This is a genomic window from bacterium Unc6 (genome assembly GCA_013626165.1).
In the GTDB taxonomy this organism is placed as follows: Bacteria; Omnitrophota; Gorgyraeia; order Velesiimonadales; family Velesiimonadaceae; genus Velesiimonas; species Velesiimonas alkalicola.
On sequence record NDHX01000008.1, the window covers coordinates 1 to 57,671 of the forward strand.

A 57,671-nucleotide genomic window follows, 5' to 3' on the forward strand; every position below is an offset into this window, starting at 1 on the left:
GCTCACACCGAGCCGGTAGTCCAGCCCATTTCCGTCAATGCCCTCAAGGTGATGCGCTTACTTCAGCGTGGCGATTACGCTACCGCCAGCCGATTGCGCCTGGTTCCTGAGCTATCCCGAGAGTTGGAGCGGATCATACAGGGATATATCCGCTATCTGCTGGAGCGGGAGATCAAAGCGACGGGGTTTCTGGACCGGTTGAGAAGGGAAGGTATGTGAAAATGCTTGCCGATCGAGCTTGCTATTTCTCCCGATTATCTTTGTTATAGATAAGGGATAAGGGGTAATCATTAACACCTAACCCGAACAAGCCGGAACCAAAAAGTTTTCCATTTTGCGCAAGAGTTTAGATCTAAGGGACTAATTATTCTCTCCCTTTAATCAAGGAATCCACTACTGATGGATCGGCCAGCGTAGAAGTATCACCTATGGCAGAAATCTCTCCCTCAGCTATCTTTCTCAGAATTCTACGCATTATCTTGCCCGACCGTGTCTTTGGCAGGGCATCGGCAAACTGTATCTTATCGGGAGTTACAATAGGACCCAACTCATTTCTAACATGTTTAATCAGGGTCTTCTTGAGTTCATCCGATGGTTCCTGTCCCTGCTTCAGGGTAACATAGCAGTAAATCCCCTGTCCCTTAATCTCGTGTGGAAATCCCGCTACTGCTGCCTCGGCAACGGAAGGATAGGAGACAAGTGCACCTTCTACCTCGGCAGTGCTGATTCTATGTCCGGAGACATTCATTACATCGTCAATCCGTCCCAAAAGCCAGTGAAATCCATCCTTATCTATCCGGCATCCATCGGCGGTGAAATATTTCCCCGGGAACATAGAGAAATAGACTTTCTTTATAAGCTCGTTCTTCCTATCACCGTATACCCCCCGAATCATACCCGGCCAGGGCCTGGTGATTACCAGAGAGCCGCTTTCATTTGTATCCGCGGATGTTCCATCCGTTCTTAAGACCTCGGTAACAACACCGAAGAACGGCATTGACGCCGAGCCTGGCTTAGTGGGAGTGGCCCCCGGGAGTGGAGTAATCAGATGCCCCCCAGTCTCGGTCTGCCACCAGGTATCCAGTACCGGACAGCGCTCCTTCCCGATTACCCGATAATACCACATCCAGGCCTCGGGATTGATAGGCTCACCAACTGACCCCAGGATTCGGAGGCTTGAGAGGTCATGTTTGTTCGGCCATTCTTCCCCCAATCTCATTAATGTCCTTATAGCGGTGGGGGCGGTATAAAAGATATTAACCCTATAATCTTCTACTATCTTCCAGAACCTGTCTGGCTCAGGGTAAGTAGGCATACCTTCAAACATAAGGGATGTGGCTGCGTTGGATAAGAGACCATACACAATGTATGAATGTCCAGTTATCCAGCCGATATCGGCTGTGCAGAAGTGGATATCCTCATCCTTTATATCAAATACCCACTTGGAGGTAAGATGCACCTGAAGTAAATATCCTCCCGTAGTGTGCAAAACCCCCTTGGGTTTACCGGTCGTGCCGCTTGTATAGAGAATGAAAAGTGGGTCTTCTGCCTCCATCTCTTCACACTCGCAAATATTTTTAATATCCCCGGCTTCCATCTCTTCATGCCACCAGAAATCCCGGCCTGGTTTCATATCTATCTGGCTATTCCCCCGATTATAAACGATAACTTTCTCCACTTCCTTACAATCCGGCAGTGCTTTATCCACCTTGCCCTTAACATCTATTATCTTTCCGGCCCGGAAGCCGGCATCTGCGGTTATAACAAAGGTAGAGTTGGAATCAAGTATCCTGCTCTTAAGAGCCTCGGCACTAAATGCTGAGAAAACGACAGAGTGTATAGCCCCAATTCTGGTGCAGGCAAGCATGGCTATAGCGGAGGCCGGGAGCATAGGCAAAAAGATAGTCACCACATCCCCCTTTTTCACTCCATGCTTCTTTAACACATTGGCAAATCTACAGACCTCGGTGTGTAGCTGTTGATAGGTAAGAGTACATTTTTCTTCCTCTTTTTCTCCCTGCCAGATAAGGGCGGCTTTATTTCTCCGCCACGTGCTCAGATGCCTGTCCAGACAGTTATAAGAGACATTAAGTCTTCCACCTTCAAAGAATTTGACATATGGTTCTTCAACTTCCCCTATCCTGGAAAAGTCATGTTCCATTACCTTATCCCACTTCTTAAACCAGATGATATTTTCCTCTGCCTGTCTGGCCCAAAATTTTTCCGGCTCCTCTATTGATTCCTTGTAAAGCTCTTCATATTCCTCCATACTCTTGATATAAGCCTTCCGGCTTAACTCCTGAGGAGGATAAAATATTCTCTCCTCCTTCAGCATAGGTTCCATTCCCTTTTGCATTTTCCCTACCTCCTTTTTTTGCGGCACAAAACCATAAATCACAGATAGACATGGAATATATCATATCACAAGTAACGGTATCAGCAAACCGTGAACCTGATAGCGAGTCTGAATAAACCCCATGGACGGCTCCCACCAGTAAATCATCAAAACGTAGCACAGGGGCTTGTCCCCCCCGCCACGCCGTTGCCGAGGATAAATCTCGCTGCTACCTAGCGGAGCTATTTTCGGAGTAGTACTCCGCAATTAAAAGTGTCCTGGCTTCAAGATGTGGTTACAAACTGACACTCCAGAACCTCCTTATTTTCTTCCTCTATCTTAACAGAATCGTAGCCCCTGATAGATTCAATCAGGGGCAAATTCTTTTCCACCTCCTTTTCCAATGAAATCCCAAATCTAAATAACCCGAACATATTCCACCCTTAGTATTACATTTCTGAAAATAGTAGCACAGAAAAGAAAACCTGTCAAGCCTTTAAATTTTCTAAAATAATTTTTCTGCCCTTCTTCTTTTCTAAAAGAGGCGGCTAACCATCCTTTACCGCTCCTTTCATTACATCTATCGCATGGCATAATATAGGAGATATCGCTTTTAAAGATTCCCCTGCTCCTTTCGGGCTTCCCGGAAGGTTTATGATCAATGTCTTCTTTCTGATTCCAGCAATTCCCCGAGAAAGATAAGCACACATTGTCTTCTTTGCTCCTTCTGTTCTTATCATCTCACTAAGTCCAGGGGTTTCCTTCTCCAATATATCTTTTGTTGCTTCCGGAGTAACATCTCTTGGAGAAAACCCTGTTCCTCCTGCAGTAAGAATCAGGTCCAGTTCTTCCTCATCTGACCAATCTTTTAGGGCCGAGGAAATATGTTCCCTTTCATCAGGGACAACCCTGTATCTTGCAGGCAAAAACCCTATCCTCTTTAAGAAATCTTTTATAACCTCTCCGCTTTTGTCTGTTCTTTCTCCAATTGCACATCTGTCGCTTATTATAAGAATGGCAACTAAAATTCCTGCCTCATTCTCTATTTTTATTCTGTCTTTTACTCTTACCCTGCCTCCTTTTAGAACCTTGGCAAATATCCCCTGGGAAGGCAAAATGCAGTTGCCCAATTTTTTATAGATTTTACACGGTCTTTTACAGGTCTTGCCTATCTGAGTTATCTCAATTAAAATGCTTTTTCCTATCTTAAGCCTTACGCCTTTTACCAAACTGGTAAGTTCTATGCCTGATGTGGTTAAATTTTCTCCAAAACCACCACAGCCAATCTTCAAGCCCTTCCTTTCTATCTCCTCTAAGCTCTCACTGGCTAGAAGACTCAACTGTCTCAGGCCCGGACCAGCGTGCGCATCTCCTACCAGACCATAATTCTCTTTCAGTATTCCTTCCTTTACATCTTTCTTTGAAGTGCCTTTTTTAACACTTAGACAGACCGCTATAATCTCTCCCATCTTAATCTCCTTGCGCCGCTTATTTAACTTCTTCCATTGAATTTTCTAGCGAGCCTAAAAGCCCCTCACACTACGGGCTACAGTTTTCTCTTAAAAAGTTCTCCGCTTTCACCTCCTTTTTTCTCCAGGAGCATAATATCGGCGATCTCTATTGACCTATCGTACATTTTACACATATCGTAAATGGTCAAAGCGGAAACTGCACAAGCCACCAGCGCTTCCATCTCAACCCCGGTTCTATCCATAGCCACTACATAAGAAACGATTCTAATTCCAGAATTAAAATAAGTAAAAGAGATTTTGATATCTAAAATAGCCAGTGGATGGCAGAGTGGAATAATATCTGATGTTCTCTTGGAAGCCATTATACCGGCCAGCCTGGCCTGTTCCAGAACATCTCCTTTTAGAATTTGGCCCTCCTTTATCAGGGTTAAAACTCTTTTCTTCAATTTGACAACTGCCTGTGCCGTGGCCTTTCTTCTGGTTATCTCTTTCTTGCTTATATCAACCAGACCATTCAATCTATCCCGAACCTCTTTGATATTTAGCCTCCAATATAACTCATCGTAAACTCATACCTTTTTGCTCTTTTTCTTGACTCGTTTAAAAATTCATTTCTAACGGGTCTTGAGTATTCTGGTTTTTCCATTATAAGTTTTTCTATTTCTCTTTTAATCTCTTCTGAAGGCATGTTTGCCCTTAACATTTTTTTAAGATTTAAGGAGAACGGGGAGAAAAGACAGGGGTATAATCGGCCATCTGAGCTGAGGCGCAACCGATTACATTTGGTGCAAAAAGGCTCACTATTTGTGTTTATAAAACCTACTCTGGCTTTTGCCCCGTTTATTCTATAATTTATTGCAGGACCATTGCCTGCACTATCTGCGGGCAGAAGTTTTCCAAACTGTTTCTCCAGAATCTTTTTTATAACTTCGTTAGGAATAAACCTTTTTTCCAGACCTAAGAACTCTCTCCTTGTGGAAAAATATTCTATAAATCTAACATCTATACCGAAATTCAAGGTTAGTTTGGCAAAGTCAATTATTTCATCATCATTGAGCCCTCTTAAAATAATGGTATTTACCTTCAGATGAATAAACCTCTGAGCATCCTTTATTGAATCCCAAACTTTATCAAAGAGGTCAAACCCGGTAAACTCTTTATACCTGTCCCTTTTTAGTGTACTGAGACTTATATTTACCCGGCTTAAACCTGCATGGAGAAGAGAGATCAGTCTGCGCCCTAAAAGGATACCGTTGGTTGTCATACTTATCTGAAATATCTTATCTTCAGAACTTATCATTTTGATAAGATTTTCAATATTGCGTCTTACCAGAGGTTCGCCCCCGGTTAGCCGCACCTTTTTAATTCCCAATTTGGCCAATATCTTAACCAGAGAGGCTATTTCTTCATAACGCAATATCTCGTAGCCGGGAATATAATCTTTCCTCACCATTTGTGGCAGGCAGGCGGAAGGCAAGCAGTAGAAGCAGTTTAAGTTGCAACGGTCAGTAACCGAAATCCGCAAGTAATCTACCATAGAAAAACCTCCGCAGAGGAGTTCTTTTCAAGAAAGGTGATGGAGTCTGGAATTATCATAAAACCATCGGCTTTGACCAGAGAGATTATATCTGCAGAACCGTGATATTCTCTTAACGGATAGATGGTATGCCTGTTGCCCTGCATTTTAATTTTAGCCGGAACAAACCTCTTTCTGCCCGGTCTTTGAGAATAATCAGATGTGACTGTTCCTTTTCTTAAGTTAAGATTAAGAGTTGTCCCCATCATTCTATTTATGGCAAGCCTTATTAAGGTTAAAAAGAGAAGATATGTAGAGACCGGGTTGCCCGGCACTCCAAAGATTAAATGCTCGCCTTTTTGCCCAAAAAATAACGGTTTACCCGGCGTTATGGCTAATTTATGAAATATCTTCTTGACGCCGCATTTTTCCAAAGCAGCTGGCACCAAATCATAATCTCCCACAGAGACGCCCCCGGAAATTATAAATATGTCAGAAGAAAGTCCTTTTCTTATCTTACAAATAAGGTTTTTTTCCTTGTCTTTAACTATTCCCAGATAGTCTGGACTGATCCCCATTTTTTTAAGAAGAGCAATAAGCATAGGACCATTGGAGTTTCGTATTTTACCAAAAGTGACCTTTTTGTCAGGCTCAACGAGCTCATCACCTGTACTTAAAACAGAGACCTTAGGTCTTCTGTAAACTTGCACTTTACTTTTACCAACAGCGGCGCAGACAGCAACCTCCGGACCTCTTAAAACGGCCCCCTTCCTTAGGATGATTCTTCCCTTTTGGACATCTTCTCCTTTGAAGCAGACATTCTCTCCAAAAGATGGCTTTTTCATAATCTTTATGTAATTGTTTTTTAGAGTCTCGATATCCTCCATTTTTACCACACAGTCAGTCCTTTTAGGAAGAGGTGCTCCTGTCATAATTTTCAAACATTCTGTTTTTTTAAGTTTATCCGGCTCATACTCCCCGGCTCTTATCTCCGACTTCACCTTCAAAACTGCTGGAACATTTTTTATCTGTCTGTGGGAGAAGGCATAACCATCCATTGCTGATTTATTAAAGGGAGGGACATCCATATCAGAGGCTATTTCTTCAGCCAAAACCCGGTCCATGGCTTCTTCAATCCTTACTGTCTCTCTGCCAAGCCTCTTTATCTTTTTGAGAATTAATCTTTGTGCCTCTTCAAACTTAATCATTTTATCTTCTTTTACAAGGTAATTCTCTCTTCACCCGCATAGATATTCATCCTTTTTCCTCTTACAAAGCCAACCAGGGTCAGGTTTCTTTCCCTGGCTATTTTAACCGCCTGGTCAGTAGGAGCGCTCCTTGTAACAAGGACGGGTATGTCACATCTGATTGCTTTAAGTACAATCTCCGAAGATAGGCGGCCGGAAGTAAGCATGATTGAGTTTTTCATTTTAAAATTTTTAAGAAGCGCCTCTCCAATAACCTTATCCAGAGCATTGTGGCGTCCAATATCCTCCATAAATATTTCTATATTCTCTCCCGTAGTCAAAGCAGCACTATGAACACCCCCTGTCCTTTGAAAAGAGATAGAGGACCTGTGAAACTGAACCATAATCTGAGAGATTTTTTCATGGTTTATCCTTAGTTTGGAATCAAGCCTCTTTCTGTCAACCGCATCTGCTGAGTAAAGAATTGTTCCTTTTCCGCATCCAGAAGTGAATACTCTTTTAAATATTTCTTCTCCCCTATTATTTTTTCTTTTGGTTGCCACCGCCGCAGTCCACCTCTTGTCATCTGTGGTAAGTTGTTTTATCTCATTATTCCCGGCGATAAGACCCAGAGAATAAAGAAATCCGACTACTAATTCTTTTAACTTATTTGGGCTGCATAAAAGAGTTGCCAACTCTTTGCCATTATAGTAAATGGTCAAGGGTATCTCTTCGGTTACCACATCCTTAACCACCCTTCTTTCTCCCTTATCAATCTTGTTTATCCAAACCTCTTCCATATTCACATCAGAGCACCAGAGCACCAGCGCACCAGTCACCAGAACACCTGGGCACCAGACCTTTATAAGCTTTCCTAATCTTTCTACATTTCTTCATTGAAATTCCGACTCATTCCCCTTTTTTCAAAAGGGGTGGCAACGAAGTTGACGGGGTATTTATATTCAAAAATGAGTTTTTTTCCTCTTTTCCTACATCTACGTACTTACATTTACAACCATAATTCTTAAAAAGATGTTTTACTGAAAAATCCTTCCCCTTAAGCGTCTTTTCAATCTTGGGAAGAAGGGTTTTTGAATAGAGAGCATGCAGGGGTTCCAATCCACCGTTCAAACAGGGAACTATACAATCTACGCTTTCTTTCTCTGAAACATTGCAGTGTGACCCTTTTAAGGTCGTCGCCCCTACGAAAGTAGAGTCTTCGGCCTCTATAAGTGACAGGATTCTTTTTATTAAACCATTGTGCAAAAATGGCATATCTACAGCTAAAAAAAACCCCCACTGTTTTGTTATCGTTTTTAAGCCAGTATAGATACCGCCGAGGGGTCCATACCCCTTGACCAGGTCCTCAACTATCTTAATTTCTTTAAATTCTCTAAAAAGTTCCTTATCATTGGTGACTATAAGTATCTCCTCAAAAAAGGATTTCAATACATCCAGAATCCTACTTATAACCCTTTTACCATTTATAGTTAAAAGCTCTTTCGGAAATCCCATCCTTTTGCTCTTTCCTCCTGCCAGAACCACCCCCGCCGCAACATCTCTGTATATCATATTGCTCTTTCCCTTCTTTTCACTTGTTTTCTGCATTGTTTCTTAATTTCTCTATTCGTACCGCACAGACCTTAGTCTCGGGGGTTTTAGCAATAGGGTCCAGAGCCGGGTTGGTAAGCACATTGGTGGGGCTTTCAGCAAAGTGGAAGGTCATTGAGACCAGACCCGGTGGTGAGTCCTCTGTCACCTTGGCTTTAGCCATCACTTCTCCCCGACGAGAAACCACCCGTACCATTTCACCATCACAGATCCTAAGTTTGGTGGCATCCTTTGGATTCATCTCTACCTGCTCCTGAGCCATCAATATGTTAAGACCATCCACCTTCCGCGATAAGGTCCCATGATACTGATAAAGGCAGCGCCCGGTGGTAAGGACCAGGGGATACACCTTATCTGGAATTTCTGCCGACGGCTTATACTCTAAGGGGGTAAATTTACCCTTACCGTTGGTAGTGCGAAACTGCCCAATGTGAAGAATCGGTGTCCCGGGGTGTTCCCGGTTAGGACAGGGCCACTGCAAACTTTCGTTCTCCAGGCGCTCGTAAGATATGCCCTTGTAACTGGGAGTAAGGGAGGCGATTTCCTCAAAGATCTCGGCAGGATGGTTAAAATCAAAGCCCTTGCCGCCCAATCTTCTCGCTATCTGGCAGGTGATCCACCAATCTGGGCGTGAATTACCAACGGGTTCTATCGCTTTACGCACCCGTTGGATGCGTCGCTCACTATTAGTAAAAGTGCCGTCCTTCTCAGCAAAACTCACCGCTGGTAAGACAATATCAGCAAATTTAGCTGTCTCGTTCAGGAAGATGTCCTGGGCAATAATGAATTCTATGGTTTTGAGTCCCTCCCGAACCTGCTTGGAATCAGCTACACTCAACACCGGGTCAACACCAATAACATAAAGGGCTTTAATCTTTCCCAAAACCGCTGCCGGCCATATTTCAGTAAGTGTCAATCCTGACTCAGGATTAAGGTTCACGCCCCAGGCAGTCTCAAATTTCTTTCTAATGGTTTCGTCAGATACCATTTGGTAGCCAGGATAAACACTGGGTAGGCAACCCATATCGCAAGCACCCTGGACATTGTTCTGTCCCCGCAGTGGATTGACCCCTGAGGAAGGTTTGCCGATATTCCCGGTCAGCATCACCAAATTAGCCAGGGCAAATACATTATCAGTGCCGTGGGAGTGTTGAGTAATGCCCATAGACCAAAGAGTGGTTGCCGGCTTACTGCCTGCATAGATTCTGGCAGCATCAACTATCTTCCCCTTGGGAACGCCCGTGATTCGTTCAACCATGCTTAAGTCAAAGTTATTTAGTGACTTTTTAAATTCATCAAAGTTCTCGCAACGCTCTTCAATAAAGGCAGTATCAACCAATCCCTCATCAACAATCACCCGGCTCATGCCCATAAGCAGAGCAACATCACTACCCGGCCACTGCTGTAGCCAGATATCAGCAAAGCGACACAGGTCAATATATCTTGGGTTAGCTACAATGAGTTTGGCTCCGTTTTGAGTTGCCTTTTTTACTCGCAATCCAATTATTGGATGGGCCTCTGTGGTATTAGTGCCTATAGCCAGTATGCACTTAGCATCACTAATCTCACTTATGGGATTGGTCATTGCTCCACTGCCAATTACGCCTAATAGCCCCGCCATATCATCTCTGCCGGGACAGGGATTGCCATAAGATATGCCGAGAGAGGGGATGTTGACATGCTCCTGGTGCATGACAGGGTGCGTGAGGACAGGTTCGTGAAAGACGGGTATGGCGTGAACAGGAGATGCATCGCATACAACCACTTTCTTATTGTGGGACCAGCAGATGACCCGGCAGGCATCAGAGGAATGAGCCCGGAGAATGCGGTTACAAGGATAATGGGGGCAGGTATGAAGGATCCAAAAATTCAGTTTGTTTCACGGGGAGACAGTTCTGGTACACATACAAGAGAGAAACTGATATGGAAGAGCGCTGGCTACAATGTTGAGATGGTGAGAGACTCAGGGAAATGGTATGTAGAGGCCGGGAAAGGCATGGGAGCAACGCTGGTGATGGCCAGTGAGAAATCCGCCCATACATTGATAGATATTGGGACATTTCTGGCATTTGCTGGCGATGTGAATTTGGTTCCGCTCGTTGAGGAGGGAGACACCTTGTTAAATCCATATGGAGCGATTGCGGTAAATCCAGAGTTGCACCCACATGTGAACTTCAAGATGGCAAACAATTTCATAAGATTCCTGATATCACCAGAAACGCAGCAAATAATTGGTGAGTTTGGCATAAAGGAGCACGGAAGACCTTTGTTCTTTCCATTGGCCGGCAACTGTAAGAAGATAGGATGTCCCACATGGAAAAAGTGTTTGTTATTGCAGATAGATACTAAATGAATGAGATAACGACAGGACTCCTGAAGGCGATTGAGCTCATAGTTACACTTGACCCTGAGGTTATGAATATAGCCGGCAGAAGTCTGGCTATCTCTTTGACCGCTACCCTTCTTGCCTCCCTTGGGTGTATATTTTTAGGAGGTCTGGTCCACTTCCACAATTTCACCGGCAAGCGAATCCTGATCAATTTCATCCAGACGCTCTACAGCCTTCCAACCGTTACCGTTGGGCTTTTTGTTTTTTTGCTATTATCAAGGGCGGGGCCGCTTGGCATCTTCGGCTTGCTTTTCACACCAACCGGAATGGTAATAGGGCAGATGATATTGATTTCGCCCATTATGACGGGCTTTACCATTTCAGCCCTCAGCGCTGTTGGCCCTCAGATAAAGGACACTGCCATATCGCTTGGGGCAAGCAATTTTCAAGCAATCTTTGTTATTATAAAAGAGGCGAGGTTTGCTATCCTGGCTGCTGTGGTGTTGGGCTTTGGGAGAGCAATATCCGAAGTCGGTATTGCCATTATGATCGGTGGGAATATAAGAGGATTCACCAGGGTATTCACCAGTGCCATCGCCCTAGAAACAGCGAAGGGAAACATAGAACTCTCAATAGCGCTGGGAATTATTCTTATGTCACTGGCGCTGGTGATTAATTTACTTTTAGGCCGGATACAACAGGGGTAAGAAGAATATGCCTTTAATAGAGGTTTGCGGACTGTATAAAAGATATGGCAAGACAGAGGTCTTGAAAAATGTGAGTTTTGGTGTTGAGCAAGGCGAAACCCTGGCGATCATAGGGCCTATAGGCACCGGAAAGACCACACTCTTGCGGCTGCTGAATTTACTTGATACCCCCACAGACGGCAAAGTGTTATTTGACGGCCTGGATACCACAAATGTAAGCGAGAAGATTAAGTTAAATGCTCGCCGGCGCATGGCAATGGTATCTCAAAAGCCAGTGGTATTTAACGCTAATGTCTACAGCAACATAGCATATGGTTTAAAGGTGAGGCGAGAGAGTAATATTTATGAAAAAGTTACCAATGCACTGGAGATGGTCGGCCTTTCCAGATATAAAAATAGAAAAGCGCCCACTCTGTCAGGAGGAGAGATGCAGAGGGTGGCCCTGGCACGAGCGATGGTGGTAGATCCTGAGGTTTTACTGTTGGATGAGCCGACGGCGAATCTCGACCCCAGAAGCGTTGATATAATAGAAGGGATGATAATGCGCCTTGGGCATCACATCGCCATACTAATGACAACACATGATATGACTCAAGGACAGCGTTTGGCACACCGGATAGGTGTGTTGATTGACGGTGAAATTATACAGATGGGAAAACCATGGGAGGTTTTTACCAGGCCGGAGAATATGCAAGTGGCTAAATTCGTCGGGATGGAAAACATTATAAAGGGCACCGTCAAATGGAATGAAGGTGGGGTCGTTGGCATAGATGTTAACGGAAAAATCATAGAGGGCATCTCAGATTATCATATTGGCGAAGAGGTGTATGTGTTTATCAGACCGGAAGACATCACTCTTGCCTTATCCATTATCTCAAGTAGTGCCCGTAATGTGTATGCCGGGGAAATAAGGTTGATAACTTTTTTGGGGCCACTTGCCCGCGTTGAGTTAAGTTGTAATTTTCCTCTTGTGGGGCTGATCACTAAGGCATCAACTCAGGAGATGGAATTGAAAGTTGGTAAATGTGTTTATGCCTCATTTAAAGCCGCGGCTGTTCATATTATCAAATGTTGTTGTTTTTTTATTTTTAACACATTACTATATTACTATTATTATTTTATATATAAATAATAATAATAGTAATATACCTTGTTAAATTGTTAAAAATAATATAACCTTATTATATCTATATTATTATAATATATAAATCCTGTTTATAAAACTTAAAGTTTTTAGTAATTTTAATATATTTTTACTATTTATATTCTTTAGATTTTATTTTTGTTGAAAGTTTATTTATTAATATCTTCACATTTTCGTCTTTTTGCATATCTTCCTCTATTTTATTGTAAGAATATAATACTGTGGTATGGTCTTTACCACCAAAAAACCTTCCAATATTTTCTAATGATTCTTTTGTGAGACTTCTTGTAAGATACATTGCTACCTGTCTCGGAAAAAGAACCCTTCTTTGTCTGTTTTTTTTTCTTAAAAAAGAAACCTGTATCCCGAAATAATTACTCACTACATTTTGTATTTTTTCTAGTGTTATTTCTTCTTCCTCCTTTTCTTCAACGCTTTTTTTTAATACCTCTCTTGCAAGCTCAATACTTACTTTTTTACCCATCAGTGAAGCGTAAGCAACAACCCTTATAAGAGAACCCTCTAATACCCTTATATTAACTTTAATTTTTTCTGCAACAAAAAACACAACATCGTCAGGAATAAAAATAGAACTCGATTCAGATTTCTTTTTTAAAATGGCAACGCGTGTCTCAATATCCGGGGGTTGTATATCTGTAACCAACCCCCATGAAAATCGGCTAATGAGTCTTTCTTCAAGAGAAGAAATATCTTTGGGATGACGATCACTGGAAAGTACTATTTGTTTATGAGAATCATACAGTGCATTGAAAGTATGAAAAAATTCCTCTTGCGTAGAATCTTTTCCTGCAATAAAATGGACATCATCCAAAAGCAAAACATCTGTTTTTCTATACTTATCTCTGAAGTTTTCTAATTTTTTATTTTGTATTGCGTATATAAACTGGTTTGTAAAATGTTCACAAGAAATCAAAAGAATTTTTGCATTTGAGGATTTTTTTGTTATATATAAACCAATGGCATGCATAAGGTGTGTTTTTCCAAGCCCTGTTCCCCCATAAATTAAAAGAGGATTATACGCCCTTGCAGGAGATTCTGCAACCGCCATACCGGCTGCGTGTGCAAATCTATTTGATGCTCCGATAACGAAATTTTCAAAAGAGTATTTTGGAATAAGATTAACTGATTTTTTATTTTCACCAAAATTTGTTTTTTGGTCATCCTTTGTTGTTCCTGCGCTCATTTCGCCCGTGGGCTTAGGACAGACGGACACAGTGTTGGGGGCCTGGTTGCCTGTCATAATAAAATCTATATCCATCCTTTTTCCCGAAGACTCTGCAACAACCTGTTCAAGTAATATTCCATATTGTTTTAATATATACTCTTTATAAAATTTATTTGGGACCCCAAACACAATCTGATCATCAGTAGCAGAGATAAATTTTAAAGAAGAAAACCAAGTTTCCCACACCTGAACACTTATACGGGATTTAAGTAAAGATAAAGAATTTAACCAAATACTAGAATTCATAACGCATCCCTGTTAAAATGTATAATACATTGATAAACAAAAAGATACAAACAAAGATATAAATATTATTAACAATGTTATTAACAATTTATTATTAACTCTCTCTTAATATATCTTTACACATCTCCAAAGGATTCTGTGCGAGTAAAACAGGCCTTCCCACCACAATATAATCTGTTCCGACACTTTTTGCAGCAGAAGGGGTTGCAGTCCTTTTTTGGTCATCTTCGGATTGTTTTAATCTTATACCAGGGGTAACAGTAATAAAATTTTTGCCACATATATTTTTTATATCCGGAACCTCCTCTACACTTGCAACAACCCCTGAAAGCCCTGACTGTTTTGCAATCCTTGCAAGACACATAACCTGTTCTTTTACAGTAGAATATACCCCAATTTGTTGCAGGTCAGATCGCTCAAAACTTGTAAGAACCGTTACCCCAACCAATATCGGAGAAAGAATTTTAAGATTTTCTGCCTGTTCTCGGCATCCCCTAGCAGCAGATTCCATCATCTTTTTACCTCCGCCTGTATGAACATTTAACATATCAACCCCAAGACTAACAGCACTTCGGACAGCAGACTCAACAATATTGGGAATATCATAGAATTTAAGGTCAAGAAATACCTTCCCCCCCATCTGTTTTATTACTTTTACGCTTTCCGGTCCTGTAGAGGTAAAAAGAACACTTCCTATTTTAAAAAATTTTACAACAGGAAAAAGTGTTTTAAAAAATTTTTTCTCCTGTTCTAAATTTATAACATCAAGAGATACAATAAGTTCTGGCATAAAAAATTATTTTTTCTTCTCCCTGACAAATGGTATGAAATATGACATACACATATGTGGTCTTGGACCAGCGAGAGCAAGAGTTAAAAGTAAAAATCAAGCCTGGTTCAAGACCATTTTATTTGTATTCAGGCGTCCAACCAATTTTCCTATCTTGTATATTTTATTTTCCAAAAGATATTTCTTTAAGCCGGATATTATTTCTGCACCTATTTGCGGATTAATAAAATTTCCCACACCAACCGCAACAGCAGAAGCACCTGCAATGATAAACTCCAAAGCATCTTGTGCACTTAAAATCCCTCCCATTCCTATGATTGGAACCTGGACGCTATTATATACTTCATAAACCATTCTTAGTGCAACCGGCTTTATTGCAGGTCCGCTTAACCCACCTATAATGTTCCCAATCTTGGGTTTTCTTTCCTTTATATCTATTGCCATTCCGGGAAGTGTGTTTATAAGTGAAATTGCGTCGGTTCCGGCATCTTGCACGGTTTTTGCAATAATTTTTATGTCTGTGACCTGCGGCGAAAGTTTGGATATAACCGGAACCTTAACAGATTTTTTAACAACCCTCACAACATTATACGAGGATTTTGTGTTTTGTGCAATGAGTTCCTTATAGCCAACATTTGGACAGGAAAGATTAATCTCTATTGCGTCCACGCCGCACTGTTCTATTTTTTTTGCTATTTTCCCGTATTCTTCCGTATTTTTTCCTGCAATTGAGACAACAATAGGAACACCCAATTTTTTTATTTCAGGAACAATATTTTTTATAAAGTGGTTTAATCCGCTGTTTTGAAGTCCGATAGAATTTAGCATACCCGAAGGGGTTTCACAAATTCTTGGGAAAGGGTTTCCTTCCCTTGGTTTTAGTGTGATTGTTTTGGTAACAATTGCACCAATACTTTTAACATCTATCCATTTTGATATTTCTTCTCCGTATCCGGCTGTTCCTGATGCGAGAAGCACAGGTTTTTTTAATTTTATACCAATATTTGTAGATAAGTCAATATCCATTAAAAAATCTCTTTTGAATTGAAAACAGGACCATCCTTACACACAAGGGCAGTGCCTTTTTTTGTCTTTATTGCACAACCGAGACAGGTTCCTATTCCACACCCCATAACAGTTTCAAGAGAAATATAACATGGAATGTTTTTAAGGTCTGCTATTTTTGAAACTTCCCTTAACATTGCATTCGGCCCACAGGCATAGATAACAGAAGGAGCATTTTTTTTAAGAAACACTTTAAGATTGTTTGTTACAAAACATTTTTCGCCCAAACTTCCGTCTTCTGTGCAAGGGATAACGGTGTTTTTAATCTTTTTAAAATCTAAAATACACAACAATTTACCCTTTGTTTTTGCTCCGATAAAAAGGGTTATACTATTTGAGTTTTTAGAAAGAATTTCTGATAAAAACAGAAGCGGAGCACTGCCCATCCCCCCTGCAACAAGTAGTGTATTACAATTTTTAAATATTTTAAACCCATTTCCAAGAGGACCTATTACCATCATCGTATCGCCTCTTTTTAATTTAGAAATTTGATATGTTGCCTCACCGAGTACCTTGTATAAAATCTCAATATTTTCGCCCCTCACCCTGTGTATACTAAACGGCCTGTTAAAAAAAGGCTGAGTGGTCCTCCATCCCCTTACCATAACAAACTGGCCTGGCACAGCGTTTCTTGCTATAAAGGGCGCATCCAGTACGATGTGGTAATAGTTGGTGTGAATCTGCTTATTTGATCGGATTTTTACGGTTAGGTTTTGCTCCATTAACACTCAAATATCTGTTTTTGGGCGGAAGAGCTTTTTAAGCAAGAAATATTCAGGTGTTTATATGCAAGGTCTGTTGCCTGCCTTCCCCTGGAAGTTCTTTTTATAAAGCCAGCCTTTAAAAGATATGGCTCAACAACATCTTCAAGTGTATCTCTTTCCTCATTTAATGAGGCAGCTATTGCTTCTATGCCTGCGGGCCCTCCGTTATAAATATTTATGATTGTTTCAAGCATCTTTCTATCAAGGTTGTCCAGTCCCTCTGTGTCCACCCCTTGCATTTTTAAGGCTTCCTCAGAAATTTTTTTTGTTATTTTCCCATCAAATTTTACCTGTGCATAGTCTCTTACTCTTTTTAAAAGTCGGTTTGCTATTCTTGGTGTGCCACGGGATCTTTTTGCAATTTCTGTTGCGGCACCATCTTCTATGAAGATCCCGAGGATTTCAGCTGTTCGTTTTATTACAAGCAAAAGGTCTGCTGGCTTATAAAAGTCCAGGTGAAAATGCATACCAAAGCGGCCTCTCAGCGCTCCTGTCAAAAGCCCCGACCGTGTTGTTGCCCCAACAAGCACAAACGGTTTAAGGGTAAATTTTATGGTTCTTGCATAAGGGCCCTTGTCAATGACAAAATCTATCTGAAAGTTTTCCATAGCTGGATAAAGAAATTCTTCTACAAGCTTTGAAAGCCTGTGTATTTCATCTATAAAAAAAATATTCCCCTGTTTCAGGTTTGTCAGTATGCCCACAAGATCTCCTGCTCTTTCTATAGAAGGTCCAGTTGTGGATGTTATCTGTGCCCCCGTCTCTTTTGCAATGATATGTGCAAGTGTGGTTTTTCCCAATCCCGGGGGTCCTGAAAAAAGGATGTGCTCTAATACCTCCTGCCTTTTTTTTGCTGCTTTTATGGCAATAAAAATGTTTTCTACAACCTCTTTTTGGTTTATAAACTCTGATATTTTTGATGGCCTGAGAGCGACATTAAGAACTGTATCCTCTTCTGTTTCCTGAGGGGTAAGAAGGCTTTTTTTAAAAACATCTTTTTCCATAGACACAAACTATTATATGTTAAAAATATTCTTCTTGCAAGTTATCAAAAAAGATGATATAATTTTTCTATGAAGCTTAAAAATGCACAGGCGCAGGTATTTGTTCCAGATGGTATGAATGTTAAAAAAGCATTAACAAAAACAACACACATAGGCATAGGCGCACATCACGATGACCTTGAGGTGATGGCATACCATGGGATATTGCAGCATTTTGAAAACAAGAAGAATTGGTTTCTCGGTGTTACGGTTACAGATGGCAGAGGTTCACCAAGAAGCGGGGTATATGCAAGATATACGGACGAAGAAATGCGAAAGGTAAGACGCGTTGAACAAAAAAAGGCGGCGTCTGTGGGAGAGTATACAGCTGTCTGTCTTCTTGAATGGCCATCAGAATTGGTAAAAAATCCGAAAGATAGCGGTGTAAGAGAAGACTTAAAAGAAATTTTAAAAGCAGCAAAGCCTTCTTATATCTACACGCACAATATTGCAGATAAACACCCCACGCATGTTGCAGTTGCAGTAAAGACCATACAGAGTTTAAGAGAATTAAGGGATATATTTGTTCCCGAAGCTGTTTTTGGTTGCGAGGTGTGGAGAGGACTTGACTGGATGAATGATAAGGATAAGGTTGCTCTTGATGTAAGCTCTCATGAAGGCATTGCAAATGCACTTGTAGGGCTATTTGATTCACAGGTGTGTGGAGGGAAAAGGTATGATATCGCAACAATTGGAAGAAGAAGAGCGAATGCAACATATCTTGCATCACATGAAGTTGATAAAGCAACGCACCTTATATTTGCTATGGATCTGGCCCCCCTTGTGAAAGATATTTCATTAGACATAGAAGAATATGTTGTAGGTTTTATAAAGAAATTTGAAAAAGATGTCCGAGAAAACATTAAAAAACTAATACAAGGTTAGCGGAAGAACATACCAAATGTATGCTATGTTAATTATAAGAACCGCACACATTGGGCGTGAATTTTGTTTCTTGCATCTTGGTGTTTGTAATAAAAACTGGTGATAGGAGACTGGCACCAGAGCACCAAAGCACCAGAGCACCAGTTGCTCCTAAAGTTTCACAAACTTGCCCCGGTGCTTTTTTAAAACCAGCATAGATTTCACATATATTTCACAATCTCGCCATATTTTTGCCACAGTCAAAAAATATAATCCCTGTGATAACAAAGCAAGTGAAAAAAGGGAAAAAGTAAATTTTATTTTTGAGCAAGTCTGTAGCCAAGAGCAGGGCGGCACTTTCATGGAATAGATAATTTGATTAAATAATAATGAGAAAGAAGGGGGGGATGTTGTTGTGAAGTTAAAAGAAGAAAATGGTTGGAGCCCTTATCTGGCTGGGGCGCTAAGCGGTCTGGTGGTTATTATGTCTGTCTGGGCAACAGGAAGGTTTTTTGGTGCAACTACTACTTTTGTCCGTTCGGCCGGTATGCTGGAGAAACTTTTTGCTCCGGAGCGTGTAGACAGGCTCGCTTATTTTGTTAAATATGTGCCCAAGATAGACTGGCAGTGGATGTTTGTGATAGGCATCCTCATAGGTTCTTTGCTGGCAGCGGTAACCTCGGGCAGTTTTCGCTGGCAGGCCCTTCCGGATATGTGGAAAAAGCGCTTTGGTTCCAGCCTAATCAAGCGAGCGGTAGTAGCTTTCATCGGAGGAGTAATAGCGATATTTGGCGCCAGGCTGGCCGGTGGTTGCCCAAGCGGTCAAGGGCTAAGCGGTTCACTCCAGCTATCCATTAGTGGACTTATCGCTGTAGTCGGTTTCTTCGCCGGAGGCGTTGTAACTGCCCGCCTGCTTTACGACAGAGGAGGTGAGCGCAAATGAACATGCTCCTTTACGGGCTCATTACCGGGGTTCTCTTTGGTTTCTTGTTGCAAAAAGGAAGGGTGCTGCGTTACGATAAGCAGCTGGGAGCCTTGCGTTTATTAGATATGACTATCGTGAAGTTTATGTTTTCAGCAATTCTGGTTGGCATGGTAGGGGTTTATCTGCTTAAAGACCTGGGGTTAGTTGAACTTTCTGTAAGGCCAATTATCCTAGGGGGCAGCATTTTAGGCGGGCTTATCTTCGGGGTTGGCTGGGGATTATTGGGTTATTGCCCTGGAACCCAGCTCGGAGCTCTGGGTGAAGGGCGCTGGGATGCACTTTGGGGCATTCTGGGCATGATGGTCGGTGCTGCGCTTTTTGTTGAAGCCTACCCAGCCCTGAAGAAGACGGTGCTAACTTGGGGAGATTTTGGCAAGGCCACCCTGCCCCAGGCTCTGGGGCTGAACCACTGGTTTATTATTCCCCTCTTTGTAGTGGCGGTGCTGGCGCTTTTTAGGTGGTTAGAGAGAAAAAAACTTTAGCCATCCAGCCAGGATGGAGGTAGTCGCTTTTTAAAAATCATCTGTAATGCCTCTGCTGGAACACCGTTTCCCCCTACCTATTATTCTTACGTGTTTTAAGGGGGGATCTGGATTCCCGCTCACTGATTGCGGGAAAAGTCAGGTCCAAACTTAAATTTATTCAAGTTAGGCTTTAACTTCGTTTCGTTAATTGATTACATTCACCCCGTTAGATAATGTTATCTAACGGGGCAAGAATTATTCCGCACCAACACCACAAAAATAGTCTAAAACTAATTCGCTGGGTTTTGAATATTTAAGGATCACATTTCTTGGGATATAAGGAGACCAGTTACCTCTATATTCTCCACTATGAGTAGCCCAATTACCTCTCTGCTTAAAACTCCATATAGTGGTTTGCTCTTCTTTAAAATCTTTGGGGTAAAGTGTTTTTATTTTTTTAGAAATATCCAAGGAGCTAATGTTAATTCCTTGTGATTTTGTAATAAGCTTCTCAATGTATCTAAATGTAACACCATATTTTTGCCCAATCTCTAAATCAGAGGTTCCTCTTGTTTTTTCCTGCAAGATTGCTTCCTGGAGTTCTTTTTCAGTTTTGAAACTTATTTTTTGATTGACCATTGCACCTTCTTTTTATTACTAAGCCCGCTGTTTCGCCTGACGGTTCCAGCACATACAACGTTGCGACCAAAGGGAGCAATGTCCCGAGAGGAAAGGGCGTAGCCCGCAGCATATATGCTGTGTTATCTGATGTTCGGTATGCATCATGTTCCTATCCTGTATATCCACACATTCCGACTCGTGGAGAATTAACCACAGGCAAGAGCATCTCTTCGCCACACTCATGCTTCCGAGCACATTCATCACAAAGCCATTCTTTGCCCGACCAGATACATTCAGCGCACACTTGCGCAGCAATTTTTCCACACGACTCACAGGCTATAGAGGGAGGATCATTTCTGGCCAGAAGCTGAACTGACATACTCTTAGCTTCACCTTCCAGTTCTGATACAACTCTCAAGGTAAGCTCCGTGGTGGTGCCAAAGTCGTACTTATGATAAAACTTCATTCCGGGGCTGAGTACATCACCCAGCGCAACCTTCATACCTCTTTCGTCATATTCTCTCATCGGGCTTATGGAATATCTTGTCCCTTCGATTGTGAACGCACTTAGGTGTCCACAGCATTCTAACCAGATATCCCTGAGGAAGCCGTCCAAACCTTCAAGCGTTGTTTTTGCTGGTACGGAAAGATGCATCCAATACTCAGGTAAGCCGCGTCCCTCAACCACAAGATAGAAGCCTTTTGTTTTCTGCAACTTCCGCTTCTCCGATGATGTCTCCGACACAGCTTCTCTTTGCTTACATGACTTCAAGTGTTTAGTCATTGCTGCCTTACTAAAGGTAGCATTGCAAAAACTACACTTTCCCTTTGACATCTGTCTTGTCATTTCTTCCTCCTCCACCCTCGACGCTACTACCAGTCGCTTCCTCTCCTTCTGACCCATTTCTAAATGTCCCCTTTCCATAAACAGGCACCTCACTTTATCAGATGCCCTTATTATCTCACCTGAAAGAGGACATTTCTATTGAGCTACATTAGGATATTATCATAGAGTTTCAACACGTATATGTATAGACAGGTGAGGTCTCAAATATCTCATTCCAAGATGTAAATTTCCCCGTTCTGAATTTTGAAGCATTATCGGCTCATGTTCATCGATGATATAATCGGTGACGGGTTTAAGCTTTTCTTTGAGGTTGTTACGAGTGAACCTCCGCTTGTGGAAACCTCCCCAGACCCTACCATTGTTGCATAGTATACATCAAGTCCCAGTCCCCGACAACTTTTCAGAAAGGCCTTTCTCACCCATCCGGCTGTCGGTCAAAACGTTACCGCCTCGACGCAAAACCAGGCCCTTAGCGCTCTCCTGTTCCTCTATCGCCAGGTGCTTAAGGTATTTCACCTTCAATCCCTATGACCACGCTCTCAAAGGGGATATCTTTCCCACTCTGGGCTAGTGCCTGCTGGGCGATATGAACAAGCCCGAAACAGCATGGAACTTCCATATGAAGGACCTTCAAGCTCTTTATGTCGGAATTTTTCAATATCTGGGCAATCTTGCCCTGATAGGGAGCGGTATCGTCAAGCTTGGGACAGCAGATAGCGATTGCTTTCCCTTTCAGGAAATCACGGTGAAAGTTGGCGCACGCAAAAGGCACGCAATCGGCAACCAGGATCAAGTCTGTATTCTGGAAATATGGGGCGTGAGGCGGAACCAGATGAAGTTGTATCGGCCATTGCCGAAGCTCGGAGCTATCCCTCGGTTTCTCCGCTGTCTCCCCCTCTTCCTTCTTCTCCCAGTGCAACATCTGGGCTGAAGGGCAGGAGACCAGTCCCGGGTACGAATGGTGTTGCGGAAGCTCATGGGCATGCTCCTTCAGATGGGCCAGGTGTTTTTCCAGGAATTCAGGTGATTTCTCCTTGATATGGGCAATCACCCCCTCCTCGTCATACTCTTCAACTTCCTCTTCCTCGATAGTCAAGGCGCCCTGGGGACACTCGCCCAGACATGCACCGAGTCCATCGCAGAAATCCTCTTTTACTAATCTTGCTTTTTTACCTTCCGGCGTATCAACAATCTGTATTGCCTGTTCAGGACATGATGGGATACATTCTTCACAACCATTACATAATTCTTCATCAATTTTAATAATTTTTCTTTTTATTTTAGCCATATTATGCACACCTCCTTTTTTTACTTAAAAATTTCACCTGTTTCTTTTGACCAGAACAGTAGGTCAAGGTGTGAAATAGGTATGTTGATTCTTTTAGAAAACAGTTTTAGTTTATTTTCTATTTCAATATATTTCTTACCAGAAATATGTAATGGAATTTCTTTTATGACTTTGAGTGTTTTTAGGTTCTTCAAAATATGCCTGTCAAGAATAGCGAGATTTTCTCCAAGTCCGATGTTTCTTAAAAAATGACTTGCTTCTTTATAACCTATACCTTTGATATTTTTTACAAGCCATTCTCTGAGTTCGTAATGCGTGCAGTTTGTTAATATTTTTTTAAATTCTGGATAAACTTTTCTGGCATAACAAATATACTCTGATTTTTTATTTTTAAACCTTACGCCAGACAGACATTTTTGAATTTGGTCCTTATCACCGTTAAACAACAATCCTTCCTCTATCAGTTTCAAAACTACCGCCCAACAATTTTTTGCTTTTGACTGAGGAGTAAGTAAACAGAAAACAAGTTCGGCAAAAAGTTCTGTACCACTTTTCGTTTTCCATGTATCTTTAAATTCTTTAAGTCGTTCTACAATGTTTGGTTTTAATCGCTTGTAGAATTGTCTAAGTTCTTTTGTATTTGACACTTTTTCTCTTTTAATAATTTTCACCTAATAATTCAAAATATACTCTCGGATGTGCACATGCCGGACATTCTTCCGGTGCTTCTGTCCTTTCATAAATATAACCACAGTTTCTACATTTCCATTTTACAACTTCATTCCTATTAAAAACCAGGGTTTTCTCAATGTTTTCCAAAAGAGCAAGATACCTTTTTTCATGCTGTTTTTCAGCAACTGCTATTGAACTAAAAACTTTCGCTATATCCCTAAACTCTTCTTGTTCTGCTATTTTTGCAAATTCAGGATACATCTGTGTCCATTCATAATTTTCACCAGCAGATGATGCTCTTAAATTTTCTTTTGTATCTCCAATAACACCTGCAGGAAAAGTAGCAGAAATTTCTAATTCGCCACCTTCTAAAAACTTAAACAATCGCTTGGCATGTTCTTTTTCGTTATCTGCGGTTTCTAAAAATATTGCAGATATCTGCTCATAACCATCTTTTTTCGCCTGCGAAGCAAAGTAAGTGTACCGATTCCTTGCCTGCGATTCACCTGCAAATGCTGTGAGTAAATTTTTTTCTGTCTCTGTACCTTTTAATGTCTTCATTGTGATTGCCTCCTTAAATTTAATTTTTCCATAACCCGTGAATATTACAGTATTCTCTTGCTGTTATGTTTTCTCCTGTTATAGAGAATACCGCTTCTGGTATATCACCGGGTTTTAGGAATTTCCTGTATGCGATACCATCAGCCATTATTTCTATCCACTCAATATAATGTTTCACCTCCATTGGGTGTGGAACACTGCCAACTTTCACTTTTATTCCATCATCTGTTTTCTCAATCACAGGAAGATGTTTTTCTTTTGATGCATCAACAGTGTTTTCTTTTAAGAGTTTCATTGGCTGATCACAGCACACCAGTTGCCCTTTCCCTTCGTGTAATACCTCTGTGATATTGCCACAAATTTCACACTTGGACACTTCTAATTTTTCAGTCATTCTTGACTCACCTCCTTTCTATGAGATTGTTCTCCCTGTGCTTTTTGTAAATATCATCTGCTAATCTATTTAACGAATTAAAATCATCTTCTTTCGGGTATCCTTTTGCAACAACAGGCTCAATAATTTCTACTTTTAGATTAGTTAGCATTCCAGTAATTTGTTCTAACATTTTTCCACCCCAGGAATAAGAACCAATCAACGAGGCAAATTTAACCTTCGGTCTCAAAACATTGGCAAGATAAACTGCATAAACTACATTTGGATGCGGGCCTGCTAAAACCGTTGGCGAGGCAATCACAATTGTAGCAGCATCTACAAGTGCTGTTGCAAGTTCTCCTATATCTGTTTTTGTCAAGTTGAATGGCTTTACAGTGATACCTTTCTCAATAAGTGCATCTATAAAATAATCAACCATCTTTGCAGTGCTACCATGCATTGAGATATAGGCAACAACTACTTCATTTTTTACTTCATCAGAAATCCAATCTTTATATGTATCCAAGATAAATTTTGGTCTATTGTAAACCGGACCGTGGCTTGGTGCAATTATCTCAATGTCCAAGTCCTTTATCTTCTCCAGGTGTTTTTTGATAATGGTTCTAAACGGCATCATAATCTCTGCATAATAACGTTTTGCAGCCTCGTATACTTTTGCTTCGTCTATGACAAACAAATCACTTGTCGCTAAATGCGAACCTAAAAAATCGCAAGGAAACAAAATTTTATCTTCTTTTAAGTAAGCAACCATTGTCTCGGGCCAGTGAACCCAGGGAGTGTGTATAAACTCTAATGTTCTATTACCCAATGATATTGTTTCTCTGTCATTTACAGTTATGAATTTTTCCGCAGAAATTAACAGTAAATCCATAAGCATTTCTTTGCATTTCGGAGTAGTTATAACTTTTGCATCGGGATAAAGTTTAAGAATTTCAGGAATACTGCCAGAATGGTCTTGCTCAGCATGGTTTGCAATAACATAATCAATGTTTGTAATCCCAAGTTCCTCAAGATTATTTACAAGTTCGCACTGTTTAGTTGGGTCAACAGTATCTATAAGCGTTGTTTTCTCACTACCTTTTATCAAGTAAGAGTTATAACTTGTCCCATCCGGAAGCGGTATAAGTTCATCAAACAATCTTCTATCCCAATCAATTGCACCTACTGAATAAATCCCTGATTTTATTTCTCTGATAGCCATTTTTTTTATTCCTCCTTTACAAATATTTTTTTTCTGCTATCTGTTTACCAGCAACGGTTAGAAAATTCTTATCAATAATTTTTTTTAACTTTTCTTTATCACTTAAATTAAATTCATCTTCTATATTAACCAACCAATCCGCATCCCATAGTATTTTAAAGTTCAGTGTATCTATTTCACCAGGGCTGTGGTGACTGGCAATTATTTTACATACTTCATCTATAATTTCCTGTTTTATACCTACTTTTTGAAGAATTTCTTTTGCTATTGGTGGACTTTCCTTCTCCTGTAATTGACCGTCCGTAGAATTGTATTTTCTTTCACATTCTTTTATTCCAATATCATGTAATACTGCTGATATTACCACCACCCTTCTGTCAGCAGTTCCTTCTTGTTGTAATATCTTTTCAGCAAAATGTGTAACTTTTATAGCATGGGTTATTCTTTTTATATCGTCTCCAAAATAGGTTATCATTTCAGATAGGATTTTTTCTTTAAAATCTAACTTTGCTTTATTCAATTCAATTCTTGGTTTTAACTCTTTATATTTTTCTTCTCCGATACATTCTTTTGCATAACTGCACCAATCAATACATGAAGGTATATTTTCGCGATAGACATCGGCTTTACATTTTGGACAAATAACTTTTATTTCATTAGAAAATACTTCAACTTTATAGCCACAATTCTTGCATACTTGTTCTTCAACACGAAGGTTTCTAATATCTATTCCTGGACATTTGGAATCCATTTATTACCTCTGTACAAGTTTATCAAAAGCAACAAGTTCTTTTTTTATTCCTAATAAAACAGATTTAGTTCCGACAGTTTTTTTAGCTTTTATTCCTTCACCCCGTTTCTCTGTGGATGGTTCAATTATTTCTAATTTATCAATGTCTTTAATACTTTTTGTAATAAATTGTTTTAAAAATTCTTCCTTTTTGAATTCTTTATCTCTTTCTCTTGCTCGTTGAATGTATATCCCATTTATTTTTTTTTCTCCGTCAAGACCAAAAACAAATTCAATTGCGCCATACTCACCTTTCTGTGAAGCAGCTATTATATAACCCAATACCGCACCAGTTGCGTCTAACATTTCATAATACTGGTATGTCTCTCTCTGGCCTGGCAAAAGTTTACTTCCTAATCTTTTTTCTATTATCTCAAGTTGCGAAGATGTGATTTTTTTAGTAATGGTCCGGTAATCTTTTGCCTCTTTAAAGATTCTCGTCATTGTTCTTTCTGGATTTCTCCAGACACAGATATATACTTCTTGAGTAAAACTTTTTACTGGAAGAAAACTAAAAATTACGACTGAAAATATAATAAGTCTGGATAAAAAACTCATTTTCTCCTCCATTCAAGGCGAATTTTTGCGCAATTCTTATTTGAAAACCAGTAAAAATGTTATAAGTTAACCCAGTACTTAATGAATGTTGTTTTTTATCTCCCGCTACTTCTACCAGAGCATAACCCGTATTCAGGTCTATTTTCGGCAATATGGCATAATCAGCACTAGAAAATACTCCTAAAAGTTTTTTTCATCTTCTTCTTTATCTCTTCTCTTCTTCCACTTATAGAACCACTTTCTACTCACTCCATATCTTTTACGGAGGAAGGTTATTGGTTCCCGGTTTTTATCTGCCTCTTCGAATATTCTCAGTCTCATTCTATAAAGACACTCTTTTTCTCCCATACCCGAACCTCCTTTTTGTTAGTATTCTACCGGAGGTTCTGGTAGGCGTCAAAGAAATCTTTTTTCTCTCTTTTCCTGCCCAAAATTCTGCTTATTTAAGAGCAAATTTTGGGCAGGTAGAACAAAGATTTGTTACCACCACTTGAATATATTACATTTTAAGCCCTACATCTTCTCAAACTCATCCTTGCCTGCCCCGCAGACCGGACATACCCAGTCATCGGGTAAGTTCTCAAATGGCGTTCCGGGCGGGATATCGCTCTCGGGGTCTCCTATCTCGGGATCATAGACATAGCCACAAACAGTGCACTCATATTTTGCCATCTTGGTGACCTCCTTTTCCTTTTCGATATACGATGGGGCTGCCTTCGGTGTGGGGCCTCTTTTGACCTGCTGATAATAGGCATAGGTTATCGGCTGGCCATCCCTGAGGGTTTCCGCCGCTACCAATTCTGCCAGGAATATGGTGTGGGTGCCGGCATCCACCTCGGAGATAACCTTAGCCTCCAGATAGGCCAGGGCATTATCCAGCACTATGGGTGCACCGGTCTGGCCTATTCTGAAATTGATGCCCCTGAGCTTATCCGTTTCTCTTCCCGACTTGAATCCAAACTTGCCGATGAAGTCCAGTGGTGTATCCTGTGCCAGGATGGAGACCGTAAATGCCCGGCTATCCTGGATAAACTCATGGGTGAGGTTGCCTTTGTTCAAGCATACGGAAATCCTCGGCGGCGCAGAACAGACCTGAATCACCGTGTTGGCGATCTGCGCATTGAGCTTGTCGGCCTTTCTGGCGCCGATGACATATAACCCGTAACTTATCCTGTGCAGTGCATTGGTATCCACACTACCTCTCACTCAATAGTTTTCCGCCATAAGCTCGTAGTAGCTCTGGGGGAAGGCACAGGCAGGGCAAACCTCCGGTGCTTCGGTTCCCGTATGCACATATCCACAATTCCGGCACTTCCACTTCACCACTTTGTCCTTCTTGAAGACCTTCCCTTCCGCGACATTTCTGAGCAAGGCCAGGTACCGATTCTCGTGCTCCTCCTCAACCTCGGCCACCTCTTTGAAGAAATCGGCGATCTCAGTGAAGCCTTCCTCGCGGGCCACTTTTTCAAATCCGGGATACATATCGGTCCATTCGTAGTTCTCACCCGCCGCCGCCGCCTTGAGATTCTCCTTCGTCATACCGGTTCCCATAACGAAATCGAACTCCCTCCTGGCATGCTCCCTTTCGTTTTCGGCCGTCTCCAGGAATATGCCAGCGATCTGCTCGAACCCCTCTCCTTTAGCTACGGCGGCAAAGTAGGTGTACTTGTTGCGCGCCTGCGACTCGCCGGCAAAGGCGGCCAGAAGATTCTGCTCGGTCTTGCTTCCTTTCAGTTCCATTGTTCCTCCTTTTGCGTTTTTCTCAACCAATCTATAGGATGAAACATCTCACCCTTTTCTTATCTTATTTTGTGATTGTAAAAAAATTACCCGCCGGGTTTGGTAATTATAAAAATTTCATTTAATACTACTATTTGATTTTTTTGGTATTCATCTTCGGGTAATTTGTCGGTCACTCCTGAATACTTTACATTTTTTACCAACCAACCTTTCTTGTTTTCGCCTTAAAATCTATAGCAAAAGGTGGATCTGTTATAACCAGATCTATTGTATTATCTGGAATATACTTCATTCCTTCTATGCAATCTATATTATAGATTTTATTGAATTCTATCTTTTTCATTTTTTTGCCCAATTTCTATATCAGGCGTTCTTCTTGTTTTTTCTTGCAAGATTGCTTCTTGGAGTTCTTTTTCAGTTTTGAAACTTATTTTTTGATTAGACATTATATTTTCTTTTTATTAATTTTTTTATTAAAACTACCGTTTCGTCTAACGGGCCTTGCATTGCTGCTATGCGAAGCATAGAAGCAATGCAATGTTGTAAGCCGTTTTTATTATTTCAGATAGTCGCAAATTCTACTTACTAAACTGGCAAAATTTCCAATTCCGTCAAGATTTTCAACGTTATTTAAAACATAAATTCCTCCGCCCAATCTCACGTCATCAAGTATTAACTGCACTTCTGTATTTTTCATGGTGCTTCTTATTTTTCCGGTTTCTGAGTGTTTTACAAAATCTTTACCTTTTGCCCAATCAAGCGTTACAAAAGCATATTTCAAACTGATGTTTTGTTTTGTAAAAATCACTTCATATTTTTCTTTTCCGTATTTAACATTCAAAACATCTTGGTCCATAAGAAATAAATGAGAGAGAAATTGTCCTACTCGTTCTCTTGTTGTGCCTTTTACTGAAAGTATAAAAACTTTATTTGTATTTTGAAAATTGGTTTTGCTGTAAATTAAAATATCACTATCAAAATACTTTTCGTGAGATGAATGTTTACGTTCAATCCTCAATGAATGAACTATTTTTTTAACGGTTTCATTTTCAGTTTTGTTGTTCGTTACTATATAATCAAATTTGTTTTGCTCAAAATATAATGTTAGCAAATACATTATAACTTCCTCAACTAATTTACCCAAAACTGAGTCTACACTTGATTTTTGTTGCCTTGCTGTTTGCTCTTTTAGTGTTACAGAATATTGCTTAGCGTAATTTTCTGCGTCAGTGAAGTTAAAAAAGTCATTAAGGTTTATTCCTATGTGCACAAGCCCTTTTTGGATAATGGGTTTATCAAGTTTTTGTTTTATGTATTCACTATGTTTAAGCATAAAATAAATTAGTTTTGTAGTAGTTAATGTACTGTTTTGCTAATTTGCAGTATTCTTTTGATTTATCAATATAAATAAATTTTCTTTCAGTTTTTAGCGCCACAACGGCAACAGTTCCACTGCCGCCAAATGGGTCTAATACAATATTTTCCTGATAAGTATAAAATTTAATTAAACGATAAACTAATTCTTCAGGAAATGGAACAGGGTGTCCTTTGGGTTGGGTTTGAGGTTTTATCTCCCAAAATGAATTTGAGTATTTAATAAATTCTTCTTTTGTAATATCTATTTTTGATTTATCACCTTCTAATTTTCTCGTACCTTTTGAAAATACAAGCACAAATTCATAAGGCTGAACTACATAAGGATTGCTTGGGCTTTGCCAACTTCCCCATGCAGTTCTTTTTGAAATTGATTGTTTATACCACAAAATATCGCCTCGCATTATGTAACCAATTTTTCGAATTTGATTTACTACATCTACGAACAGTGGCTGATATTCGCTATCTGCTGTAACGCTTGGTACATTTATACATATTCTGCCTCCGCCTACTAAAATTCTATAACATTCTACCCATGTTTGCTCCAAAAATTGCAAATACTCTTTATATGGCATTAAATCGTGGTGATTTTCATAAGATATTCCTACGTTGTAAGGTGGTGAAGTTATGATTAATTGTACTAAATTTTCGGGCAAATTACTCATTACTTCAATGCAATCACCACAAAATATTTGATTTATTGGATTTCCATTATTGTGAACGAAGTTCTGCACGTCCTCAACAATATTAAATTTATGGTCTGTATTATACTCTTTCATTTTTAATGTTTGTTCGTTTCTTTAAAATGGCTTACAACGGTTTCGGTGTATGCGAAATTGCCGCCTGCCTGTGCGTGCCTGCCTGAGCGAGTCCGCTCGCAGTCAGGTCCGCACGCAGACAGGAAGACAATTTGGGCAAAGCGTAGCGAAGCCTTTTATCTGCTGCTATATGACCCGAACATAGTAAGGGCAAGGAGCGAAGCGACGAAGAGTTTCTTCACAAGCCCTCTTTTCTTTTGTTCCATCTGATACAATATTTTATTTCTGCTTTCAACCTTGTTTCCTTACTATTTCATTGAGGTCATGTAGCAGTCTTCCATCTTTTGTTTGCCAGTATCTAGGCCCTGCAACACGATATTTACCATGTTTAAGCCCGAGTTTTCTATCTATATTTCCAGCTATTTTTGAGATTGGGTAAATTTTACCATCTTTTTTGTATTTTAATTTGTTTTTATTTGCCACTATTTTGGCTTGTTCATCCTTGAATACTTTACCATGGAAAAAGTATAAGGTTTGACCGTTTCTAACCAGGCCAGCATCTACCAACTCTTGCAAGGAAACTTTCCTAGCCTTCCCAACATATTCTGGAGATGGACCAACACGTGATGTCCCACCAGGAGGAGTTGGAATTTTAAAAAGATCACAAGGTAAACCAAGAGCATTCCAGATATCGGAGATCTTGGTTTCTACTTTCTTCACTATCGCTTCCTTTTCTTTCTTTAACTGTTCAATCTCTTCTTCCTTTGTTTTGATGTCACTATCAATGCCCTCAATTTTGGTATCGTATTCCTGCTTGATGCGTTCTTCATTCGCCATAGCATCTTTTATTTCTCGCTCTCGCTCATCTATTTTCTTATGCACACTCCTGTTCTGAAGGCTATCGTTATGTAAAAGGTCTGAAAGTATTTCCCAAAGCGCTTTTTTGCCGAAGTCTTGTCTTTTAAAGGAATATAACAATGACCTTTCAAATGCTACCCCTCGAAGTGGACTATAGATTCTAATTTCGGTGCCGTTTGCTATTACCGTAAGTAATACAGTCTCTGTAAAAGTGTAATTTTTTATCTGCTCTATATGGTCGCTTAGATTTTCATTGTAATTCTTGGTATCAATAATCACCTTACAGTCAAGGGGTAATTTTTTAATGAAAATATCTATTTTCTTACCTATTTGGGTGCCGTATTCAAAATCCAAATTTTCCATTTTATGGCCCAACAATTCTAATATTGGGACAATGACCTTATTTTTTACATTCTCTTCTTTTGCTCCTATTTCGCTTTCTGTTAGTTTAGCAATTCTCTCTATTGATTGTTTTATTTCCATCATTGTTCACCTCCTTTTGGCGTGCGAGGAAATTTCACATAACTTGTTTGTATCCGAATAATCTCAGATATACTCCTAAAACAGAGAGGGGTTGTATCCGAAGCATTTTGGATATTTCTACTCTGGCAGAATCGCCAGAATCCCCTACCTGTGACATATTATCCGGGATACTTTAATTTATCCTCCAATAAAAGATGTTTTAGTCTAATACAACAGATATAAGTTTGACCCTTCTCCTAATGCCCTCTTCATGTATTATTTCCGCCTTCTTTTTAATGGTTTTTATTTTTATCACCACTGAAATGTTTTTTGCTTTTCCTGCGGTTTTTTAGACGCTTCCTGGGCGGGTGTTCTTCTTCTTTCATTGTTTATTGTTTTTTCAACTAATTTGTGGACTGCCCTTATCTTTTCGTTTTCTCTTGGTATGTATTCAAAAGTTACATCAGCCTTTGTTGAAAGTGTATCTATTTCTGCAAGGAGCATTTTTAAGCCTATATTCTTGCATCTGTATTCGCCATTTATCTGTTTGACAACAAGTTCACTGTCTGTAAAACATTTAATTGCCCTTGGCCTTAGCACAAGAGCGGTTTTTATTCCAAAAATAAGTGCCCTGTATTCAGCAACATTATTTGTTGCAGTTCCTATAAACTCCGATTTTTTTGCTATCTCGTTGCCGATTTTATCGTAAAGGATTGCCCCTATCCCGGCATCGCTCTGTGTCGGAGAATTTTTAAGTGAGCCACCATCAGCATATACATAGATGATGTTTATATTTTTTAATTTTTCCTTCATAAAAAAGCTCAATCCACAAATTCAATCCTGTTTTCTCCCTTCTTTACCCTGCCCAATACCCAGGTGTTTAAACCGCTGTTTTTAAGGCTTGTCAGTGCAAAATTTGTATCTTTTTCTTTAACCACAACCACCATTCCGACACCCATATTAAATGTTCTATGCATCTCTTTGAAAGATATATTTGCTCTTGTTTGAATTGTATTAAATATCTCAGGGACCGCCCATGAATTTTTTTTAATACAAGGAGTTAAACCTGGTGGAATAATCTTTGTAATTTTCTCAAAAAACGCCCCGCCTGTTATATGTGCAATCCCCAGAAGACTAATCTTTTCTATCAGGGACAATACCGGCTTTACATATATTTTGGTTGGTTTTAGAAGCTCTTCAGCCCACAGGGTTTTAATTTCTTTTTCTGTGAACAGTTTTCTTACCAATGAAAAACCGTTTGAATGAAGCCCGTTTGATTCTATTCCGATAATAATATCACCAACGGAAATATTTGAACAATTTATAATCTTTTGCCTTTCAACAATACCAACGCAAAAACCAGCAAGGTCATACTCGTTGTCTTTATAAAATCCGGGCATCTCGGCGGTTTCTCCCCCCACAAGAGAACACCCGGCCTTTCTGCACCCTTCGGTAATTCCTTTTATTACATCAACAAGAACATTTTTTTTAATTCTGCCTGTTGCAATATAGTTGAGAAAAAAAAGAGGCCGTGCCCCTGAACATAAAACATCGTTAACATTCATTGCAACAAGGTCTATTCCTACGGTATTGTGTTTATTAACGAGAAATGCCACCTTCAGTTTTGTTCCTACACCATCGGTGGATGAGACAAGCACTGGCTCTTTGTATTCATTGGGAATTTTAAAAAAACTCCCAAACCCCCCTATATCTTTTAACACAAGGTCTGAATGTGTAGAACACATATCTTTTCTTATGTTTTTTATAAATTCATCTGCTGTTTTTATATCTACACCTGCTTTTTTATATGTCATTTTCATATCGGAGACTCCGATGTTCGGGCGGTTAGATTTTTTGACATTCTAAACAGTATTTGCCCTCCGGTTTTTTGCATTTTACCGGATACTTACCAGTAAAACAGGCTGAACAATATTTATCTTTATCTTCTCCTTCTACGCTTAAAAGTTCCTCTACTGTAAGGTATTCAAGTGTATCTGCTCCTATAAAATTTCTTATTTGTTCGGTATTATTCCTGGATGCAATAAGTTCTGAGGAATGTGCAAAATCAATCCCATAAAAACAAGGATGTCTATGGGGCGGGCAAGATATTCTTAAATGAACCTCTTTGGCTCCTGCATCTTTTACTGTTTTGATTCTTGCCTGGGATGTTGTTCCTCTTACGATGGAATCATCCACAACAACAACTTTTTTCCCTTTAAGCACAGATTTTACCGGATTTAGTTTTATCTTTACACCGAGGTCTCTGAGCTGTTGCGAGGGCTGAATAAATGTTCGTCCCACATAATGATTTCTTATCATTCCCATCTCAAAAGGAAGTCCACTCTGGTGGGCATATCCTATCGCGGCTGTTACACCTGAATCTGGGACAGGCACAACAATGTCTGCATCTGCGGGATGATTTTTGGCAAGGGTTCGTCCAAGTGCCTCTCTTATTTCGTATACATTTTTGCCAAATACAATAGAATCCGGTCTTGCAAAATATATATGTTCAAAAATACAGTACGATAAAAATCCTGATTGTAATTGTTCAGGTTTCCAGGAATGAAGTCCTTTTTCATCAAGAATTACAATCTCTCCGGCTTCTACATCTCTTAAATATCTTGCGTTCACAAGGTCTAATGCACAGGTTTCGGATGCAACAATAAATGAATTGTCGACCTTTCCTATAACAAGGGGTCTAAAACCTTGCGGGTCTCTTACTGCAATAATTTTTTTAGGGACAAGTATAATAAGTGAATACGAGCCTTTGATTTGGGCAAGAGACTCAAGCAGCGCCTTTTCAAAAACCTTGTGCTTGCTTCTTGATATAAGGTGAACTATTATCTCGCTATCAGTCGTTGATTGGAATATTGCTCCCTGTTTTTCAAGAGACTTTCTTAAATGTAAAGAATTTACAAGATTGCCATTATGCCCTATTGCAATAGGTCCCTGTTTACAGACTATGTGTATAGGCTGAGCATTTTTTATTGTACTTGAACCTGTTGTAGAATATCTTACATGTCCTATAGCAAGGCTGCCCTTTAACTGGTCTATGACATTGGGGGGAAATACATCGTTTACAAGCCCCGTTGCTTTATGTGAGTTAATCTGTTTTCCATCCCACACTGCAATACCAGCCGACTCTTCTCCTCTGTGTTGAAGTGCATAAAGCCCCAAATATGCAATCTTTGCGGCACTGTCATTATTAGAAACACCAAATAAACCGCAATATTCTTTCGGAGGCCTCATTATCAGGTGAGCTGTATAATCTGCCATTGTTCCCTTGCCTTTTTCGCAACCCCTTATATGTGTTTCTTTATATATTCCACCGCATTTTTAAATATTTTAAGCCCATCACCATATTTTGGCAGATCTTTAATCCTGTGCCAGAACGGATGGTTATAAGAGAATATGTGTCTTTCAGGATGGGGCATAATACCGAGTATTCTGCCTGTTGTGTCGCATACACCTGCGATAGAATCCACAGAGCCATTGGGGTTTGAAGGATAGCCCTGTATTTCACCATTTTTATCTGTATATTGAAATACTATGTGTTTATTTTTCCAGTGCCCAGAAAGGATATCTTTATTTAAGGGAACATATTTACCTTCCCCATGCGCAACGGGCAACATAATTATATCATTTATATCTTTTGTCCATACACAGTGTGTTTTTGCAGGTCTTAAACAGACCCACCTATCCTCAAATTTTCCGGAATCATTATGTGTAAAGGTTGCCTGCTGTATGCTTTTTTCCTCTATTGCAGGAAGAAGCCCTGCTTTTACAAGTACCTGAAAACCGTTACATATGCCGATAACCAATTTCCCGTTTTTTACAAATTTCTGTATCTGTTCCTTCAAACAAAACCGTATCTCATTGGCAAGTATTTTTCCAGGGGCAACATCATCTCCATATGTAAAACCACCGGGTATTGCTATTATATGATAGACTAAAAAAGAGGCGGGATTTTTTATTATAGAATTTATATGAAACTCTTCAGGAATTGCCCCTGCATACTTAAATGCAAAGGCAGTTTCTGTATTACAGTTTGTGCCAGCGGCCCTGATTACAAGAACCCGCACCTTTTTCATATAAATAAGCATAGCATATTTAGAAAAAAAATCAAGAAACAGGTTGTAACTGAGTGGGAACGGGAACCTCAGTTGTTAGTGGAAAAAACTCAGGAGAAGAAAATATAATTATACTTATTGATGGAAAAACCGCTTATGGCAAAATTAAAAAGTTTATCGCAAAATTATTTTATTTCAAATAGTTTTGTGTTAAAATATGCCCAGGAGCCCATTACGCAACCGCACACATGAGAGAGGACGCCATAGGTTAAGAACCTGATGTGTGTAACCAATGGGGTTATGCTCATGGACTCTAAAGAGAGGTGGTATGAAAACAATAGAAGGCAATCTTATTGGCAAAGGGAAAAGGTTTGGAATTGTAGCATCAAGGTTTAATGATTTTATTACAAAAAAACTTATAGAGGGTGCAGTTGATGCACTAATAAGACATGGTGTTGTGGAAACAGACATTTCACTGGTCTGGGTGCCTGGCGCTTTTGAAATACCTGTGCTTGCATTGTCAATGGCAAAATCAAAAAAATTTGATGCAGTTGTGTGTCTTGGAACAATTATAAGAGGAGGGACCGGTCATTTTGAATATATTGCAAATGAATGCGCCAAAGGCATAGCCTTTGTTTCTTTGCAGACGGGCCTTCCGTGCATATTTGGTGTAATAACAGCAGATTCTATTGAACAGGCAGTTGAAAGAGCCGGCACAAAACAGGGCAACAAGGGTGCAGATGCAGCCATCAGTGCAATAGAAATGGTGAATCTCTTAGAAAAGATATAAATTAAGCAACAGTATGAGACGGCGAACACTTGCAAGAGAATTTGCATTAAAGATGTTGTATTTGTTGGATATTGATTCCTCTGTTTCACAGATAGATACAGATAGATTCTGGGAGGATTGGGGAGCAAAACAAGCAGAAAGTGTGTGCCTATATACAAAAAAATTAATTGATGGAACTATAAAAAATAAACAGACAATAGACCAGGTTATACAGAAAAGGGCTGAAAACTGGGAATTAAAAAGGATGTCTTTTATAGACAGAAGTGTTTTAAGGCTTGCCACATATGAATTGTTATACGAAAACGAGGTTCCTCCTAATGTTGTAATAAATGAGGCAATTGATATAGCAAAAAAATATGGAGAAGAAGGGTCTGGTGGATTTGTCAACGGCATACTTGATAAGATAAACAAGGAAGATAGGGAAACTTAAAATTTTTATTTATGTAAACTTTTGCTGAATGCAAAAATGAAATTCTCAAAATTTCACCAAAGGATGATGCAAGAGGTAATAACGCTTGCAAAAAAGGGTTGCGGCACGACGGGTAAAAATCCGAGGGTTGGTGCAATATTAGTTAAAAACAACAGAATTATATCAAGGGGATTTCATAAACAGGCCGGCTCACCGCATGCAGAAGCAACAGCGATAAAATTGGCAGGAAAAAAAGCAAGAGGTGCCTCGTTATATGTAAACATGGAACCCTGCTGTCATTTTGGTAATACTCCTCCCTGTACGGATGCAATAATAGGAGCGGGCATAAAAAGAGTTTTTTATTCAATAGATGACCCAGATATAAGAAACAGAGGCAGGGCTGAAAAAATTCTTAAAAAAAACCGCATTATTGTTTATAAGGGTTTATTAAAACAGGATGCAGAAAATATCAACGCAGGATTTATAAAAAGAAATACAAAATTACTTCCATACCTTACACTAAAACTTGCAATAAGTCTTGACGGGAAAATTGCAACATCTGATGGCCAGTCAAAATGGATAACATCTGAAAACTCAAGAAGGATTGTCCAGAAATTAAGGATGCAGACAGATGCGATACTTGTTGGTATAAAAACCGTCTTAAAGGACAACCCTTCACTTTCATTAAGGGGGAAAAATGGGGCCTTTCTGTCACATCAGCCCTATAAAGTAATACTTGATTCGGATTTGAGAATACCGCTTAACTGTAATGTATTAAAATCTTCTCCGAACAGGGTAATAATTGTTTGTAAAAAAAGATGCAGTAAAGACAGGATAAAAAAATTGGCAGGGAAAAATGTAACTGTATGGCAATCACACGGGTTAAAGGAATTTATAGATGTTAGATGGATTTTGAAAAAATTAGCAAAAGAACTTTCAATAAACTATATCCTTTGTGAAGGAGGAGCAAAAGTCGCATCAAGTCTCTTAGAACAGGGGTGTGTTGATAAAATAATATTTTTCATTGCACCAATTTTAATAGGCGGGGATAAGTCCTGCACGGGTGAAATAGGCGTAAAAAAACTATCTTCTGCTATAAAACTAAAAAATATAAAATATGGTTTTGCCTTACAATATAACCCAAATGTATTGAGAAAAGATAAAGCAGACAGTTCCTTAAAAGATTTAATTGTGGAGGCAGATGTTTACAGGAATAGTTGAAACGCTGGGTGTTGTAACAGAGAGTAAAAGAAAACCGTCTTTAACCACCGTTTCCATAGAAATTCCTTTAATCTATAATGACATAAAACAAGGAGATAGCATACTTGTAGATGGCGTATGTTTAACTGTGTCAGAATACTTAAAACAAGGCTCAAAAAGTATTTTTATATCAGACATAATGGACATAACCCTGCAAAGGACAACACTGGAAAATTTATATGTCGGAAGAAAACTAAATATTGAAAGGGCTTTAAGACTTGATGAAAGATTAGGCGGACACTTTGTAACCGGACATATTGACACTATTGGTAGATTAAATATCATTTCTAAACAGGAGGGCAAGACGGTATTTGAGGTTTTTCCAAAGGAGGATATTTACAGGTTTCTTGCCCCTCTAGGTTCTGTTGCAGTTGACGGGATAAGTCTTACACTTGCAGAATCTAAACGGAATAGTTTTATGTTTCATTGTATCCCTCATACACTTTTTGCAACAACCCTTGGGAACACTTCCCTCAGGGATGTGAATATTGAGGTTGATATCATTGCAAGATATGTTTCACAATTGATAAGTTCTGCACATTCAGAGAATAAAATAAAGGAATTTTTAAATGGATGACGGTTTTATACAGATAATAAATAATAAACCCTTGCTCTCAGCAATTGTTGCATGGGCAATCACACAGGCACTAAAGGTTTTTATCAATGTAAGAAAAGAAAAAAGATTTGATTTTAGATGGTTTATCGGACCCGGCGGTATGCCGAGTGTTCATACCGCAGGGGTTGTAGCGCTTGCAACAGCTATTGGTATATCCGAGGGTATTGGGTCGGGCCTGTTTGCTATCTCAGTTATTCTTGCTTTAACAGTAGTATTTGATGCTCAGGTTGTAAGAAGAAATTTTGGCTATCAGGCACAGGCACTGAACAAGATAATAGAAGATATATATTCCAGAAGAGAAATAAAAGAAGAAAGGTTAAAAGAACTTCTCGGACACACACCTATGGAGGTAATTGTAGGGGGGCTTTTAGGATTTATAATAGCAGTTATGATATGTTGGGGGTCAGGGTAAAACTATGGAAAATCTTGAAATTATTAAATGGTTAGGGCATGCAGGCTTCAGGATTGAAGGCTCAAAGACTATATATATTGACCCATACCAAATCCAGGCTGGAAAACCTGCAGATATAATTCTTATCACACATACCCACTATGACCACTGTAGTAAAGACGATATCAATAAAATAAAAAAACAGGATACGGTGCTTATTGCCCCCGAGGATTGTGCTCCAGACTGGAAGGGAGAAAGAAAGATTCTAAAACCCGGACAAAAAGATGTTGTAAAGGGTATAAAAATATTTGCTATCCTTGCATACAATAAAAACAAGAATTTTCACCCAAAACAAAATGACTGGGTAGGATATATTGTAAGTATAGACGGGCTTAAAATTTATCATGCAGGAGATACAGACGCCACCCCTGAGATGGAAAAAATTGATGTGGATGTGGCACTTCTTCCTATCGGGGGGACATATACAATGGATGTCCAAGATGCCCTGTCTGTTATAAACAAAATGAAAGTAAAAACGGTTATGCCAATGCATTACGGAACTATTATTGGAACACAAAAGGATGCGCAAGAATTAAAGGTAAAATCAAAAGTGCCGATTTTGATACTTGAAAAAACAAGATAAATTTTATGCATGATTTCCAATATAAAAATGGCAAACTATGCTGTGAAGATGTTCCGCTTGACCAGATTGCAGCAGTATGTGGAACACCTACATATGTGTACAGTTATAAAACCCTCACAGATCATCTGCACAAGATACAGGATGCCTTTAAAAGCATCTCGCCCCTTATCTGTTATTCAATGAAGGCAAATTCAAACATTGCAATCGTAAGAGCACTTGTAAAAGAAGGTGCAGGCGTTGATGTTGTATCGGGGGGCGAGCTTTACAGAGCAATTAAAGCAAAGGTTGAACCATCTAAGATTGTATATACAAGTATCGGCAAAACAGAACAGGAAATAAAACAGGCGATAAAAAAAGGCATATTGATGTTTAATGTAGAATCTCAGGAAGAACTTGTAATAATAGAAAATGCTGCAAGAGAAATGGGAAAAAGAACAAGGGTATCTATAAGAGTAAATCCGGATGTTAGCCCATATACACATAAATATATTGCTACGGGTAAAAAACACACAAAGTTTGGGCTTGATATAAAAACCACCGAAGACTTAATAATAAGAGCATCTGTTTTTTCAAATATCCATGTCTGCGGAATACATATCCACATAGGCTCACAGATTGTATCTTCAAAACCGTTTGTGAAGGCGCTTAATAAAATATCAAAACTTATTCAGAAATTGAAAAAAAAGGGAGTGGTCCTTCAATATCTTAATATCGGAGGAGGGCTGGGGATTATATATAAAGAAGAAAAACCACAGACTGCAAAACAGTTTGCAGATGCAGTATTAAAAACACTTAAAAATATTGATTTAAAGATTATAATGGAACCCGGAAGGTTTATAGTCGGTAATGCAGGAGTATTGCTTACCAAGGTATTGTATATAAAGCACACACCAGTAAAAAGGTTTGTGATAGTTGATGCAGGTATGAATGATCTTATTCGTCCTACTCTGTACAGGGCTTACCACCAGATACTACCTGTTGGGGAAAGATTTTTGAAAAACCAGTGGAAGGTTGATGTCGTAGGTCCTGTATGTGAAAGCGGAGATTTTTTTGCTCTTGAAAGACAGATGGCCCGTGTTTGCGCGAACGAACTTCTTTCGGTAATGAGTGTCGGTGCATATGGATTCAGTATGTCCAGCAACTATAATTCAAGAAGACGCTCAGCAGAGGTTCTTGTTCAGGGGAGCAGGTTTGAACTTATAAGAAAAAGAGAAGATTACAAAGATTTGGTAAGAGGAGAAAAAATTCCGCAGTATTTAGAGCCTTCTTAAAAATATATCAGAGAATAGTTTATGCAAATAAAATTTTCAAAAATAACAGGAAGCGGGAATGATTTTATTGTAATTGACAATAGAAGAAACATAATCTTGTCTGATAATAAAGAAAAAATTGCCCCTATTGTCCGACATTTTTGCGATAGAAAAATGGGAATAGGCGCAGATGGTGTTTTGCTTCTGGAAAAAAGTAAAAACGCAAGTTTCAGGATGAGGGTTTTCAATTCGGATGGCTCAGAGGCTGAAATGTGTGGCAACGGGACAAGATGCATTACTCTTTTTGCAAAAGAAAAAAGAATCGTAAGGGAAACAACTGTAAGTAAAGGGCGCTTTCTTAAAAAAATCAGCATTGAAACCCTTGCAGGAATTATAAAAGCAGAGGTTAAAAATAATAATGTTAAAATTCAAATGTCAAAACCCTCTGATTTCAGGAAAGATATATTTTTAAAAATAGAAGAAAAGCCTTACAAGTTGCATTTTATAAATACAGGAGTTCCGCATACTGTTCTTATTGTGGATGATATAGAAAAAGCCCCTGTTGTTGCAGTAGGGAGAAAGATACGGTTTGACCCTAAATTTTCTCCGGCAGGAACAAATGTTAATTTTGTAAAAATTAAAGATAGAAACAATATTATTGTCCGAACATATGAAAGAGGTGTAGAGGATGAGACCCTTGCCTGCGGAACGGGTCTTACGGCCTGTTGTTGTGTGCTTGCTTTTCTTGGACTTGTAGATTCCCCTGTTAAGGTAAAGACAAGAGGCGGTGAAATTCTTACAGTTTCGCTTAAGAAAGAAAATGATATAATAAAAAATATATTTTTTGAAGGAAAAGTGTATTGGGTATTTGATGGGAAAATACAGCAGGTAGTAGGTAGTAAGTAGTAGGTGGAAGGTAGGAGATTGTTTTCCTATCTACTACCTATTATCTCCTGTTTACTAAATAAGGGGGAATATGATAAAAAAACGAAAAACCGAACGGTTTACCGGTTCAATGGTTGCAATTGTTACACCATTTTATCAAGGTAAGGTAGACAGGAAAACTCTTGAAAAACTTGTAGAATTTCAAGTACAAAACAACACATCAGGCATAGTGCCCTGTGGAACAACGGGTGAATCTCCCACACTTGATATGGAAGAGCATAAAATGGTAAATGAAATTGTCATCCAAAAAGTAAGAGGAAGAATACCTGTTATTGCAGGCACCGGTTCTAATAATACCAGAGAGGCAATAGAATTGACACATCATGCAAAACAAAGCGGGGCGGATGCTGTTCTTCTTGTTGCTCCATACTATAACAGGCCAACACAGGCAGGGCTTTATGAGCATTTTAAGGTAATATCCAAAGCGGTTAATATCCCTGGGATTATTTATAATATTCCATCAAGAACAGGTGTAAATATAGAGCCTGACACAATGGCTAAAATTGCAGACTTAAAAAATGTAATTGGTATAAAAGAGGCAAGTGGAAATCTTGATCAGATGTCAAGAATAATTGCAGCCTGTCCTGAGGATTTTATTCTTCTTTCTGGTGACGACTGTCTTACGCTTCCGGTTCTTTCTATCGGCGGGAAAGGAGTAATTTCTGTTGCCGCAAATATTGTTCCAAAAGATATTTCAGAGATGATAGATGCATTTAGTAAACAGGATATAGAGAAGGCAAGGAGGCTCCACTACCGGCTTCTTCCGCTTTTAAAAGTACTTTTTATTGAGACAAATCCGGTGCCTGTAAAGACTGCAATGGTTCTTATGGGGCTTATAAAAGAAGGAATAAGACTTCCTCTTACAAGAATGAGTGAGCAAAATTTTGCTAAACTAAAAGAAACGCTTCACAAGTATGGGTTGATATAAAAAAGCCGTTGTTCGTGTACTGTATTCCGTTAAAAAAATAGACAACAGACAACGATATACGGGCGGCGGAATACGGACGATGGGGGGAAAGATGGATGGTAAAACTAAGATAGCAGTTGCAGGTTGCAGCGGAAAGATGGGAAGGGCAGTACTTAAAGTAGCATTTAATACTCCTGATATAGAAGTTGTTGGGGCGTTTGAGTGTGTGGGCCATCAGGATATCGGTAAAGACGTGGGTGCACTGGTGGGTGTTGGCGAAAAAAAGATTAAAGTTACAGATAGATGTCTATCCTCTATACAAACCGCAGACTGTCTTATAGACTTTACAAGCCCTTCTTCAACTGCCCAAAATGTCCAAGATGCAGTAAGTTTAAGGATTGCTATGGTTATCGGAACAACCGGTCTGCAAGAACACCAGATGCAAGAGATAATATCCGCTTCATCAAAAATCCCCATAGTTTTAAGTCCCAATATGAGCGTGGGCGTGAACCTGCTTTTTAAGATAACAGGTGATGTTGCGAAAAAACTTTTAAAGTACGATGTTGAAATTATTGAGGTGCATCACAATATGAAAAAAGATGCACCAAGCGGGACAGCATTGCGTATAGCGGAAAATATAGCAAAAGCAAGACAGCAAAAACTTGAAAAAGATGTTATATACGGAAGAAAAGGCGCTATGGGGGAGCGTCCAGAAATGCAGATAGGAATTCATTCTGTAAGAGCCGGAGATGTGATTGGTGAACATACTGTGATATTTGCAGGTCCGGGAGAAAGGCTTGAGTTTATTCATAAGGCACACTCAAGGGATACATTTGCCGCAGGCGCTATTTATGCAGCAAAATTTATTATTACACAAAAACCAGGCATTTATGAAATGAGTGATGTATTGGGCACATAAAACAAGGCAACTGGTGCTCTGGTGCTCTGCCTGTCTGCGTGCTGTAGCACAGCACAGGCAGGGTGCCTGGTGCACTGGTGCTCTTATAAGAGAAAGATTATGATACCAGATGTTTCTGAGAGACTAAAGAAGATTCCTCCATATCTTTTTGCAAGCATTGACAGGTTAAAAAGAGAGGCTATAAAGGCCGGAAAAGATATTATAGACCTTGGAGTTGGAGATCCTGATACGCCAACACCTCAAAATGTTATAGACAGGCTTTTGCAGGCGGCAAAAAATCCCGCCCATCACAGGTATGCGCTTGACCAGGGTATGCCGCTTTTGAGGATAGCAATTTCAAGGTGGTATGAAAAAAGATTTGGTGTTGTATTGGATCCAGATAAAGAAATACTTCCTCTTATAGGTTCTAAAGAGGGTATTGCCCACATACCGCTTGCGTTTATAAATCCAAATGATGAGGTTCTTGTTCCGGACCCCTGTTATCCTCCATATAAAAGCGGAACAATACTTGCAGAAGGAAAAGTTAGAATTATGTCTCTTCTTGAAAGCAATGCCTTTCTTCCTGATATAAATGAAGTGAAAAAACAAGGGCTCAACAGGGTAAAGATGATGTTTTTAAATTATCCCAATAATCCAACAGGTGCGGTAGCAGATAAAGTGTTTTTTGAAGAAGTAGTGGAATTTGCCATAAAAAACAATATCCTTGTATGCCATGATGCCGCATATTCAGAAATAGCATTTGACGGATACAAGCCTGTTAGTTTTCTTTCTATCCCGAACGCAAAAGAGATTGGGGTTGAGTTTCATTCGCTTTCAAAAACCTGTAATATGAGTGGTTGGAGGATTGGGTGGGTTTGTGGAAATTCAAAGGCTATCCTTGCGCTTGGCAGGGTTAAATCAAATATAGATTCCGGTATATTTCAAGCAATCCAGGAGGCAGGTATAGAGGCATTGAACATTCCTGATGGATTTTTGAAAAACCTAAATTTAATGTATCAGGAAAGAAGGGATGTTCTTGTGGAAGGCTTAAAACAGATTGGATGGAATGTAAAAAAACAAAAGGCAACATTTTATGTGTGGATACCTGTTCCACCAGGACATACATCTTCAGAGATGTCTACAACCCTTCTTGAAAAAGCAAACATAGTTGTTGCCCCGGGGACAGGATTTGGGCCCAACGGAGAAGGATACATAAGGATTGCACTTACAGTTGATAAAAATAGAATTAAAGAAGCGGTGGAAAGAATAGCCAGAATAAAATAAAAATGTTCGTAAAACCCGTATTCCGTCACTTGCATATCGTAAAAGATACGGAATACGAAAATAAAGATGGAAAAATACTGGAATGAAAGAGTGTTTATCGGAGTTGGTTCTAATGTCGGGAAAAGAGAACTATTTATTAAAAAGGCCCTTGATTTGATAAGAAATAACAGACAGATGCGTTTGGTTAAAATTTCAAGTATCATTGAAACAGAACCTGTGGGCTCAAGTAAAAGAAAATTTTTAAATGCTGTTATTGAAATAAGAACCATACTTTCCCCTGTTCAATTGTTAAAAAGACTTAAATATTTTGAAAAAATTCTTGGCAGAAAAAACACAGGCCACTGGGGAGCAAGAGAGATTGATTTAGACATACTTTATTTTGGCAAAAGAAAAATAAATACCTCGTCCCTGCGGGTTCCTCATCCTTTCATACAGGAAAGGGATTTTGTCCAAATCCTGCTTTCGGAATTTTAAAAATTATGGATATTTTCAGATATAACATATCATTGGTATTGTCAGAGATTCTTCATCTGCCCTCACAGGATATTGATGGTCTTATTGAGATTCCTCCGGAGGAGCATTTGGGGGATTATGCGCTTCCCTGTTTTCGTTTAGGTTCTGTTCTTAAACAATCTCCTCAGAAGATTGCAACCGATATTGCGTCAAATATAGCGCAGATAGATTTTGTTAAAGAGGTTAAAACAAGCGGTGGATATGTTAATTTTTTTCTTAACACAGAGATTTTTATATCAAGGGCACTGAATCAGATAGAGAAAGGTGGGTTTGGAAAATCAGAACAGGGCAGGGGAAAAACAGTGGTGATAGATTTCTCATCGCCCAACATCGCCAAGCCTTTTAGTGTAGGACATTTAAGGTCAACCGTTATCGGGAATTCCCTTTCTCGTATATATGAATATCTCGGATATAATGTGATAAAAATAAATCATCTGGGAGACTGGGGAACACAGTTTGGAAAAATTATCGTTGCGTTTGAAAAATGGGGGAAACAGGAACTTCTTGATTCAGATGACCCTGTAAAATATCTTGTTGAATTATATGTCAGATTCCATGAAGAATCAAAAAAGGACACTTCTTTAGAAGAAATTGCAAGGACAAGGTTTAAGGAACTTGAAGAAGGCAAGAAGGGTGTTGTTTTATTATGGGAAAAATTTAAAGTCATTAGCTTAAAAGAGTTTCAGAGGATTTATGATATATTAGGTGTCCAATTTAACTCTGTAACAGGCGAAAGTTTTTATAATACTGGAACAGAAGATTTTATAAAAAGAATAAGTTCCATGGGTTTGACAAAAGAAAGTCAGGGTGCACTGATAGTGGACCTTGAAAGATTTGGTATGCCGCCTCTTTTGTTAAGAAAAAGCGATGAAGCGACACTCTATGCAACAAGAGATCTTGTGTGTGCAATATATAGATACGAAAAGTATAGATTTGACAAAATGCTTTATGTTGTCGGGCAGGACCAGAGGCTTCATTTTAAACAGGTATTTCAGGTTCTTAAAATGATGGGCCATTCTTGGGCTGACAGGTGTTTCCATATTGATTTTGGTATGATAAGGTCCGGGGGTGAGAAGATGTCAACAAGAAGAGGCAGGGTTGTGCTTCTTGAAGATGTTCTTACTCTTTCAAACAATTATGTGGGTATTATAATGAAAGACAGACCATTTTCTGAAACAGCAAAACAGACCATTGCAAGAAATGTCGGCGTTGCAGCAGTTATATTTTCTGATTTAAAAAATAAAAGAATAAAAGATATAGACTTTGATATTGAGAAGGCACTTTCATATAACCCGCAAGATCAGACTTTTAAAGGACAGACAGGCCCTTATCTTCAATACATCAACGCAAGGCTTTCCAGCCTTTTAAAAAGATATGGAAAGCCGATTGAAAAAGATGTGACTCTACAACCCTTGAAAGACGAGCAGGAATTCAAGGTTGTAAGGGCCTTATACCGTTATCCTGAAATTGTTATAAATGCCGCAAATTCAAATGAACCCTCAATGATAGCAGATTATCTTCTTGATGTTGCAAGTCTTTTTTCAACATATTATCAGGATAAAAACAAACACAAGATAATATCGGATAACGAACCCTTAAGCAGCGCAAGAATAAGAATGTGTTCAGGTGTAAAAGATGTATTATTGAGCGGTTTTTATCTTCTTGGAATAAATGCTGTTGAGGAGATGTAATGGTGTGCAGTTCTATAATTAAGATAGCATGTATGATGAATTATTAAAAGGCATACTGCTTGGGGGTTGTTAAGGGGTGAGAGCGAACAGAGTGAGCATCAGAGGGGTGAGAGCCCCTATGAAATGCTCCTTTCTGAAAAGCGTCTGTAAAACAAAAATTTAAAGAACGGAGCAATAGATGGATTATCACATTTATACAACATATTCAAAAGATGCAGACCCTACAATGAACCTTGAAGGTATTGTAGAAAAAGGATGTGAATTGGGATATGCCTCAATTGGTGTATGCGAGCATATTTTTGACAGGGGTGAAGTAGAAGTATATGAGACAATTAAACAAGAGCTCAACAGCCTAAAAAAGGAATTAAAAGTATACAGTGGAATAGAAGTAGTACTGCAGGGGCCGCGGGGCGATCTGCCGTTGGATGAAGAAACCTGCAGGATGTTGGACCCTGATTATGTGCTTGGAGCGGTGCACGGGTCATATGTAAGCAGTTATGATAGGGAACTTATTATTGCTCGCCATCATGCGCTTCTTTGCAAACTTGCAAGAGAAAAGTGTATAGATGTTATAGCACATCCCTGGTGGTTTCCTCCTAAGGAGTTTCAACACAGAAGGTTTCCAAAATTTGATGACTTTTCAGTTGTTCCAGGTATGGCACATAATGACCTGGCAAGTATTTGTGTAGGAAATAAAACAGCCATAGAAGCAAATGCCGAGCTTATAATTTTTTCAGAATATTATCCTAAAGAGTTTATTGAACAATACATAAACTATTTAAAATTTATGGCAGACAAATCAGTTCCTATATGTATAGGTTCAGGTGCGCATACAATAACAGCCATAGACAAGGGCAAACATCTGATAAAAAGACTAAAGATGGCCGGAATTTCAGAGGGGTGTTTCTGGGATCCTGCAATGGGGAAAAATTCAAGGGAAAAAAGAAAGAAAGCGCTAAAACAAGGAAACGGCAACATTGTGCTTGTAGGATTTATGGGCGCCGGCAAAACAGAGGTTGGGAAATCTCTTTCACGACATCTGGGTATGAAATTTATGGATATGGATCTGGTAATAGAAGGCAGAGAAGGAAGAACAATAAAAGAAATATTTGAACAGGATGGAGAAAACTTTTTTAGAGTAGTTGAATCTGAAGTCTGTCAAGAAGTTCCGGAAAGCGAAAACTCTGTAATTGCAACAGGGGGAGGAGTTGTATTAAAAAGACAGAATATGTATCACTTAAAAACAAATTCAGTTGTCATACACCTTTCGGTTGATATTGAAGATGTCTTGAAAAGAACATCAGAGCAGACAGACAGACCACTTCTTAATGTGCCTGATGTCAGAAAAGAAATTGAAAAACTTATCTTGTTAAGAAAACCTTACTACAATCAGGCAGACTGGACAGTTTCAACAAAGGATAAGAAACCCTCTGATATTGCAGATGAAATAATAAAAACAGTGGGGTTAGAGTCTTGAAAGACGATACAAGATACTATCTTCTTCTTTCTCTTGTGGAAGGACTGGGGGCAGTTGGTATTTCAAAACTTATAGAGAGGTTTGGTTCGGCGAAAGAAGCCTTTGATGCAAAAAAAATTCAATCCTCTGATATTTTTAAAAAAGCAGACCAGATAGTTTTCACATCAAGAAAGAAAGGTATAGATATAATCTCGTTGTCGGACCTTCAATACCCTGGTTTTCTTAAAACTATTCCGGACCCTCCTCCTGTGCTGTATACCCTTGGTAATCTTGAAGGCGATGTTGCAAGGATTGCAATAGTTGGCTCAAGAAGTTCCACATACCATTCACTAAATATTGCAGAAACCATCTCTTCAGGGCTCGGCGGTGCCGGAATTACTATTGTTTCAGGATTTGCAAGGGGTGTTGACACAGCAGCACATAGAGGAGCAGTACTGTGTTCATCAAAAGGTGGAGGAAGAACAATTGCGGTTATGGGATGCGGGGTTGATATTATATACCCGGAAGAAAATAAAAAACTTTATGAGGATATTATAAAAAAAGGAGCCATTATCTCAGAGTTCCCGCCTCAAACCCCTCCTTTTAAGACAAACTTTCCAAAAAGAAATCGTATAATAAGCGGGCTTTGTCTTGCAGTAGTGGTTGTTCAGGCAACAAGATACTCAGGTGCTCTTATTACCGCCAGACTTGCACTTGAGCAGGGAAGGGAGGTTTTTACTGTCCCGGGTCCGGGAGGTTCTGAACGATACAGAGGCTCAAATGACCTTATAAGACAGGGAGCAAAGATTGTTGAAAGTGCAACAGATATACTTGAAGAACTTCAACCGGTGCTTAAATCCCATATTTCATACTGGCAAAAAGATGACAAGGAAAACAACAATACAGAATATCCGACAGATGACCCTGTATTAAATCTTTTGTCAGAAGAGCCCATCCATATTGATACCATAAGTGAAAAACTTCTTATAGATATCCCGCGCTTGAGTACAAAACTTTTTGAATTTGAGGTGAAAGGACTTATAAAAAAACTTCCAGGCGGAAAATATATAAAAAAATAAAGTCTGTAAGCTCCAAACCCCATTAAGTCCGGTGCTCAAGACCACATGTGGGCGGGTGCGGGCTACCGCAGTATGACGGGGCAGGCCCTGAATCAATCAGAGGCGGATTTGACTTTTGTCCATAGTTTTGTTAAAATTAAATATAGAGAACGAGGCTTGTCCCTGTACAAACGGGGATTCAGTGCTTCGGGTACCCTTTGGGTGTGGGATTTGAGATTTGTTTGGGATTTGTATCTTTTAGATTTTTGATATTTGATTTTTAATTGAGGAGGGGATATGAGATTTCAAATTAAAAAAGATGTATTATATAAAACAATCAAACCTGTGCTAAATGTTGTATCTACAAAAACAACACTACCAATATTATTAAACATTCTTATAGATGTAGAAAAAGACAGGATACACTTTTCATCAACAGACCTTGATATTGCAATGACAACAACTATTCAAACCTCAAATAGTGAAAATATAAATATAGAAGAAGCAGGCTCTATAACTATTCCCGGAAAAAGAATAGGGGAGATATTAGATAAATTACCAAATGAAAAAATTGTTTTTTCCTCATTAAAAAACAATATCTTAAGAATGGACTGTCAAAAATGTTTTTTTAGACTTATAGGGCTCCCCAGAGAGGATTTTCCTAAAATTCCAGTTTTTTCTGAAACTAATAAGATTAAAATAGAACAAAAAAAATTAAAGGAAGCACTCACTTTAACCTCTTGTGCAACATCACGTGAAACAGAAAGATATGGGTTGAATGGCATATTTTTTGAGTTTATGAAAGATACTATAAGATTTGTTGCAACAGATGGAAGAAGGCTTGCGTATGTAGATAAAAAAATTACACCAGAAAATAAAATTGAAAAAAATATTACAGTGCCAACAAAAACTATAAATGAAATTCAAAGAATTATAGAAGAATCTGGAGATGTAGAAATATCTTTAACAGACAACCAAATATGTTTTTCAACAAACATTGATACTTTCCAATCCGGGGTTTCTATCAATTTAAACCTAATATCACGAATCCTTGATGCGCAGTTTCCGGACTATAAACAGGTTATTCCAAAACAGGGAAATAAAAGGATACACCTAAAAACTCAAGAATGGCTGGGCGCACTAAAAAGAGCGGCACTTTTTACCACAATAGATGACCCTGCAATTAAATTAGATATTATGAAAAATAAACTTGTTATTTCAAAAATAACACCAGATATAGGAGAAATAAGAGAAGAAATAGACACAAACTATAAGGCAGAAGAGATAAGCATAGGATTTGTTCCTCACTATCTTATAGATGTAGTAAAAAATCTACCCGACGAAGAGATTGATATAGATATAGTAGACACAGAGGTGGGGAAAGTGTCAGTAGTAAAAATAAAGGACGGACAGGGTATGGATTATTTTCATATGGTCCTTCCTATTGCATTAGAGTAATTATTGTGGAAGATAAATTTGGATTTATATCTCATATATTAAAAGAGGTTCTATCTGATATAGAAAAAAAAAGAAAAAGACAAAAAGCACTCTGCTTGTGGGGCGAAATTGTGGATAAAGAGGTTTTCAAACATACGACACCTGTAAAACTTGCAAAGGGAATACTAACGATAGAAGTAGAAAATTCTGCCTGGCTTTATGAGATACAAAACAAATATCACCAAGAAATTTTTAAAAAAGCACAAACAGTATTAGGAGAAGATAGAGTTCAACAAATAAGATATAGAGCAGGAGTAAAATAAACATGGAAAAAGCACACAACTATGATGCAACAACAATACAGGTACTTGAAGGCACAGAAGCGGTAAGAATGCGTCCTTCAATGTATATAGGTGATACCGGAACAAGAGGGTTTCATCATCTTGTATGTGAGGTTGTAGACAACTCTATAGATGAAGCAATGACAGGTTTTTGCACACAGATAAATGTATCTATAAACGAAAACGGCAGCCTTTCTGTTACAGACAATGGAAGGGGTATCCCCGTAGACACACATAAAACAGAAAAAAAGCCAGCAGTGGAAGTCGTTCTTACAACCCTTCATGCAGGAGGAAAATTTGACCACAATGCATACAAAATCTCAGGGGGGCTTCATGGGGTGGGTGTAAGCGTTGTAAATGCTCTCTCAGAGTGGTTAGAAGTAGAGGTAAAAAGAGACGGACAGGTGTATCATCAACGGTATGAAAAAGGAAAAACCGTATCAAACCTTACAGTGATAGGAAAAAGTAAAAAAACAGGCACAAAGATAACCTTTTTCCCGGACGAAGAAATATTTGGAAAAAGGGTATTTGAATACGACATTCTCGCCAACAGGTTAAGAGAGCTTGCCTTCTTAAACAAAGGACTAAAGATCATACTTACAGACGAAAGAATAGAAAAAACAGAGGAATTTTATTTCGTGGGCGGTATAGTTTCTTTTGTAGAACATCTTAACAGAAATAAAACCCCGATTCATAAAAAGGTTATATACTTTGAAAACAAGAAAGATGACACAGGTGTAGAAATAGCACTTCAGTATAACGAAGGATATTCAGAAAACATCTTTTCTTTTGTTAATAATATCAATACCACAGAAGGCGGGACACATCTTATAGGACTTAAAACAGCACTTACAAGAACACTTAACCAACATGCAAAGAACAAAAATTTATTTAAGGGGGAGGATAGCTCATTTGGCGGGGATGATGCAAGAGAAGGACTTACCTGTGTTATAAACTTAAAAGTCCCAAATCCGCAATTTGAGGGTCAAACTAAAACAAAATTAGGAAACAGTGAAGTAGAGGGAATAGTTATATCCATAGTAAATGATGGGCTTGGAACATTTTTTGAGGAAAATCCACCCATTGCAAATAAGATAGTTGAAAAATGCCTGCTTGCTGCACGAGCAAGAGAAGCCGCAAGAAAAGCAAAAGAACTCACAAGAAGAAAAGGCGCTCTGGAAAGCGGCTCTTTGCCTGGAAAACTTGCAGACTGCTCCGAAAAGGATCCTGCCCTGTGTGAAATTTTTATTGTAGAAGGAGACTCTGCTGGTGGTAGTGCAAAACAAGGAAGAGACAGACGCTTTCAGGCGATACTCCCCATAAAAGGAAAGATATTGAATGTAGAAAAAGCAAGGATAGATAGGATACTTACCAACGAAGAAATAAGAACAATGGTAACTGCCATTGGTTGCGGCATAGGAAAGGAAGAGTTCTCGTTAGAAAAATTAAGATATCATAAGGTTGTTCTTATGACGGATGCGGATGTAGATGGTTCCCACATCAGAACACTTCTTCTTACATTTTTTTACAGGCAGATGCCCCAACTTATAGAAAGAGGTTTTATTTATATTGCACAACCGCCTCTTTATAAAGTAAAAAGGGGTAAAAGAGAAGAATATATAGAAACAGATGAAAAATTAAGCGACCTTCTCCTGGACCTTGGAACAGAAGGGCGGACATTTATAAGATTAAAAGACAGGCAAAACCTTACTGAAAAACAAACAAAAGAACTACTACAGATACTTCTTCAATTGGAAAAAAATGATGTTTCGTTAAAGAGAAAACATATTTCGTTAGAAGAGTATATAAAAAACAAAAAACAGAAAACGGGTGAATTTCCTATATATAGATTAAAAACCAATGGCAGCGCTGCGTTTCTTTATAGCGATAAAGAACTTTCGGAAATTTCACAGCAGGTACAAACAAATGGCGAAGAAATGGAAGTTACAGAGTTTTATGAAGCATACCAGCTAAAAAAAATTGAGGAGAAACTTGAAAAAGTTGGTTTGAGATTAGAAAACTATCATTGCACTGAAAAAAACAAACCTATATTAGAAATAACATCAGAAAAACAATCCCGCACAGCCATAAGCCAGCCGACAGAGATTGCAACAGAACAAATAAATTCCTTAAAAGAATTACTTGAAAAAGTGATCAGCAATGGGAAAAAAGGAATGAGCATACAGAGATACAAAGGACTTGGAGAAATGAATCCGTCTCAGTTGTGGGAAACAACAATGGATCCACAGAAAAGAACCCTTTCACAAATAGCATTAGAAGATGCCGTAAAGGCTGATGAAATTTTTTCAGTGCTGATGGGAGACGAGGTAGAACCAAGAAAAGAGTTTATAGAGAAAAATGCCATCAATGTCCGAAATTTAGACATATAAACTCATTTTACAGCCCCCTTGCGCGCCTTCCTGTTCCTCTACTCAGTCAGAGCAAGAGTATGCAGACATTGCATCTAATTTAAAATGTTAAGTTTTGTGGATCAATACTAATCTAACATCACTTTCATCTTTTTTATTTTTTCATTGTATTGAGCAAGATTTCTTCTATTCTTCCTCTATTATTAGCCGGATCAATATAAGCATCAATAATCTGTTCATGTGGCAAGGATTCAATTCTTTCATTCATTATATTCAAAACTTTTGTATTAATTTCTATTGCCTTTTTAACCGGCATTTTCTCAGGATTTATATCAATCCCGAAAAATTCATCATAACCCATCATTTTTAATACATAAAGCAACGCTTCTGCCTGCTGCCACTCCAGAACGCCAATATTCAAGTCTTGGTCATAATTTCCCAGTGGCTGGCTATTCCAGTGAGTATGCGCAAGCCGTCCCTCCAATCCAACCAATGAATAAGCTGCGGCGGCATCTTCATAGCCCATCCTGACATGGCCTATTTCCGGGTTAAGTCCAACAAGTGCATACCCTTTATCCAGTAAATCTTTATTCTTTTTATTTTTCAATTTTTTCTCTATCCTCTCGGCGGCAAGAATACCCTCTGCTGTTGTTCTGTAAACATTATTCGGAGCAGGTTCATAGGGCTTGGGTTCTATTGCAATTCTTACACCGGGTAGTTCATCCATCGCTGTTGCAAGTGCATCTTCAAAATTGTTCCACATCCAATAAAATATTGTGCCGAGCGAATAGGTATAACCATCAATCCCTGGCCAGGAGATGGCGCATCTTGCACCCGATTCTTTTACAATCTTCAGGCCTTCAACTGCAATTTTAATGGCCTTATCTCTTATTTTGGGATACGGACTTGAAAGCGCACCAAATTCAAAATCTTTTTCAAAAAAATGTGAAAACCCAACCCCAACTAATTTTATACCTGTATTCTTTTCTAACTGTTTATAAAGGTCAATATTGTCCCAGTTAACTTCTGCAGGGTAATGAGCCTCTATCCCTTTAACTCCAAATTCTGCCATCTCTTCTGCCATTTTTAGTTTTTCTTTTATTGTTTTGTTTTCCACATATCTTTCATGAAACCTTCCGCCAGCAGGACAAAAATACCATATACCCACTGAAAATTTTAAATCTAACCTGAAGGCCTTCATATGCTTTAAAAGAGTTTCTTTACCCCTTACCTTTTTTTGGTACGATAAGTCTTTTAATTTATACATAATGTTTCACCTCCCCAAGTTTTTAGATGTTTTTGTTCCAGTTCATTGTAATATGTAATTAAAAATTTCATACCTTTTACATTTTCAGGTATTGGTTTAATAAAACTTTCTTTTTCAATCTGCACATATTTTGCCACAGCCTCCTTATAAGAAGTTTTTGTCAAAAACAGTGCACCGCTTATTGCGCAGCCAAGTGGGGCCGCATATTCGGAATTTTTTATAGTATAACTTTTTGCGTTAAATGCATCTGAAATCCACTGTCGCAAAACAGGATTTTTTGAACCACCCGCCGCGATACAGAGTGTGTTCACTTTACTCAAGTGTGAGGAGTGAGCCTTAAGAGCAAGTGCAAAAGAGAGATGCAAGGCTCTTATGTTTGTTTCTTTTTCATCCTCCTTAAAATCATCTCTTACTATACCTTTTTTACATAAAGGAGTAGATTCATCAAGAAGATAAGGGAGCATAATCTTATCTTGACTGCTTATCTCTGATTTGCCGACTGATTGGACATATAAATCCCAGTCTTTTTTTGTTATTTCGGCAATAGATGATTTTGTTATATATTTTTTTAAGAAATGTTCATGCACTTTTCCTCCATTGGTAAAAACACTTAAAGCCATTGCTCTTCCTCTGGTATAACCAAATATATTATATTCACCTGATATAGAGGGTGTAATTTCTTTTATTGCTCCATTAACCGTGTAGCTGCTTCCAAGAGAAATAACAATATTGCCACCACACCCTAATAATGTAGCAGGGTTATCCCCTGTCCCGACCAATACTGTGGCATGCGGATTAACCCCATATTTTTTAATAAAATAATTACACACACTTCCTGCTACTGTATCATAATCTACCATCTTGCCTATTTTTTCTTCAAGAGGTGAATAGAAACTGCTTTTATTCAAATAGCCATCAATACTTTTTAGAACAATCTTATTCCATTGGGGGTATTTAATATTAAGTGTATTCAGATTGGTGCCCCATCCATCGCCTGTGTCCACAGGTGCTATTTTGCCTATTAAAATTGAAGTTAAAAACGCACTTAATAAAAATATATGTGAAGTTGCTTTATACTCTTCTGGCGATTCTTTTGCCCACTTTATTATCTGTGCCGCGGGAAATCTTAATTCTGCTTTATTGCCTGTTAGTTTAATGATTCTGTCTTTCTTTTTTAAAATACCTGTAAGAAATTTAACTTCTTCAATCGGACTTCTGTCTTCCCATATCGGGATTGTACTTCTTGTAATACCAGGTTTTAATTGTTTAAGCAAACCATTTCCTGAATCTAAGTTTTTTAATATACACTTAAATAACCCATTAGCATATACTGTACAGTGTTGCATTGCATCTATTTTAATAATGTATATCTGATTCAAATCTATACTGTCATTTAACAATTTCTTAAAAACACAATCAAGCGATTCAATCAGCATATAAGAAGATGTATGTCTGATTTCAGGCAGAGTGTTTTTAAGTACCCCGCCTTCTGTATGATATTCTGGAAATTCCTTATCATAATCAAATTTATTCTTATAAACTGTATCTCCGCGTTCTATATCTAACACAATTAACTTTACTGATTGAGTACTAAACTCTATGCCCAATGAAAAAATTTTGTTGTTGCTCATAGATTAACCTATTGTTCTTATCATCAATCCCTAACAATTGTTGGCAGTGAATTCAAGCATATTCTATTTAATATTCAGCTCTCCCATAAGCATCTGCATCGGGTCAGTATATTTTTTATAATCGGAGGGTACTTCAAATAATTCTTTTGCAGGAGAAATAAGTTTTATATCAGAGAATTCAATTACTATCTTTCCATCGCTTGTCTCTACCTCAGATCGGATAGGCACACTGGGCTGAGATTTTGATAGCCAGTAATATGCTTTTATTTCTTGTTTGTCTGATTTTGTACTGATTTTATATTTATCACAGACAACACCGTTAAGGGTTTCTTCTGCTATTTTTGTATATTCAATATCTTTGGGGATTATATTTATTTGTTCCTGAGAGATTTCTATGTATCCTTTTTTTGATGGATATAAAACCCAAAATAATTTTTTATCCTGTCTTATAATGACAACAGTTTCATTTAAGCCAAGTTCTTTTATCTCTGCTACTGTTGCGGCATCTAACCCAGATATTTTTGTTAAATCCATTTCTGTTCTTATATTGTCG

Annotated in this window: 59 protein-coding genes and 1 pseudogene (1 of these 60 running past the window's edge); 26 read left to right on the forward strand and 34 right to left on the reverse strand. The window is 38.8% G+C overall.

Annotation, left to right across the window (positions count from 1 at the left end; translation table 11 throughout):
• Positions 1-219: hypothetical protein (locus tag B9J78_04410; protein ID MBA2124161.1), on the forward strand; the 219-nt coding region annotated here is incomplete at its 5' end.
• A 145-nt stretch (positions 220-364) separates the two neighbouring features.
• On the opposite strand, the gene B9J78_04415 is transcribed toward B9J78_04410, so the two are convergent.
• From B9J78_04415 to B9J78_04450, 8 genes are all read right to left on the reverse strand, one after another.
• Positions 365-2,356, reverse strand: a complete 1,992-nt coding sequence (locus B9J78_04415; GenBank protein ID MBA2124162.1) for an acetate--CoA ligase — start codon at positions 2,354-2,356, stop codon at positions 365-367.
• Positions 2,357-2,883: 527 nt separating this feature from the next.
• On the reverse strand, positions 2,884-3,804 hold the full coding sequence (locus B9J78_04420) for a hypothetical protein (GenBank protein ID MBA2124163.1): 921 nt from the start codon (positions 3,802-3,804) through the stop codon (positions 2,884-2,886).
• A 77-nt stretch (positions 3,805-3,881) separates the two neighbouring features.
• Positions 3,882-4,346: a cyclic pyranopterin monophosphate synthase MoaC gene (locus tag B9J78_04425; protein ID MBA2124164.1), complete on the reverse strand. Its 465-nt coding sequence runs from the start codon at positions 4,344-4,346 to the stop codon at positions 3,882-3,884.
• A 2-nt stretch (positions 4,347-4,348) separates the two neighbouring features.
• The gene (locus B9J78_04430; GenBank protein ID MBA2124165.1) at positions 4,349-5,344 is read right to left on the reverse strand and encodes a GTP 3',8-cyclase MoaA; all 996 of its coding nucleotides are present in this window, start codon (positions 5,342-5,344) and stop codon (positions 4,349-4,351) included.
• Complete coding sequence (locus tag B9J78_04435) at positions 5,338-6,531, reverse strand: hypothetical protein (GenBank protein ID MBA2124166.1); 1,194 nt, start codon at positions 6,529-6,531, stop codon at positions 5,338-5,340. The genes B9J78_04430 and B9J78_04435 overlap by 7 nt, the downstream gene beginning before the upstream one ends.
• A gap of 11 nt (positions 6,532-6,542) precedes the next feature.
• A complete protein-coding gene (locus B9J78_04440; protein ID MBA2124167.1) occupies positions 6,543-7,349 on the reverse strand; it encodes a formate dehydrogenase family accessory protein FdhD in 807 nt (268 codons plus the stop codon).
• 70 nt (positions 7,350-7,419) lie between these two features.
• Entirely contained in the window at positions 7,420-8,118 is a 699-nt protein-coding gene (locus B9J78_04445) for a hypothetical protein (protein MBA2124168.1), read from the reverse strand.
• Positions 8,102-9,814 (reverse strand): formate dehydrogenase subunit alpha, encoded by a 1,713-nt coding sequence (locus B9J78_04450; GenBank protein MBA2124169.1) that lies wholly within the window; start codon positions 9,812-9,814, stop codon positions 8,102-8,104. The genes B9J78_04445 and B9J78_04450 overlap by 17 nt, the downstream gene beginning before the upstream one ends.
• On the opposite strand from B9J78_04450, the gene B9J78_04455 reads away from it, so the two are divergent.
• Genes B9J78_04455 through B9J78_04465 form a run of 3 tightly spaced genes read left to right on the forward strand, consistent with a single transcriptional unit; the run spans position 9,743 to position 12,289 of the window.
• On the forward strand, positions 9,743-10,474 hold the full coding sequence (locus tag B9J78_04455) for a hypothetical protein (protein MBA2124170.1): 732 nt from the start codon (positions 9,743-9,745) through the stop codon (positions 10,472-10,474). The two genes, B9J78_04450 and B9J78_04455, sit on opposite strands and share 72 nt — an antisense overlap.
• Positions 10,471-11,157, forward strand: a complete 687-nt coding sequence (locus B9J78_04460) for an ABC transporter permease (protein MBA2124171.1) — start codon at positions 10,471-10,473, stop codon at positions 11,155-11,157. The genes B9J78_04455 and B9J78_04460 overlap by 4 nt, the downstream gene beginning before the upstream one ends.
• A gap of 7 nt (positions 11,158-11,164) precedes the next feature.
• Positions 11,165-12,289, forward strand: coding sequence for a hypothetical protein (locus B9J78_04465; GenBank protein MBA2124172.1), 1,125 nt, complete (start codon positions 11,165-11,167; stop codon positions 12,287-12,289).
• 124 nt (positions 12,290-12,413) lie between these two features.
• Here B9J78_04465 and B9J78_04470 read toward each other — a convergent pair whose 3' ends face one another.
• The 5 genes from B9J78_04470 to B9J78_04490 form a co-directional block, all read right to left on the reverse strand.
• A complete protein-coding gene (locus B9J78_04470; protein ID MBA2124173.1) occupies positions 12,414-13,793 on the reverse strand; it encodes a hypothetical protein in 1,380 nt (459 codons plus the stop codon).
• 94 nt (positions 13,794-13,887) lie between these two features.
• On the reverse strand, positions 13,888-14,583 hold the full coding sequence (locus tag B9J78_04475; GenBank protein MBA2124174.1) for an orotidine 5'-phosphate decarboxylase: 696 nt from the start codon (positions 14,581-14,583) through the stop codon (positions 13,888-13,890).
• A 96-nt stretch (positions 14,584-14,679) separates the two neighbouring features.
• Positions 14,680-15,609, reverse strand: a complete 930-nt coding sequence (locus B9J78_04480) for a dihydroorotate dehydrogenase B catalytic subunit (GenBank protein ID MBA2124175.1) — start codon at positions 15,607-15,609, stop codon at positions 14,680-14,682.
• Positions 15,609-16,370, reverse strand: coding sequence for a hypothetical protein (locus B9J78_04485; protein MBA2124176.1), 762 nt, complete (start codon positions 16,368-16,370; stop codon positions 15,609-15,611). Before B9J78_04485 ends, B9J78_04480 begins: the two co-directional genes overlap by 1 nt.
• Positions 16,370-17,416, reverse strand: coding sequence for a Holliday junction branch migration DNA helicase RuvB (locus B9J78_04490; protein MBA2124177.1), 1,047 nt, complete (start codon positions 17,414-17,416; stop codon positions 16,370-16,372). The genes B9J78_04485 and B9J78_04490 overlap by 1 nt, the downstream gene beginning before the upstream one ends.
• A 69-nt stretch (positions 17,417-17,485) precedes the next feature.
• On the opposite strand from B9J78_04490, the gene B9J78_04495 reads away from it, so the two are divergent.
• From B9J78_04495 to B9J78_04505, 3 genes are all read left to right on the forward strand, one after another.
• Positions 17,486-18,340 carry a PIG-L family deacetylase gene (locus tag B9J78_04495; GenBank protein ID MBA2124178.1) on the forward strand — a complete coding sequence of 285 codons (855 nt, stop codon included), beginning with the start codon at positions 17,486-17,488 and terminating at the stop codon, positions 18,338-18,340.
• A 394-nt stretch (positions 18,341-18,734) separates the two neighbouring features.
• A complete protein-coding gene (locus tag B9J78_04500; GenBank protein ID MBA2124179.1) occupies positions 18,735-19,262 on the forward strand; it encodes a YeeE/YedE family protein in 528 nt (175 codons plus the stop codon).
• Positions 19,259-19,786, forward strand: a complete 528-nt coding sequence (locus B9J78_04505; GenBank protein MBA2124180.1) for a YeeE/YedE family protein — start codon at positions 19,259-19,261, stop codon at positions 19,784-19,786. The genes B9J78_04500 and B9J78_04505 overlap by 4 nt, the downstream gene beginning before the upstream one ends.
• A gap of 237 nt (positions 19,787-20,023) precedes the next feature.
• On the opposite strand, the gene B9J78_04510 is transcribed toward B9J78_04505, so the two are convergent.
• Together B9J78_04510 and B9J78_04515 are read right to left on the reverse strand one after the other, a co-directional pair.
• A complete protein-coding gene (locus B9J78_04510; protein ID MBA2124181.1) occupies positions 20,024-20,407 on the reverse strand; it encodes a hypothetical protein in 384 nt (127 codons plus the stop codon).
• Positions 20,408-20,558: 151 nt separating this feature from the next.
• A complete protein-coding gene (locus B9J78_04515; protein MBA2124182.1) occupies positions 20,559-21,236 on the reverse strand; it encodes a hypothetical protein in 678 nt (225 codons plus the stop codon).
• Positions 21,237-21,641: 405 nt separating this feature from the next.
• Between B9J78_04515 and B9J78_04520 the strand changes: the two are divergent.
• Positions 21,642-21,767, forward strand: a pseudogene (locus B9J78_04520) (hypothetical protein).
• On the opposite strand, the gene B9J78_04525 reads toward B9J78_04520, so the two are convergent.
• The 16 genes from B9J78_04525 to B9J78_04600 all read right to left on the reverse strand — a co-directional run bounded on the left by B9J78_04525 (position 21,739) and on the right by B9J78_04600 (position 35,983).
• The gene (locus tag B9J78_04525; GenBank protein MBA2124183.1) at positions 21,739-22,515 is read right to left on the reverse strand and encodes a hypothetical protein; all 777 of its coding nucleotides are present in this window, start codon (positions 22,513-22,515) and stop codon (positions 21,739-21,741) included. The pseudogene B9J78_04520 and the gene B9J78_04525 sit on opposite strands and share 29 nt — an antisense overlap.
• A 29-nt stretch (positions 22,516-22,544) precedes the next feature.
• On the reverse strand, positions 22,545-23,171 hold the full coding sequence (locus B9J78_04530; protein ID MBA2124184.1) for a hypothetical protein: 627 nt from the start codon (positions 23,169-23,171) through the stop codon (positions 22,545-22,547).
• A 10-nt stretch (positions 23,172-23,181) separates the two neighbouring features.
• Complete coding sequence (locus tag B9J78_04535; protein ID MBA2124185.1) at positions 23,182-23,757, reverse strand: rubrerythrin family protein; 576 nt, start codon at positions 23,755-23,757, stop codon at positions 23,182-23,184.
• 19 nt (positions 23,758-23,776) lie between these two features.
• Entirely contained in the window at positions 23,777-24,151 is a 375-nt protein-coding gene (locus tag B9J78_04540; protein MBA2124186.1) for a desulfoferrodoxin, read from the reverse strand.
• 7 nt (positions 24,152-24,158) lie between these two features.
• Complete coding sequence (locus tag B9J78_04545) at positions 24,159-25,352, reverse strand: MBL fold hydrolase (protein ID MBA2124187.1); 1,194 nt, start codon at positions 25,350-25,352, stop codon at positions 24,159-24,161.
• A 16-nt stretch (positions 25,353-25,368) separates the two neighbouring features.
• A complete protein-coding gene (locus B9J78_04550; GenBank protein ID MBA2124188.1) occupies positions 25,369-26,103 on the reverse strand; it encodes a hypothetical protein in 735 nt (244 codons plus the stop codon).
• A gap of 3 nt (positions 26,104-26,106) precedes the next feature.
• The gene (locus tag B9J78_04555) at positions 26,107-26,700 is read right to left on the reverse strand and encodes a hypothetical protein (GenBank protein ID MBA2124189.1); all 594 of its coding nucleotides are present in this window, start codon (positions 26,698-26,700) and stop codon (positions 26,107-26,109) included.
• Positions 26,701-27,213: 513 nt separating this feature from the next.
• The gene (locus B9J78_04560) at positions 27,214-27,894 is read right to left on the reverse strand and encodes a High molecular weight rubredoxin (protein MBA2124190.1); all 681 of its coding nucleotides are present in this window, start codon (positions 27,892-27,894) and stop codon (positions 27,214-27,216) included.
• Between the two features lie 12 nt (positions 27,895-27,906).
• Positions 27,907-28,440, reverse strand: a complete 534-nt coding sequence (locus tag B9J78_04565; protein ID MBA2124191.1) for a rubrerythrin family protein — start codon at positions 28,438-28,440, stop codon at positions 27,907-27,909.
• Between the two features lie 556 nt (positions 28,441-28,996).
• Positions 28,997-29,773 carry a hypothetical protein gene (locus tag B9J78_04570; protein MBA2124192.1) on the reverse strand — a complete coding sequence of 259 codons (777 nt, stop codon included), beginning with the start codon at positions 29,771-29,773 and terminating at the stop codon, positions 28,997-28,999.
• A complete protein-coding gene (locus B9J78_04575; GenBank protein ID MBA2124193.1) occupies positions 29,766-30,593 on the reverse strand; it encodes a hypothetical protein in 828 nt (275 codons plus the stop codon). The genes B9J78_04570 and B9J78_04575 overlap by 8 nt, the downstream gene beginning before the upstream one ends.
• A 270-nt stretch (positions 30,594-30,863) precedes the next feature.
• Positions 30,864-31,916, reverse strand: coding sequence for a hypothetical protein (locus B9J78_04580; GenBank protein ID MBA2124194.1), 1,053 nt, complete (start codon positions 31,914-31,916; stop codon positions 30,864-30,866).
• 288 nt (positions 31,917-32,204) lie between these two features.
• Complete coding sequence (locus tag B9J78_04585; GenBank protein ID MBA2124195.1) at positions 32,205-32,705, reverse strand: hypothetical protein; 501 nt, start codon at positions 32,703-32,705, stop codon at positions 32,205-32,207.
• An 8-nt stretch (positions 32,706-32,713) separates the two neighbouring features.
• The gene (locus B9J78_04590; protein ID MBA2124196.1) at positions 32,714-33,706 is read right to left on the reverse strand and encodes a phosphoribosylformylglycinamidine cyclo-ligase; all 993 of its coding nucleotides are present in this window, start codon (positions 33,704-33,706) and stop codon (positions 32,714-32,716) included.
• 31 nt (positions 33,707-33,737) lie between these two features.
• Positions 33,738-35,141 carry an amidophosphoribosyltransferase gene (locus B9J78_04595; GenBank protein ID MBA2124197.1) on the reverse strand — a complete coding sequence of 468 codons (1,404 nt, stop codon included), beginning with the start codon at positions 35,139-35,141 and terminating at the stop codon, positions 33,738-33,740.
• Between the two features lie 53 nt (positions 35,142-35,194).
• Positions 35,195-35,983: a phosphoribosylformylglycinamidine synthase I gene (locus tag B9J78_04600; GenBank protein MBA2124198.1), complete on the reverse strand. Its 789-nt coding sequence runs from the start codon at positions 35,981-35,983 to the stop codon at positions 35,195-35,197.
• A 307-nt stretch (positions 35,984-36,290) separates the two neighbouring features.
• On the opposite strand from B9J78_04600, the gene B9J78_04605 reads away from it, so the two are divergent.
• From B9J78_04605 to B9J78_04690, 18 genes are all read left to right on the forward strand, one after another.
• The gene (locus tag B9J78_04605; protein MBA2124199.1) at positions 36,291-36,752 is read left to right on the forward strand and encodes a 6,7-dimethyl-8-ribityllumazine synthase; all 462 of its coding nucleotides are present in this window, start codon (positions 36,291-36,293) and stop codon (positions 36,750-36,752) included.
• A 13-nt stretch (positions 36,753-36,765) separates the two neighbouring features.
• Positions 36,766-37,182 carry a transcription antitermination factor NusB gene (locus B9J78_04610; GenBank protein MBA2124200.1) on the forward strand — a complete coding sequence of 139 codons (417 nt, stop codon included), beginning with the start codon at positions 36,766-36,768 and terminating at the stop codon, positions 37,180-37,182.
• A gap of 36 nt (positions 37,183-37,218) precedes the next feature.
• A complete protein-coding gene (locus B9J78_04615; protein MBA2124201.1) occupies positions 37,219-38,382 on the forward strand; it encodes a riboflavin biosynthesis protein RibD in 1,164 nt (387 codons plus the stop codon).
• A complete protein-coding gene (locus tag B9J78_04620) occupies positions 38,363-38,998 on the forward strand; it encodes a hypothetical protein (protein ID MBA2124202.1) in 636 nt (211 codons plus the stop codon). Before B9J78_04615 ends, B9J78_04620 begins: the two co-directional genes overlap by 20 nt.
• A complete protein-coding gene (locus B9J78_04625; GenBank protein ID MBA2124203.1) occupies positions 38,991-39,449 on the forward strand; it encodes a hypothetical protein in 459 nt (152 codons plus the stop codon). The genes B9J78_04620 and B9J78_04625 overlap by 8 nt, the downstream gene beginning before the upstream one ends.
• Before the next feature lie 4 nt (positions 39,450-39,453).
• Positions 39,454-40,071, forward strand: coding sequence for a Zn-dependent hydrolase (locus tag B9J78_04630; GenBank protein MBA2124204.1), 618 nt, complete (start codon positions 39,454-39,456; stop codon positions 40,069-40,071).
• A 5-nt stretch (positions 40,072-40,076) separates the two neighbouring features.
• Entirely contained in the window at positions 40,077-41,342 is a 1,266-nt protein-coding gene (locus tag B9J78_04635; GenBank protein MBA2124205.1) for a diaminopimelate decarboxylase, read from the forward strand.
• Between the two features lie 21 nt (positions 41,343-41,363).
• Positions 41,364-42,227 (forward strand): diaminopimelate epimerase, encoded by an 864-nt coding sequence (locus B9J78_04640; protein ID MBA2124206.1) that lies wholly within the window; start codon positions 41,364-41,366, stop codon positions 42,225-42,227.
• Between the two features lie 70 nt (positions 42,228-42,297).
• A complete protein-coding gene (locus B9J78_04645) occupies positions 42,298-43,194 on the forward strand; it encodes a 4-hydroxy-tetrahydrodipicolinate synthase (GenBank protein MBA2124207.1) in 897 nt (298 codons plus the stop codon).
• Between the two features lie 91 nt (positions 43,195-43,285).
• Complete coding sequence (locus B9J78_04650) at positions 43,286-44,092, forward strand: 4-hydroxy-tetrahydrodipicolinate reductase (GenBank protein MBA2124208.1); 807 nt, start codon at positions 43,286-43,288, stop codon at positions 44,090-44,092.
• Between the two features lie 99 nt (positions 44,093-44,191).
• Positions 44,192-45,355: an LL-diaminopimelate aminotransferase gene (locus B9J78_04655; GenBank protein ID MBA2124209.1), complete on the forward strand. Its 1,164-nt coding sequence runs from the start codon at positions 44,192-44,194 to the stop codon at positions 45,353-45,355.
• A 66-nt stretch (positions 45,356-45,421) separates the two neighbouring features.
• Positions 45,422-45,829, forward strand: a complete 408-nt coding sequence (locus B9J78_04660; GenBank protein MBA2124210.1) for a 2-amino-4-hydroxy-6-hydroxymethyldihydropteridine diphosphokinase — start codon at positions 45,422-45,424, stop codon at positions 45,827-45,829.
• Between the two features lie 5 nt (positions 45,830-45,834).
• Positions 45,835-47,559: an arginine--tRNA ligase gene (locus tag B9J78_04665; GenBank protein ID MBA2124211.1), complete on the forward strand. Its 1,725-nt coding sequence runs from the start codon at positions 45,835-45,837 to the stop codon at positions 47,557-47,559.
• 178 nt (positions 47,560-47,737) lie between these two features.
• A complete protein-coding gene (locus B9J78_04670) occupies positions 47,738-49,036 on the forward strand; it encodes a hypothetical protein (GenBank protein ID MBA2124212.1) in 1,299 nt (432 codons plus the stop codon).
• Positions 49,033-50,094 carry a DNA protecting protein DprA gene (locus B9J78_04675; GenBank protein ID MBA2124213.1) on the forward strand — a complete coding sequence of 354 codons (1,062 nt, stop codon included), beginning with the start codon at positions 49,033-49,035 and terminating at the stop codon, positions 50,092-50,094. Before B9J78_04670 ends, B9J78_04675 begins: the two co-directional genes overlap by 4 nt.
• 276 nt (positions 50,095-50,370) lie before the next feature.
• Positions 50,371-51,531, forward strand: coding sequence for a DNA polymerase III subunit beta (locus tag B9J78_04680; GenBank protein MBA2124214.1), 1,161 nt, complete (start codon positions 50,371-50,373; stop codon positions 51,529-51,531).
• A complete protein-coding gene (locus B9J78_04685; GenBank protein ID MBA2124215.1) occupies positions 51,522-51,833 on the forward strand; it encodes a hypothetical protein in 312 nt (103 codons plus the stop codon). Before B9J78_04680 ends, B9J78_04685 begins: the two co-directional genes overlap by 10 nt.
• On the forward strand, positions 51,830-54,241 hold the full coding sequence (locus B9J78_04690) for a DNA topoisomerase (ATP-hydrolyzing) subunit B (GenBank protein MBA2124216.1): 2,412 nt from the start codon (positions 51,830-51,832) through the stop codon (positions 54,239-54,241). Before B9J78_04685 ends, B9J78_04690 begins: the two co-directional genes overlap by 4 nt.
• A gap of 133 nt (positions 54,242-54,374) precedes the next feature.
• On the opposite strand, the gene B9J78_04695 is transcribed toward B9J78_04690, so the two are convergent.
• From B9J78_04695 to B9J78_04705, 3 genes are all read right to left on the reverse strand, one after another.
• Positions 54,375-55,487, reverse strand: a complete 1,113-nt coding sequence (locus B9J78_04695) for a xylose isomerase (protein ID MBA2124217.1) — start codon at positions 55,485-55,487, stop codon at positions 54,375-54,377.
• Positions 55,475-57,118, reverse strand: a complete 1,644-nt coding sequence (locus B9J78_04700; GenBank protein ID MBA2124218.1) for a hypothetical protein — start codon at positions 57,116-57,118, stop codon at positions 55,475-55,477. The genes B9J78_04695 and B9J78_04700 overlap by 13 nt, the downstream gene beginning before the upstream one ends.
• A 63-nt stretch (positions 57,119-57,181) precedes the next feature.
• Positions 57,182-57,671: the 3' portion of a hypothetical protein gene (locus B9J78_04705; protein ID MBA2124219.1), read on the reverse strand. It continues 158 nt past the right edge of the window; the window shows 490 of its 648 coding nt (coding positions 159-648); its start codon lies beyond the right edge, outside the window — the gene reads right to left on this strand; its stop codon occupies positions 57,182-57,184.

Bases quoted from the DNA above. Each gene is read 5' to 3' on its own strand.
- B9J78_04575 (MBA2124193.1), bottom strand. From the start codon at position 30,593: ATGAAAGAGTATAATACAGACCATAAATTTAATATTGTTGAGGACGTG.
- B9J78_04630 (MBA2124204.1), top strand. From the start codon at position 39,454: ATGGAAAATCTTGAAATTATTAAATGGTTAGGGCATGCAGGCTTCAGG.
- B9J78_04555 (MBA2124189.1), bottom strand. From the start codon at position 26,700: ATGAGTTTTTTATCCAGACTTATTATATTTTCAGTCGTAATTTTTAGT.
- B9J78_04665 (MBA2124211.1), top strand. From the start codon at position 45,835: ATGGATATTTTCAGATATAACATATCATTGGTATTGTCAGAGATTCTT.
- B9J78_04570 (MBA2124192.1), bottom strand. From the start codon at position 29,773: ATGCTTAAACATAGTGAATACATAAAACAAAAACTTGATAAACCCATT.
- B9J78_04470 (MBA2124173.1), bottom strand. From the start codon at position 13,793: ATGAATTCTAGTATTTGGTTAAATTCTTTATCTTTACTTAAATCCCGT.
- B9J78_04655 (MBA2124209.1), top strand. From the start codon at position 44,192: ATGATACCAGATGTTTCTGAGAGACTAAAGAAGATTCCTCCATATCTT.
- B9J78_04485 (MBA2124176.1), bottom strand. From the start codon at position 16,370: ATGGAGCAAAACCTAACCGTAAAAATCCGATCAAATAAGCAGATTCAC.
- B9J78_04480 (MBA2124175.1), bottom strand. From the start codon at position 15,609: ATGGATATTGACTTATCTACAAATATTGGTATAAAATTAAAAAAACCT.
- B9J78_04625 (MBA2124203.1), top strand. From the start codon at position 38,991: ATGGATGACGGTTTTATACAGATAATAAATAATAAACCCTTGCTCTCA.
- B9J78_04650 (MBA2124208.1), top strand. From the start codon at position 43,286: ATGGATGGTAAAACTAAGATAGCAGTTGCAGGTTGCAGCGGAAAGATG.
- B9J78_04595 (MBA2124197.1), bottom strand. From the start codon at position 35,141: ATGAGGCCTCCGAAAGAATATTGCGGTTTATTTGGTGTTTCTAATAAT.
- B9J78_04420 (MBA2124163.1), bottom strand. From the start codon at position 3,804: ATGGGAGAGATTATAGCGGTCTGTCTAAGTGTTAAAAAAGGCACTTCA.
- B9J78_04605 (MBA2124199.1), top strand. From the start codon at position 36,291: ATGAAAACAATAGAAGGCAATCTTATTGGCAAAGGGAAAAGGTTTGGA.
- B9J78_04545 (MBA2124187.1), bottom strand. From the start codon at position 25,352: ATGGCTATCAGAGAAATAAAATCAGGGATTTATTCAGTAGGTGCAATT.
- B9J78_04415 (MBA2124162.1), bottom strand. From the start codon at position 2,356: ATGCAAAAGGGAATGGAACCTATGCTGAAGGAGGAGAGAATATTTTAT.
- B9J78_04460 (MBA2124171.1), top strand. From the start codon at position 10,471: ATGAATGAGATAACGACAGGACTCCTGAAGGCGATTGAGCTCATAGTT.
- B9J78_04490 (MBA2124177.1), bottom strand. From the start codon at position 17,416: ATGGAAAAAGATGTTTTTAAAAAAAGCCTTCTTACCCCTCAGGAAACA.
- B9J78_04640 (MBA2124206.1), top strand. From the start codon at position 41,364: ATGCAAATAAAATTTTCAAAAATAACAGGAAGCGGGAATGATTTTATT.
- B9J78_04680 (MBA2124214.1), top strand. From the start codon at position 50,371: ATGAGATTTCAAATTAAAAAAGATGTATTATATAAAACAATCAAACCT.
- B9J78_04515 (MBA2124182.1), bottom strand. From the start codon at position 21,236: ATGACAAGACAGATGTCAAAGGGAAAGTGTAGTTTTTGCAATGCTACC.
- B9J78_04565 (MBA2124191.1), bottom strand. From the start codon at position 28,440: ATGGAACTGAAAGGAAGCAAGACCGAGCAGAATCTTCTGGCCGCCTTT.
- B9J78_04495 (MBA2124178.1), top strand. From the start codon at position 17,486: ATGAAGCTTAAAAATGCACAGGCGCAGGTATTTGTTCCAGATGGTATG.
- B9J78_04585 (MBA2124195.1), bottom strand. From the start codon at position 32,705: ATGAAGGAAAAATTAAAAAATATAAACATCATCTATGTATATGCTGAT.
- B9J78_04670 (MBA2124212.1), top strand. From the start codon at position 47,738: ATGGATTATCACATTTATACAACATATTCAAAAGATGCAGACCCTACA.
- B9J78_04645 (MBA2124207.1), top strand. From the start codon at position 42,298: ATGATAAAAAAACGAAAAACCGAACGGTTTACCGGTTCAATGGTTGCA.
- B9J78_04610 (MBA2124200.1), top strand. From the start codon at position 36,766: ATGAGACGGCGAACACTTGCAAGAGAATTTGCATTAAAGATGTTGTAT.
- B9J78_04700 (MBA2124218.1), bottom strand. From the start codon at position 57,118: ATGAGCAACAACAAAATTTTTTCATTGGGCATAGAGTTTAGTACTCAA.
- B9J78_04635 (MBA2124205.1), top strand. From the start codon at position 40,077: ATGCATGATTTCCAATATAAAAATGGCAAACTATGCTGTGAAGATGTT.
- B9J78_04580 (MBA2124194.1), bottom strand. From the start codon at position 31,916: ATGATGGAAATAAAACAATCAATAGAGAGAATTGCTAAACTAACAGAA.
- B9J78_04620 (MBA2124202.1), top strand. From the start codon at position 38,363: ATGTTTACAGGAATAGTTGAAACGCTGGGTGTTGTAACAGAGAGTAAA.
- B9J78_04550 (MBA2124188.1), bottom strand. From the start codon at position 26,103: ATGGATTCCAAATGTCCAGGAATAGATATTAGAAACCTTCGTGTTGAA.
- B9J78_04510 (MBA2124181.1), bottom strand. From the start codon at position 20,407: ATGGTCAATCAAAAAATAAGTTTCAAAACTGAAAAAGAACTCCAGGAA.
- B9J78_04445 (MBA2124168.1), bottom strand. From the start codon at position 8,118: ATGCAGAAAACAAGTGAAAAGAAGGGAAAGAGCAATATGATATACAGA.
- B9J78_04660 (MBA2124210.1), top strand. From the start codon at position 45,422: ATGGAAAAATACTGGAATGAAAGAGTGTTTATCGGAGTTGGTTCTAAT.
- B9J78_04435 (MBA2124166.1), bottom strand. From the start codon at position 6,531: ATGATTAAGTTTGAAGAGGCACAAAGATTAATTCTCAAAAAGATAAAG.
- B9J78_04465 (MBA2124172.1), top strand. From the start codon at position 11,165: ATGCCTTTAATAGAGGTTTGCGGACTGTATAAAAGATATGGCAAGACA.
- B9J78_04430 (MBA2124165.1), bottom strand. From the start codon at position 5,344: ATGGTAGATTACTTGCGGATTTCGGTTACTGACCGTTGCAACTTAAAC.
- B9J78_04475 (MBA2124174.1), bottom strand. From the start codon at position 14,583: ATGCCAGAACTTATTGTATCTCTTGATGTTATAAATTTAGAACAGGAG.
- B9J78_04505 (MBA2124180.1), top strand. From the start codon at position 19,259: ATGAACATGCTCCTTTACGGGCTCATTACCGGGGTTCTCTTTGGTTTC.
- B9J78_04450 (MBA2124169.1), bottom strand. From the start codon at position 9,814: ATGCACCAGGAGCATGTCAACATCCCCTCTCTCGGCATATCTTATGGC.
- B9J78_04535 (MBA2124185.1), bottom strand. From the start codon at position 23,757: ATGAAGACATTAAAAGGTACAGAGACAGAAAAAAATTTACTCACAGCA.
- B9J78_04600 (MBA2124198.1), bottom strand. From the start codon at position 35,983: ATGAAAAAGGTGCGGGTTCTTGTAATCAGGGCCGCTGGCACAAACTGT.
- B9J78_04695 (MBA2124217.1), bottom strand. From the start codon at position 55,487: ATGTATAAATTAAAAGACTTATCGTACCAAAAAAAGGTAAGGGGTAAA.
- B9J78_04615 (MBA2124201.1), top strand. From the start codon at position 37,219: ATGAAATTCTCAAAATTTCACCAAAGGATGATGCAAGAGGTAATAACG.
- B9J78_04540 (MBA2124186.1), bottom strand. From the start codon at position 24,151: ATGACTGAAAAATTAGAAGTGTCCAAGTGTGAAATTTGTGGCAATATC.
- B9J78_04590 (MBA2124196.1), bottom strand. From the start codon at position 33,706: ATGACATATAAAAAAGCAGGTGTAGATATAAAAACAGCAGATGAATTT.